Below are 56,269 nucleotides of genomic sequence, written 5' to 3'. Positions count from 1 at the left end.
CCGGCGACACCGCCCTGCGCAAGCACTTCAACTGGGTGCGGTCCTGGTACGACTTCGCGGTACCCGACATCGGGCGATCACCGCTGCTCGAGCGGACCTTCGACTGGCTGGAAGCCAATTGGCCGGCCGAGGCGGCGGCCACCGAGCCCGTGCTGCTGTGGGGCGACGCCCGGGTGGGCAACGTGCTGTACAGCGACTTCCGGCCGGTCGCGGTGCTGGACTGGGAAATGGTGACACTGGGACCGCGTGAGCTCGATGTGGCGTGGATGATATTCGCACACATGGTTTTTCAAGAACTCGCCGGCCTGGCAACGCTGCCGGGGTTGCCGGAGGTGATGCGCGAGGAGGACGTGCGCGCCACCTACGCGCGGCTGGCCGGCGTCGAAGTCGGCGACTTGCACTGGTTTTACGTGTACTCGGGCGTGATGTGGGCCTGCGTGTTCATGCGCACCGGCGCTCGGCGGGTGCACTTCGGCGAGACCGAGAAGCCCGGCGATGTCGAATCGCTGTTCTACCACGCCGGATTGATGCGGCGCTTGATCGGAGAGGACCAGTAATGCTCGGACCGCTCGACGAGTTCCCGGTACATCAGATTCCCCAGCCGATAGCGTGGCCGGGCTCCTCGGACCGCAACTTCTACGACCGCTCCTACTTCAACGCCCACGACCGCACCGGAGACATCTTCGTGATCAGCGGCATCGGCTACTACCCCAACCTCGGGGTCAAGGATGCGTTCCTGCTCATCAGGCGCGGCGACACCCAGACCGCCGTACACGTTTCCGACGCCATCGACCAAGACCGGCTCAACCAACGCGTCAACGGCTACCGCGTCGACGTCATCGAGCCGCTACACCAGCTACGGATCGTCCTCGACGAAACCGAAGGCATCGCAGCCGATCTCACCTGGAAGGGGCTTTTCGACGTCGTTCAGGAGCAGCCGCACATCCTGCGATCGGGCAACCGAGTCACGCTGGACGCGCAACGTTTTGCACAGTTGGGCAGCTGGAGCGGACACATCATCGTCGACGGTGAGGAAATCGCCGTCGATCCCAAGACGTGGCTGGGCAGCCGCGATCGGTCCTGGGGCATCCGTCCGATCGGCGAGGCCGAGCCCGCGGGCCGTCCCGCGGATCCGCCCTTCGAGGGCATGTGGTGGCTGTACGTACCAATGGCTTTCGACGATTTCGCGATCGTGCTGATCATCCAGGAGGAGCCCAACGGGTTCCGCTCGCTCAACGACTGCACCCGGATCTGGCGTGACGGCCGCGTCGAGCAGCTGGGCTGGCCGCGGGTCAAGATCCACTACCGCTCCGGCACCCGTGTCCCGACCGGCGCGACCGTCGACGCCACCACCCCAGACGGCACCCCGGTGCACTTCGACATCGAGTCCAAGCTGCCGGTGCCCATTCACGTCGGCGGCGGTTATGGCGGTGACTCCGACTGGACACACGGCATGTGGAAGGGCGAGAAGTTCGCCGAGCGCCTGACCTACGACATGACCGATCCGGCCATCATCGGGCGAGCGGGCTTCGGCGTGATCGACCACGTCGGCCGCGCGGTCTGCCGTGACGGGGACGGCGGGCCGGTCGAGGGGTGGGGCCTCTACGAACACGGCGCGCTGGGCCGGCACGACCCCTCTGGATTCAAAGATTGGCTGACGGTCGCGCCATAGCCGCAGGGTGGCCGCGGCGAGGCCGGGAGACGCTCCGACAGGTTGCACAATTTGCGGTGAAATCCGTCGAAATGCGGTTCACTGGACCGCGTGCCGAAACCCCCGCGGATTGTCGACGTTGTCGTGGTCGGTGCGGGCTTTGCCGGACTCGCCGCGGCCCGCGAGCTGTCTCAACAGGGCCACGACGTGGTGGTCTTCGAGGGGCGTGACCGAGTCGGTGGGCGGTCGCTGACCGGCAGCGTCGCAGGCTTGCCGGCCGATCTGGGCGGCACTTTCGTCGGGCCGACCCAGGACGCGGTCTTGGCGATGGCGGCCGAACTCGACGTCCCGACCACCCCGACCCACGACGACGGCAAGAACCTCATCCATTGGCGCGGGTGGACGCACGCCTATCACGGCACCATCCCCAAGCTTTCGCTGACCGGGCTGCTGGACATCGGCCGGCTACGGTGGCAGTTCGACCGGATCGCGCGCAGCATCCCGCTGGCGGCGCCGTGGGATGCCCGCCGTGCCCGCGAACTCGACGGCTTGTCGCTCGGCGGCTGGTTGCGCTCCGTGCGCGCGACCGCTTCGTCGCACGACCTGCTGGCCATCGTGGCGCGGGTGACGTGGGGGTGTGAACCCGACGACGTGTCGATGCTGCACGCCGCCCGTTACGCGCACGCGGCCGGTGGCCTGGACCGGCTGCTCGACGTGAAGGACGGTGCCCAACAAGATCGCTTTCCCGGTGGCACACAACAGATCGCCGAGGCCGCGGCCGCCGACCTGGGCGCCCGGGTGGTCCTCAACGCTCCGGTTCGCCGAATCGAACGCCACGGTGCGGGCGTGACCGTGACGACCGATCTCGGTGCGACCGAGGCGGGATTCGTCATCGTGGCGATCCCGCCCGCCCACCGCGCCTCGATCGAGTTCGCTCCCCCGTTGCCCGCCGAATACGAGCAACTCGCCCTGCATTGGCCGCAGGGCCGGCTCAGCAAGGCGTACGCGGCCTATTCCACGCCGTTTTGGCGGACCAACGGATTTTCCGGACAGGCGCTGTCCGACGAGGGCCCCGTCTTCATCACCTTCGACGTCAGTCCGCATCCGGAGGGTCCCGGAATTCTGATGGGTTTCGTCGACGCCCGCGCGTTCGACTCGCTACCCGGCGATCAGCGCCGCCGTGACGCATTGCGCTGCTTTGCAACGCTTTTCGGCGATGATGCGCTCAATCCCCTCGATTATGTCGATCATCGTTGGGGGGTGGAGGAATTCGCGCCCGGCGGGCCCACCGCCGCGGTCCCGCCGGGGTCGTGGACGCGGTTCGGGCCGTGGCTGCGCGAACCGGTCGGGCCGATTCACTGGGCCGGCACCGAAACCGCCGACGAGTGGACCGGGTTTCTCGACGGGGCGATCCGCTCCGGGCAGCGCGCCGCCGCCGAGATCACCGCCCTGCTATGAGCTGATACGGCGGGTGGCCGCATTGTGGACCGCCATTTCGGCGAGTCCGCGCAAGTGGCGATTCACCTCACGCGGGTGTTCCAGCATCGAGCAGTGGCCGCCGGGCAGTTCAACCAGCTCGATCAGGTTGGGCGCGCAGCGTGCGATCCTGCGGGACTGGCTGATCGGGGTCAGCCGGTCGAGTGCGCTGCCGATGACCAACGTCGGCACGGTCAGCCCGTCCAGATTCAGATGCCGCGACCCCAGTGCGGCCACCAGCGCCCGCGCACAGCCGGCCCGTCCCGCCGGTGAGGTGTTCTCGAACAGCTCGCAGACGAGCCTGGCGACACTCGGGTCGGCGTCTCGTCCGGTGGCCAGCATCGCCACCGCATACCGGCTCGGGATACGTGCCGCACGCGGGAGCGGGAACCCGCCGAACGCGTTGATCAGTGCGCGCCCGGCGAGAACCCGGGCCGGCGACAACCCGTAGGGCGCCCGCAACAGCTGCACCTGCCGGATCAGGTCACCGGTGGTGGTGTTGATCAGCGCGACGGCGTCGGCGCGCCGGGGAACCTTGTGGCGGTAGCGCTCAGACCACGCGGCGATGGTGATGCCGCCCATCGAGTGACCCGCCACCACGGCCCGTTCGTGCGGCGCCAGGGTCGCATCCAGCACCGAATCCAGGTCGGAGGCAAGATGTTTGAGGCTGTAGTCCTTGCGTCCCGGTACGCCACTTCGTCCATGGCCGCGATGATCGAACGCGATCACCCGGTAGTCGTTGGACAAGTCGGCGATCTGATATGCCCACGCCCGTATCGCGCAGGTGATGCCGTGGATCAAGACAATCGGATAACCGTCGGGCGGCCCGAACACCTCCGCGTGCAGCCGGGTGCCGTCGGCGGCCCTAACAGCCACGGTCTCACTCGGCGGCAGCCGGTCGTGGAACGGGTCAACTGGGCGAGCCGACCGTCGAGCACTCATGTTTCCGCTCCCCCCTCGAACGCGGCCCCATTGCCGCAGCTAAGGATGAGACGATCTTATGCCTGGAGTCGGTCCGCTTTTGGCGAATCCGGCAACCGATTCTTAAGAAATGCTTAGACCTGCTGCCGCAGCGTGGTGTGCGGGCTCTGGCCGTACGTCTGCCGGTAGAGCACCGCGAACCGTCCGGTGTGGGCGAATCCCCACCGCTGGGCGATCTCGGTGACCGTCGCCGTAGTACTTGTCGCCGCGATCAGCTCTTGATGGGCGTGGCTGAGCCGGACACGGCGCATGTACTCGGTCGGCGTCGTGTCGAGCTGCCGGCGGAACAGGTACTGGACTGCCCGGGGCGTCAGATGCACGGCGGCGGCGACTTCGTTGATGCCGATGTCCTCTGCTGTGTGGCGATGGATGAAAGACACCGCCTCCTTGAGGGTCTCGGGCAGCGCGAGATCACTGGCCGGGTCTTGCTCGGTGAGATTGGACGGATAGCACTCGAGCAGCGCACCGGCGAGCAGGTTGGCCATGCCCGCCGCGATCAGCGGCTGGTGCGCGATGTCAGCGGAGGCCAAGGTGCCGGCCACGTAATCCAGCGCTCGGTGCCAGGCCCGCACGGCGGCACGGGAACGCGGCCGCCAATTCACGAACTGAGTCTGCTGCCCTAGCGACGTCTGCCAATCCGCGGCGACTTTGTTCAGCACGTCAGCCTCGACGGTCACCGCGTCGAACCGCGCGCCATTGCAGTGCAATACGCAGGGCATCCCGTGAGCGACGAGAATCGGGAAGTCCGCATCAGCAACGGGGCCGCCCGCGACACTCAACGATCCCGCGCGCGGCTGGATCACCATGGTGTCGGCGGCCGGGATTTCGAGCGTCACACGCCCCTGGATCATCACCTCGTCGACCATCATCGAGCCGGCTTCACTGCGCCGGTGCGACACCGCAACGTGGCCGGTAAGCCCGGAGATGCGCCAGCCCGGCTGATACGCGCCGGCGAAGAACCGCCGCGCGGCTTGCGCATCGGCGGTGCGAAACTGCTTGTATTGCACGACAACCGGACGGAACCCGTGCTCGGCATCCGGCGTGGGACGATTCGGGCAGTAGTTGGATCGAGGCCCGTCGGGCGACTCGCCGGCAGAACCGATGACGACCCTGGCGGCTTTGCCGTCGATCCCGCTCGTCGCGATGGTCATGGCCGGCCTTGCAAAAGGACCGCGTGCGCTCGCATCACCGCGCCGCCGTCGGTCGCAAACCTGCCCGATCCGGCGACCCGATGCTTCCGTAGATGCTCAGCGCATCGAGCGCTATTCGCTCCCACGCGAAGCGCGACACGGCGCGGGTTCGGCCCGCCGCGCCCATGCTCTCGCTTTGAAATCTTTGGCTCACAAGCTTTCTCAACGCCACAGCCAAGGCCGCGGGGTTCTCCGGCGACACCATGACGCCGGTGATGTCGTCCAGCACGACGTCGGCCAGGACTCCCACAGTGGCCGCGGCTACCGCCATCCCGGTGGCCATGGCCTGTAACACGGCGGTGGCGCGTGGTGGCTGCCGAGGCGTGCACACCGCGACGTCGACGGACCGCATCAACTTCGGCAGTTCGTCATCGCTGACCGTTCCGGCAAAGCGGACGCGGTCACCCACGCCCAACTCCACAGCAAGATGTCGCAGCCGAGCCCGCGCGTCGTTGTGGACACCGTTCGTGGCGTCATTCTCCGCGATCACCAGCTCCGCACCAGGCACGTTAGGCAGGGCACGGATGGCGATATCGATACCGTTGCACCGCAAAGGGTTTGGTGTCGCGCAGAGGATGCGTTGCAGGCCGTTGCGCGACGCCATCGGACCGATGGGCGAGTAGCGCGACGCGTCCACGCCGCAGGTCAGGGCGGACACTCGGGCGCGGCTATGCCGCAGCCGGGCCAGCGCGTCGACGTCGTCGCTGCTCTCGCCCGTTACCCATGCCGCACTGCGCGCCAGAAGCGGCTCGAGGCGCAGTCGTTCGCTGTGATGTTCCGCGTCGGCCTGTCCGCGCGACGTCGCGGCCAGACCCAGAAATGTCTGCACCACGGGGATGCGCCGACGACGAGCCGCCAATTGAGCAGCCAGCCCGGCCAGCCAGCCATAGGCGTGCACGACGTCGGGTTGTTCTCTGGACCAGGCGCGCTCGAGTTTGGCGGCCCATTCCCCCACATAGGGCAAGACCTCGACGGGCGGTGCGGCCCTGCGCGGGCCTACGGGAATCGACAGGCATCGGTAGTGGTCCTCGGCCGCCGCCTGTCCCGCGCGTCGACCGGCTCGCCGCAGGCACGCCGTCGCGTCGTGCCCCTGGGCTGCCAGGGCGGCGCACAGCTGCTCCGGGTCGTCCCCGACAACGTCGTCGCCGCTGACAATTGCAATCTTCAACAGCAATTCCCTCCGCGCCCATCGTCCATCCGTGAACACTAAGTTGAGATACCCTGCCCGATACTCGCGAAACGACGCGAGCGCATCTTCGCAGGCTGGCCTAGCTTTCGCCGGTCGACCCTTGTGTCCGCCGCAGCACTATGACGGCCACTGCACAAGGAGGAGACTTGAGAGGTGACGACTGACGAGCATGGCCGAGGCGTCGAGCTGGTGGTCCTGCTGGCGTCGGCAGGCGGTCTGGAGCCGCTGTCGACCGTATTGCGAGGTTTGCCCTCCGACTTTCCCGCCGCGGTCGTCGTGCAACAACACTTGGGCGGTCACCACAGCCTGCTGACCACGATCCTGCACCGCCACACGGGACGTGCGATCGGCTGGGCGCAGGACGGAATGGTGCTGCGGTCCGGACAGGTGGTCGTCTGCCCACCGGCGATACTGCTGCAACTCGACTCCGACGGCCGCTGCCGCCTGCAGACTGCCCAGAAGCATCAGGCGCTGGTGTTCGACGTGCTGCTGGCGTCGGTCGCCGGCTCGTTCGGCCCGCGCAGCGTCGCGGTGGTGCTGTCGGGTTCCGGACATGACGGCGCGGCGGGCACCGTCGCGATGAAGCTGGCCGGTGCCGTCGTCATCGCCCAAAGCCCGGAGACGGCGCAGTACCCGTCAATGCCGATCGCTGCCGCCCGCGCCGGCGCCGATCTGGTCTTGGACGTCGACGAGATCTCCGGCGTTCTCACCGACATTGTCGGAGGTGCGGCGCTGCCCCCCCGGCGAGAATCGTCGGCACCGACTCCCGAAGACCGACCCGATGCCACCCTCACCACCTACGACGTTCTCGATCGGCTGCCTCCGACGTTTGCGACCAATAGCGCCGCCGCCCGGGGCGAGCTCGCCCGGCTGCGCGCGGCCGAGCTGCAACGCCGCCGCGAGGAGCTGACAGTGGGATTCGGCGCCACGCGGGAGACGGTGGCCATGGCGCGACGCAGGGTCCAGGAGTCACGTTCCCGGGCTCAGCTGGCTCATCAGGCAGCCGAGGAGGCATCCACCCGGTGGCCTGCCAAACCAGCGGGCCACTGGACCGCGGGCGACTAACCCACCACCTCCATCAGCAACAGCGCACCGCCGACCGTCCCCTCGATCGAACGAAACGACGTGCAGGTGATGCGCACGGTCGCCGGGCGGCCACGCCGGTTGACCGCCTCCACCACGACTTCGCCGGAGCTCTCCGGGTCGACGAAAGCGTTGCCGATCAGCGGCCGCACAGCGTCGAGCGGTAGGCCGATGTCCAGATTTGTCAGCCCGTTCCCCGTCGTCTCATCTGCGCGCAATCCCCAAAGCTCCTCACAGCCGCGGTTCCACAAGATCACCTTCATCTCGCGGTCGACCACCACCATGCCCATCTGCACCGAGTCGATCAGCGAGTCCTGGAAATGCTTGGCTTCGTCGAGTTCCAGGCTGCGCTCGCGCAGCATGTCGTTGATGGTGTGCAGTTCGTCGTTGGTGGACTGCAGCTCCTCGTTCATGGTCTCGAGTTCTTCGTTGGTGGACTGCAATTCCTCGTTCGTGGTCTCGAGTTCCTCAACGGTGGACTGCAGTTCCTCGTTGGTCGTTTCGAGTTCCTCGTTGGTGGACTGCAGCTCCTCGTAGGCGGCCTCCAGCTGGCGGTTGGTCTGGACGACCTTGTCCAGCAGCGCACGGGTCGCGGTGACGTCGAAGAACACGATCGACACACCGAGCAGACCGTTCTCGGCGTCGACCAGTGGATTGACGTGGATCTCGAACCACACCGTTTCGGTGCCCGGGCGCTGCCATTTGACGTCCTGGATTCGCGCGGAGCGCCGCTCCACTTTGGCCTGCTCCAGGTACGCGCGCAGCTCGACCGGACGGTAGGACACCTCGAGGTCACGCAGCAGCCGGCCGATGTCGCGGGCCGACAGCCCGAAGATGGACTCGGCCTGCTGGTTGATCATCGCGACGGTGTCTTCGCCGGTGACCACGATCTGGGCCACCGGGCTGGCACGAAAGGCCAAGTCGCGCACGGTCGTCAACCCCGCCAGGTCGACGTTGCGTTCGTAGAACGCCGCATTCGGATCGTAGCGATCCACGCCGCCGTGGGTTCCGGCCGCCTTGCGGAAGATGCGGTGCTTGAGGTTCAGCGGTGTGAACCTGTCTCCGTGACTGAGCAGCATCTCGGCATGCCCGAGAAACAACGTGCCCTGCGGTGCAAGGGCAAAATGCAGACGCCCCAACACGTTTCGCTGCGTCTCCGCATTGAGATACATCAGGCTGTTGCGGCACACCAACAGATCGACCCGGGATATCGGGGCGTCCTTGACCAGGTCGTTACGCACGAAGATCACCGCGCGCCGCAGGTCCTTGTGAAACACGTAGCGGCCGTTGACATGTTCGAAGTAGCGCCCCAACAGATCCGCGGGTACGGACTCGACCGCCTTGGCGTCGTAGGAGGCGATGCGCGCCTCGCTGAGTGCATCCTCGTCGACGTCGGTGGCATAGATCTTGACCCGCTGCCGGAAACCTTCGGGTCCCAGCGCCTCGGCGAGCAGCATGGCCAGCGTGTAGGCCTCCTGCCCCGAGGCGCACCCGGCGCTCCACACCCGAATCGGGTCGTCGGGACCACGCTCGGCCAGCAGCCGTGGGATGACCTCGGTGCTGACGAATTCCCAAGCCTCGGGGTCGCGGAAAAACGAGGTGACGTTGATCAGGATGGTGTTGAAGAGCGCGGTGAATTCGTCGGAGCTGGCCTGCAGGAAGTCGAGGTACTCATCGAACGCGGTGTAGCCCGCCTGGTCCATCCGGTGCCGGACGCGGCGCATCAAAGAGGTGCGCTTGTAACCGGTGAAATCGAATCCGCGCGAATCCCGCATATAACGCAACAGGGCTTCGAACGCCTCGTCAGTCGTGGATTCCATCCAAGTCCCGTCGATAGGGGTGTACCGAAGGATTTGAACACTACTCGCGACGTCAGAAGTGGTTTTCCCGACCGATCAATGCCCAGACCGTTTTGCCCGACGAGGTCGGGGTCGCACCCCATACCCGGCAGAGCGCGGCGACGATGGCCAGCCCAGAGACGATATCCGCCCCGAGGTCGGCATCTTCATGGCGCCCGGGCAGGTGGGAACTGTTGTCCTCCACAGCGACGGTGACCGTGTCTTGAAAGCTCTCGACAATCAAGACCGGTGCGCTCTCGGTGTGGTCGAGGACGTTTTCGACGAAGACGGTGGCCAGCGTGGCAGCGACCGGAATCACCTCGCTGATGTCCCACTGGGCGAGCCATTCGGCCATCACACTGCGCGCAACCTCGAGGCTGCTGATATTTCGCGCGAGGCTGGCGCGCGCCCGCCGCCGGACCTGAAGCGACCGGTCCTGCAGGGCGTCTTGGGCGAGCTCCAGGCTGGCATGTATCGGCACATAGCGAGTAACACCGGCGTTGGTGATCTCCCGCCGCACCCGCGGCTCGCCGCACACGAGCAGGATCGGCACGTCGGGCCAGATGCTGACGTGCCAGCGGGCGCTGGTGAACACCGTCCATGCGGAAGCCGATGGCGCGCGCAGACGGTTGACGTCGACGATCACCGCGCGGGGCTCGTCGATCGCGGCCTTGATGACGGCGTCGCGAACGGTCCGGTAGGTATAGCTGTCCAGCACGCCCTCGACGGTCAAAAGCGGTAGGTCTGGTGAGGTTTCCAGCTCGATCCGGACCGCCGGTCGATCGTTACTCATCCGGTTTCGCCCTCCTGCTGGGCAGCGGTCGACAGCCGGTCGCTCAGCAGTGTCAGGGCGCGTTCGGTCTCGGCCGCAATGGCCGTGTAGCGCCGGTGCAATGGACCGGTTTCGGCTTTGCCGGCCATGTCGCGGGCTAGCTTGGCCTTTTCCTGCAGGCTGCGCACCGCGATCCACAGCGCCCCCTCGAGCTCGGCGTCCCGAGCGCCGAGCAGCGCCTCGGCCGTCCACGCGTGGCCCACGTGGCAGCGAAAGTTGGCCTCACTGATGGAGATCAGCGAGCCGCTGCAGTCGGGGCAGGTATAACCCGAAGGGACCCCCAACTTTTCGGTGTCGAAGTCGGTCGCGAACCGCGACATCATGGCGATGCGGTTCTCGAGCTCCATGGCGGCGTCGCGCTCCATGTCAAAATCCTTTATCTCTCGGTGCGACAGCTCTTTGAGGACCGCGCCGATATCGGCCGCCGCGGCCTGCCGATCCACCACGCCGGCCCGCGCGGCGGTGGTGGGCATCGCCGGGAACAATGCGCCCTCGGGCGCCTGCGCGATGGTGGTGCCGCCGCGCGAACGGATGGCTCCCATTCCCAGCACGCCGTCATCGAGCACGCCAGAAAGCAACACGCCGATCGCGCGGGGCCCGAAGTTCAGGGCCACCGACCGGAACAACGCGTTGATCGCAGGCCGGTGCCCGTTCTCGGTTGGCCCCTGCGACAGGAGTACATGATGGTCGGCGACCAGCAGATGGCGATCCGGAACCCCGACATAGATGCGCCCCTGTTCCAGGGGTGCCCCGTCCTCGGCGGCGACCGCGGGCAGCGGACCGCTGCGGTCGATGATGCGGGCCAAGATGCTAGGCGCGCCGGGGGGGATGTGCAGCACCATCAGATAGGCGTAGGGCACGTCCGGCGATAACCCGGCCGCAAGGTTCGACAGCGCTTCGACGCCTCCCGCCGACGCACCGATCGCTACCACACCTTGCAGGGCGCCGACTTCAGCCGTCTCAATCACCACTTTCGACTACCCCTATAGATGGTAGGCAACCCTTTCCGTCCTGGATAGGGCCGCGCTCGCCCCGTTTGCGCCGGTCGGACGGTGGTACTCCGCATGGTTGAAAAGGAGGCGAGCCATGACCACCGATCAAAATCCGAAACAGCGCGATCTGGACTCGGCGCGGTTCCGTCGTGACACCGGATACCTGACCACACAGCAGGGCGTTCGCGTCGACCACACCGACGATTCGCTGACGGTCGGTGAACGAGGACCGACATTGCTGGAGGACTTCCACGCCCGCGAGAAGATCACCCACTTCGACCACGAGCGCATTCCGGAGCGCGTCGTGCACGCACGTGGAGCCGGCGCCTACGGCTTTTTCGAGCCGTACGACGACTGGCTGGCCGATCACACCGCGGCGAAATTCTTGACCACTCCTGGCCTTCAGACGCCGGTGTTCGTTCGATTCTCCACGGTGGCCGGGTCGCGCGGATCGGCCGACACGGTGCGCGACGTGCGCGGCTTCGCCACCAAGTTCTATACCGAACAAGGCAATTACGACCTGGTGGGCAACAACTTTCCGGTGTTCTTCATTCAGGACGGCATCAAGTTCCCCGACTTCGTGCACGCGGTGAAACCTGAGCCGCACAACGAGATTCCGCAGGCGCAGTCCGCACACGACACATTGTGGGACTTCGTGTCGCTGCAGCCCGAAACCCTCCACACCATCATGTGGCTGATGTCAGACCGGGCGCTCCCGCGCAGCTACCGCATGATGCAGGGCTTCGGCGTGCACACCTTCCGGCTGGTAAACAACAGCGGGGAAGGCACTTTCGTCAAGTTCCACTGGAAACCTCGGCTCGGGGTGCACTCACTGATCTGGGACGAATGCCAAAAGATCGCCGGCAAGGATCCCGATTACAACCGCCGCGATCTGTGGGAGGCCATCGAGTCCGGGCAATACCCGGAGTGGGAGCTGGGCGTGCAGCTGATCGCCGAGCCCGACGAGTTCAACTTCGATTTCGATCTGCTCGACGCGACCAAACTCATTCCCGAAGAACAGGTTCCGGTTCGTCCGGTGGGCAAGATGGTGCTGAACCGCAACCCGGACAACTTCTTCGCCGAGACCGAGCAGGTGGCCTTCCACACGGCAAACGTGGTGCCCGGCATCGACTTCACGAACGATCCGCTGCTGCAGTTCCGCAACTTCTCCTACTTAGACACTCAGCTGATCCGCCTGGGCGGCCCCAACTTCGCTCAACTGCCGATCAACCGGCCGGTGGCCGAAGTGCGAACCAACCAGCATGACGGCTACGGACAGCACGCGATCCCGCAGGGGCGCTCGAGCTACTTCAAGAACAGCATCGGCGGCGGCTGCCCGGCGCTGGCCGATGAGAACGTCTTTCGCCACTACACCGAGCGACTCGGCGGGGAGACAATGCGCAAGCGCGCCAAGTCGTTTGAGAACCACTACAGCCAGGCGCGGATGTTCTGGCTGAGCATGTCGGCGGTCGAAGCCGAACACATCGTTGCCGCGTTCGCCTTCGAGCTCGGCAAGGTCGAAGTGCCCGAGATCCGTTCGGCCGTGGTGGAACAACTCGCGCGAGTCGACGGTGGGCTGGCCGCGCAGGTGGCGGCGAAGCTGGGTCTTCCCGAGCCTCCCGAGGAAGCCGTCGACGATCGGGTGGCCCCGTCGCCGGCGCTCTCCCAGATCGGTGTCAGCGACACCATTGCCTCGCGCAAAATCGCGGTCCTGGCCGCCAACGGTGTCGACGTGGTGGGGACGCGACGCCTCATCGAGCAGATGGGCGAACGCGGCGCCATGGTCGAGGTGTTGGCACCGGTCGCCGGTGGCACGTTGGAGGGCGGATCCGGCGGCGAACTTCCCGTCGACCGATCGTTCACGACGATGGCATCGGTGCTTTATGACGCCGTCGTGGTGGCGTGCGGGCCACAATCGGTGCAGACCCTGTCCGGCGACGGCTACGCGGTGCACTTCGTGACCGAGGCCTATAAACACCTGAAGCCGGTCGGCGCCTACGGGGCGGGTGTCGACCTGCTCCGCACGGCCGGCATCACGAATCGCCTCGCCGAGGACACCGACGTCGTCAACGATCAAGCCGTCATCACCACCAAAGCCGCTGCCGATGAGTTGCCGGACCGCTTCGTCGAGGAACTGGCCGCCGCTCTCGCCCGCCACCGTTGCTGGGAGCGGCGCACCGACCCGATTCCCGCCTAAGACGTGGTTTTCTCCGCGCCCGGGGCGGGCACTCCGAGGTTCAGGGCGTCTCATGGTGGACAGGAGGATCGCTGATGCCGCGTTCGTCGATCAAGAATGAAAAGCTGTATCAGGATTTGCGTAAAAAGGGCGATTCTAAGGAAAAGGCCGCGCGCATCTCTAACGCGGCCGCCGCCCAGGGCAAGTCGAAGGTCGCGCGTAAGGGTGGCAAGTCCGGGTCTTATCAGGACTGGACCGTGGCGGAACTCAAGAAGCGCGCCAAAGAGCTTGGTATGTCCGGCTATTCAAGCCTGACCAAAGACAAGCTGGTCGCCAAACTGCGTAATCACTAGCTGGTGAGGCCGAGCCGCTCGGCCAGCACCAAGAGCGCGACCGCGTAGTCGTTGTCCTTGGTCATCGTTCGGATCGCCTCCCAGTCCAGCCGTTCGCGCACCGCGCGCACCGCCGGCAGCAGCTTGGCGAAGTCGCAGTGGTGCTCGTGCAGCGCCCGTAGTTGCTGGACGATCACCAAAGTGGGCGGCAACACCGGCATGCTGATGGCGAGTACCTCCTGCTGTTCGGCGCGGTCCAGCATGCCCGCGTCGACCGGGACTCCGTTGATCCGGTGCAGGACGTCGACGAGCGTGTCGGCGCTGCGGGCCTTGAACAGCCAGTCCTCTGGCGGGCGCTCGATGACGAACCCCGCGTCGGCCAAGGTGGTCACGGCCGCTTCGACATCGGACTCCGCTACCACCAAGTCCACGTCGTGACGGGGTTCGGGTGCCCCGTAAACCCACAACGCATAACTGCCGGCCAGGGCGAAACGTGGCCCGTTCGCCTTGAGAGCCGCCGCCGCGCCACGCAGCGCCTCCCGCAACGGCGTGGCGCACGCGGGTGGATCGGGCTGGGCTTCGGTAGTTGCCATGGTGCATAGGTCATACCCGGGCCGTCGCCGGAGCAACCTGGGATGGCGGCCACGGCCGTTTAACTTATGGCCAATTGGGAAATCTCGGGGTTATGTCAGCCGCCGTGCCATGCGCCTATGACGCTGCCGCCGTAGTGGTCGGTCAGCTGAGGTCCGGCGCGCACACGGTCGGCCACCGCATAGATCGTGACACCGACTTGCCGGTGATCACGTCGAAGCGAATCCCGGCTCGGGACCCGTACGGATTCGCCGATTACCTCACACAATTGGGGAGAACGGCGGCGGGTGATTGCGCGTGACGGCGGGCCTTGTTGAGCACTGGCTGGAGTCCGGACGACTTGAGTTGCCCTTTCCCGCATCGGGGCGCACAGCCGAACGCTGGCAGCGTCTGGCACGCCTGGCCGAGGAGAACATCGTGGCGGCCAGGATCGCCGAAGCGCACGTCGATGCGGTAGCGATACTTCACGAATTGGGCGGCAAGCCGCCCGAACCGGGCCAATTGTGGGGGGTGTGGACGGCCGAGGCGCCGGACGCCGTTCTGACGGCCACCAGCAACGACGGCGCGTTCTCGCTGAACGGCACGAAGGTGTGGTGCGCGGGCGCGGGATTCTGCACGCACGCGCTGGTCACCGCGCGCCTTGACGACGGAACGCGCGGGCTGTTCGCCGTCGCCGCGATCGACCCCACCGTCAAGGCGTTGCCCAGCACGTGGTGGAACGCCGGGATGGCCGGCAGCGATACCAGGCCGGTCCAGTTCACCAATGCCCAAGCCGTGGCGGTGGGCGATCCCGACGCCTATCTGGAGCGGCCCGGGTTCTGGCACGGCGCCATCGGTGTGGCTGCCTGCTGGCTGGGTGGTGCGCGGCGGGTCGCCGACCCGCTATACCGCTGCGCCGCAAGCCAGTCGGCCGACGCGTACTCGCTCGCGCACCTTGGCGCGGTGGACGCCGCGCTCGCCGCCGGCGATGCGATCCTGTCCGCAGCCGCGACTCAGATCGATGACGACCCCTTCGACAGGGCCGGCACAGCGCAGCTTCTCGCCCGTCGAGTCCGCACGGTGGTGGAACACGCGGTCGATGAAGCGATTACGCGCACCGGGCGCGCTCTGGGCCCCGGCCCGCTGTGCCAGGACGGCCGGCACGCCCAACGAGTGGCCGATCTGAGCATCTACATCCGGCAAAGTCATGCGGAGCGGGATTTGGCCGAGCTCGGACGCCTGGCGGGACAGCAGGGGATGCGGGCGCCATGACAACCGCGTCGGCGGGCAACCGCACCCGGTTTGCGGCCGAATCGCTCACCCATGGCGGCACGCCAGCGCCGTTGTGGCTGGCCGCTTTCGCGGACAGCCCCCTGCCGACGTTGGATCTCACGGAGTGTTTACGGCTGGTCGTCGTGGCTCCTCACCCCGACGACGAAACCCTCGGACTGGGCGCCACAATCGCTCAGCTGACCGCGCGCGGGGTTAGCGTTCGAGTGGTCTGCGTCAGCGACGGTGGCGCCGCCCGGCCCGGCACGTCAGCGTCGGAGCGGCTTCGCAGGCAGACCATCCGTCGTTGCGAATTACGCCGAGCGACAAACCTTTTGAACGCCCCGCCCCCGTTGATGCTGGGTCTGCCCGACGGTGAGCTGGCAGACCACGAAGACGGTATCACCGAGACGCTGACCGAAATCCTCGACGTGGCCGGACCCGGGACCTGGTGTGCGGCGACGTGGCGCGGGGACGGCCATCCCGACCACGAAGCCGTCGGCCTCGCGGCTTCGGCCGCGTGTGCGCGTACCGGGACGACATTGTTGGAATATCCGGTGTGGATGTGGCACTGGGCATTTCCAGCCGACGAATCGGTGCCGTGGGACCGGGCCTATTCGGTGCCCGCACCCGGTTGGGCGTCGGAACGCAAACTGCGTGCGGCGCAATGTTATCGAAGCCAATTCGAGCGCAGTGGCGACGGCGCCGCGCCCAGGTTGCCGGGCTGCGTGCTGCCGCGCTTGCGCGCGGTGGGCGAGGTCGTCTTTCGGTGACCGCACCGACCGCCGGGTGTTCCTATCAGGATGCGCCCCCGTCGGTTCGTGTCGTAGCGAGCCCGCGCGTCGGGGACGGTGGCGACTGCACCAGGAAAAAAGTGGGTAGGGGAAACCTATGCGTGTGGCGACGTTCAACATCCTGCACGGGCGCACGGTCGGTGACGGCGTGGTGCTCCAGCGGCTGCGTGACTGCGTACAACGCCTCGATCCGGACGTGCTGAGCTTGCAAGAGGTCGACTGCGACCAACCGCGCTCCGAGCGCGCCGACCTGACCGCAGCGGTGGCCGAAGCCATGGGCGCCGTAGAACACCGGTTCGTGGCGGCGATTTCGGGCACGCCGGGGGCGACCTGGATGGCCGCCACGGGCCGCGAGCAACCCGGAACCGCCGCATACGGAATCGCGTTGCTGTCCCGATACCCCGTCACCAGCTGGCAGGTGCTACGGCTGCCCCGCATACCGATGCGGTTTCCGATGTACCTCCCGGGACCCAATCGGGTCATGGTCGTCAACGAGGAGCCGCGCGCGGCGGTCATCGCGCAGATGCGCACGCCCCTGGGCGCGCTCACGGTGGCCAACACTCACCTGTCCTTCGTCCCGGGCTGGAACCGGCGTCAGCTACGCCGACTGACTCATGACCTGCGCGGCTTTCCCGGACCAAGGCTGCTCACCGGGGACTTGAACATGACCCCGAAGACGGTGCGCCGGTGGTCGGGCATGCGGGCGTTGGCCACCGCCCAAACGTTTCCCGCGGACACGCCCAATCGCCAGCTCGACCACATCTTGACCGACGACCGCCGGCTGCGCGGGGGCGCCGTGGAATCGAACCTGATGACCATTTCCGACCATCGTCCGCTGGTGGTCGATCTGCAGCGGGCCTGACGGTTCAACCGGCGGCCGAAGGCATCTCGTCGGCGCGGCCGCCCTACCCCTACGCGCGAAAGGGGCCCGGTCCGTCAATCGGACCGAGCCCCCTGCGGGTGACCTACTGGTTCTTCTTCTGCCGCTCCTCGGCGGCGTCGGCGCCCGCCCGCGCCGACTCAGCTTCGGCTTCCTTCTTGCCCGCATCGCGTTGAGCGTCGGCTTTGTCCTGCTGGGCCTGGCCCTCTCTGTGCAAGTCGTCGCGCCCGAGCACGGCCCCGCCGACCTCTTTGACCTTCCCCTTCACGCCCTCCACGGTGCCCTTGACCGCTTCCTCCGGCCCGCTCTTGTCATCCCCCATGGGTTCAACCTCCCTCTCGGTGATTACTGAGCTTGCGCTCGATTGGCACCTAGGGCGTTCCCACCGCACGGCCCATCAAACGCGACCGGTCCGCGTGACCCCTCGACGCGACCGCCGAATCCGTCCGTTTGAACGAGGCTTAGCTGGGTAGTAGCCAGGCCGAAAGGGGGTGATGGCGCTGACCACTATCGCCGTGATCGGCGCGACCGGCACCGCAGGCACCCGCATCGTCGCCCGGCTGAGGTCGCGCGATGTCGCCATCGTAGAGATATCGCGTGAGCATGGCGTCGACCTGTTTGACGGGCCCGGACTTTCGCGCGCGCTCAAGGACGTTGACGTCGCCATCGACGTGTCCAACCCGGTGCCTCCCGACGGCCGGTCCGACATCGGCCAGACCCTGGCGGCGGCCTCCCACAACATCGTGGGCGCGTGTGCCACGCAAGGAGTTCAGCGCCTGGTGGTGTCGACGATCGCCGGAATCGAGGACCCCGTGTTCGACGGCTTCGCCTATTACGAAGCCAAGCGCAGGGCCAAAGACATCATGCTCGACGGTCCGGTACCGACCACGATCGTCAGGTCGACGCAATGGTTCGAATTCGCCACCAACGATGACGCGGTGACATGCAACTCCGACGAGGTCATCGTCGAGGACTGGCTGATTCAACCCGTCGCCGCCGATACGGTCGCCGACGTGATGGTCGAGGCGGCCCTGGGGCAGCTACACGCACCGCGCACCATCACCGGCCCGGACGCCATCCGGCTGCCCGATCTCACATCCAAACTCCTTGCCCGGCAGGGCGATAGCCGACAGGTGCGAACCGTGCAGCCCGCGGTTGCCGCACTGGGCGCCGGAGCGCTGCTCGCTCCCGGCCAGGCCGTCGTCGTCGGCCCCGGCGTCGACACGTGGCTGCAGACCCTGGCTCCCCCCGGCACCAGCGGCCACCATTGCGCCGACGGCTCGAGTCCGCACTTCGGGACCAGCCAGTAAATAACGATCCCGTCACGATCCCGCCGACGATTTCCTAAGACCCCGGCCGTTTTCTTAAGAATTCGTCGCTCCTTTAATCGTTCGCTTAGCAAACGACCGCCGGAAAGGGGGTAACGACCGCTAGCGTTCGTCGTCGGCGAACATCAGCGAATACTGCCACCGTCGGCTTCCGCTACTTTGGATTCCGAGGATCGGGAGCCTCTCGCAGAAACAACCATTTTCGTTTCGAAGGACAACAAGATCATGAAAATCAGCAGTATCGTCGCGCGCCGGAAAGTGGCCGAGATCGGTGCCGGCTGCCTGCTCGGGGGAATGGCGATGGGCATCATCGGTGCGCCCTCGGCGGCCGCAGCGCCCGACTGCAGCCCAGCCGGTGTGAACAACACCGTTTCCTCGGTGGAAGGCTCCGCCCAGCAGTATCTGGCGGCGCATCCGGGCGCGAACCAGGTGGTGACGGCCGCCTACGGGCAGCCGCGGCCGGAGGCCGAATCGAGCCTGCGCGGCTACTTCACCGGCCACCCGCAGGAGTACAACGACCTGCGCGGCATTCTGGCGCCAATCGGCGACACCGAGCGGCAGTGCAATGTCACCGCCCTGCCGCCGAACCTGGAGTCGGCTTACCACGAGTTCATGGCCGGCTGATTGCGCTACGACACGACCCGCCACAGCGCCGTGGCGGGTCGTTGCCATGTGGGGGCGCTAGTTCGGCCGTGTGAACAACTTCTCCGGCGGGTAATTGTGCAGTCAGCTACCAGAATTGGAGGGCGGAAAATGCGGCTGCGCCGGAGCGTGCTGAGCAAGCCTGGTATCGCGCGCAAGCGTCGCGGTAAAGGCTTCGCCTATTACCAGCCGGATGGCAAACCGCTGTCCGACCCGGAAACCCTGCAGCGCATCAAGGATCTGGTCATCCCACCTGCCTGGAAGAACGTGTGGATTGCGCCGTACAGCAACGGCCACATCCAAGCCGTGGGCGTCGACGCCGCCGGGCGGCGGCAGTATCTGTACCACTCCCTCTGGCAACAGGAACGCGCCGAGGAGAAATTCGACCGTGTGCTGGAACTGTCGACGCGGCTGCCGGTGTGGCGCGCCGAGATTGCCAAAGACCTGACGCGCAAGGGCTTGACCCGCAAGCGGGTGCTGGCGCTCGCGCTGCGGCTGCTCGATCGCGGGTACTTTCGCGCCGGCGGCGAGCAATACGCCGAGGAGAACGAGTCCTACGGTCTGTCCACCCTGTTATGTGAGCATGTGGTGGTCCGTCGCGACGCGGTCGAGTTCGATTTCCCCGCCAAGAGCGGAGTCCGGCGCACCGTGGAAATCGAGGATCCCGACGTGGTCCGCGCGGTGCGTGCGTTGACGCGCCGCCCCGACCGCACCGAGCGATTGCTGGTGTGCCGCACCTCATCCGGCTGGCTCGATGTTCGTGCCGCCGACCTGAACGAGCGATTCAAGGAACTGGTCGGCGACGAATACACCGTGAAGGACCTGCGGACGTGGCATGGGACGGTGCTGGCGGCCGCGGCATTCGCCGACGCGGACCCTGCCGTCTCTCGCCGGGTGGCCAAACGCGTTGAATCCGCAGTGATGAAAGAGGTGGCCGAGGAGCTGGGCAACACTCCGGCGGTCGCGCGCGGATCCTACGTCGACCCCCGCGTGGTCACCGGTTACGAACAGGGGCTGACCATCGCGGCGGCGACCCGCCGCGCCGAACGCGCCCGCAAACCCGACGTCGCCCAGGAGATCCTGGACAAGGCCACCCGCATGTTGATCCGGCGAGTGGCCAAGGGCCACAGCGCTGGTGGATCCTCGGCGCTCCCCAAATCGGCGTGAGCGGTCGCGCCAGCTGAAAACTGGCTGAGAGTCGCCTGACCTGCCGAATAACGCCGGCGAATCCGGGTAACCGGGCTCGTGTGGGAAGTGCCCAAGCCGTCCTCGCGGCGGCAGCCTGCGTGGGTCTCGTCTGTCAGCGGCGGCCGCTAGCGGCTGGTTCGCGTTTCGACAACGGTGCCACGCAGGTGGTTCAAACAATAGCCACACCGCCCATCCGCCAGCACAGTAGGACCGTCTGCCGAGGAGCGAAAACATGTCCAAAAAAGAGGTTTCCGACTATCTGCTAGAGCGCTTGCGGGCGTGGGGCGTTGAACATGTATTCGGGTACCCCGGCGACGGCATCAACGGCCTGCTGGCGGCGTGGGGACGCGCGGACAACAAACCCAAGTTCATCCAGTCGCGCCACGAGGAGATGAGTGCCTTCGAGGCGGTGGGCTACGCGAAATTCACCGGCCGGGTCGGAGTTTGCGCCGCCACCTCGGGCCCCGGCGCGATCCACCTGCTCAACGGCCTCTACGACGCCAAGCTCGACCATGTTCCGGTGGTGGCCATCGTCGGCCAGACCAACCGCAGCGCGATGGGCGGAAACTACCAGCAAGAGGTCGACCTGCTGACCCTTTTCAAGGACGTCGCCAGCGACTACGTCCAGATGGTCACCGTCCCCGAACAATTGCCCAACGTGCTCGACCGCGCGATCCGCATCGCGATGACCCAGCGGGCCCCGACGGCGTTGATCATCCCCAGCGACGTCCAGGAGCTGCCATACTCTCCGCCCGAACACGCGTTCAAGATGGTGCCCTCCAGCCTCGGCATCGAATATCCGGAAATCGCCCCGGACGACACCGCCATCGCGCGCGCCGCCGATGTGCTGAATGCGGGCAAGAAGGTCGCCATGCTGGTGGGCTCGGGCGCCCGCGGCGCCCAAGACGAGCTCGCCGAAGTCGCCGACCTGCTCGGTGCGGGCGCGGCGAAGGCGTTGCTGGGCAAGGACGTGTTGTCGGACGAATTGCCCTGGGTCACCGGCTCGATCGGCTTGCTGGGGACGCGGCCGAGCTATGAGTTGATGCGCGACTGCGACACGCTGCTGACCGTCGGCTCGAGCTTCCCGTACACGCAGTTCCTGCCGGAATTCGGTCAAGCGCGCGCGGTGCAGATCGACGTCGACGGCCGGATGATCGGCATGCGCTACCCGTTCGAGGTCAACCTGGTTGCCGACGCGAAGACCGCACTGCGGGCGTTGATCCCACACCTGCGCCGCAAAGAGGACCGCTCGTGGCGCGAGGGCATCGAGAAGACCGTGGCCCGCTGGTGGGAGACCATGGACAAGGAGGCCATGGTCAGCGCTCACCCGGTCAACCCGTTGCGATTGTTCTCGGAGCTGTCGCCGCAGTTGCCCGACAATGCCATCGTCGCAGCCGATTCCGGCTCGTCGGCCAACTGGTATGCGCGCAATCTGCGCTTCCGCGGCAACATGCGGGGCTCGCTGTCGGGCAACCTTGCCACGATGGGCCCGGGGGTTCCGTACGGCATCGGCGCCAAGTTCGGCCATCCGGACCGGCCCGTCATCGTGTTCAGCGGGGACGGCGCAATGCAGATGAACGGCATGGCCGAACTGATCACGATCAAGCGGTACTGGAACGAGTGGAAAGATCCGCGTCTGATCATCGCGATCCTGCACAACAACGACCTGAATCAGGTCACCTGGGAAATGCGGGCGATGGCCGGCGCGCCGAAATTCGCGGAGTCCCAAAACCTTCCCGACATCGACTTCGCCGCGTTCGCGGCCAGCCTGGGCCTGAACGCGATGACCATCAAGGACCCGGAGGAGCTGTCGGACGCCTGGCGCAACGCGCTGTCCGCGGACCGCCCCACCGTGCTGGACGTCCACACCGACCCGGACATGCCGCCCATCCCCCCGCACGCCACCTGGGAGCAGTTCAAGTCGGCGACCGCGGCGGTGCTCTCCGGTGACGAAGACCGGGTGGGTTTCGTCAAGGTCGGACTGAAGACCAAGGCGCAGGAGTTCCTGCCGCACAAGAAGAGTTGACCCGCGCGGGTCAACTCACCAGGCTCGCGGCCGCGCTGCGCAGGTCGTCGACGAACGAGTTGTACACCTGATCGTGTCGGTCGCTGCGGTCGCGCAGCACCGACGAGGGGTGCACCGTCGCAAAGACGATCGGCTCCGGTGTGAGGTCGACGTCGACGGACGCGGGCAGCCGCAGTTGTTGGCCACGCTGGGTGGAAACACGAAAGGTGTTGCCCAGCAAGGACTGCGCGGCCGTCGCACCCAGGCACACGATGACTTGGGGCCGCACCGCCTCGATCTCGGCGATCAGCCATGGTCGGCACGCGACCACTTCGGTGCGGCCGGGCTTTTGGTGGATGCGTCGCTTGCCGCCCTTACGGGTGAACTTGAAGTGCTTGACGGCGTTGGTCTCATAGACCAGCGCCGGGTCGACGCCGGCATCGTCAAGAGCACGGGCGAGCAACCGCCCGGCCGGGCCTACGAACGGCTCGCCGGCGCGGTCCTCCTGGTCGCCCGGTTGCTCGCCCACCAACATGATCGGCGCCCCGGAATTCCCGTTGCCGAACACCGTTTGGGTGGCGTCTTCGAAAAGTGAACAGCCGTGGCACGTTTCGGCCGCGTCGCGCAGCGCGTCGAGGTCCCGCTGCTGCGGAAGGTAGCGGTCGGCCCCGGGTGCGTTCGATGTTGCGGCCATGGTGCGCTGAAGGGCGTGGTACCCCCCGCTCCCCCACCGAGCAGGGGGTACCACGCCATGGGTGGCTGCGTCAGCCTTTGCCGAGGATGGTGTCGCGGGCCCGGTCGAGCATCGCCGCGAACGGTCCGGCGGCCAGATTGGCCACCTGCGATTCCACTCCCTGGTGCGGGCGGGTGGGCGCAATCGCCTCGGCGAGCTTGGCGGCGCGCCCCATGCGCTCGAGCTCCTCGCCGCTCAATTCCTCACCCAGCTTGGCGAATTCGTCGTGCTCCTCGTGCTCGGCGTGTTCGATGACCGCGTCGCGCAGCTTGGTCAATTCGCGAGTGAACTCCTCGCTGTCGACGTCGAGCTTTTCCAGCTTCTGCAGAACGGTCTTGGCTTCGTGCTCTTCGTGGAGGCGCTTGTCGACCACGACGGCGCCGTCGGAGATCTTGCGCTTGGCGCGGGGGTGCACGATCTCCTCCTCCGCGGTTTCGTGGACGGCGAGCAGCCGCCGAAGCTCGACAAAGGCCTTCTCGCGGGCCTTTCCGGACGCCGCCAGTGTCTCGGCGAACATCGCTTTGATCTGCTCATGCTGACTGACGAGGAAGTCGACCACGTCGGTGGGCGACTTGATGGCGTTCGTTGCCACAGTGTCCCTCCCATCTACTTTGGTTCGACGCGCAAGGCTGTGCGCGCTCCGTCAACGGCTACCCGACGAATCCGGGCGTCAAACGGAGTGTGGCCGCGCCCGCGCGGGGTATGTACTGGACAAACAGCGAAAGGAGCTTGCGGTCGATGGATGCCGAAATCGATTCCCGCACTCGCCATCGCATCCGGGCTCTGTTGCGCTGCGGAGTCGTCGGCGTGCTCGCGACGGCCGCGCTGAGCACGGGCTGTTCACGCCCCGGAGCATCGCTGGAAGCCGCGCCCGACGTCGAACTCTGGCAGGCAGGCGCCGCGTTGCACGAGCCGGTGTGGTCGTATCGGATGAACGCGTTGGTCGCGCTCACCGACGACCACCGATTGGCCGAGGTCAGTGCCGGCGATCACGGCGCAGGGGCCAAGACGCGTTTTTCCGCGCCCATGGCGTCCGGGCGCAACCTGCAAATCAGCCGAAAAGACGAGCGGGTGGTGTTCGTGCCACAACCCGAGCGCGGCAAGGTGGCGGAGGTCGACCTGGAAAGCCTGCGCCAGGTCAACGATTTTGACGCCGGACCGGCGCCGGCCTACCTGACCGAGGATTCGGGATTGCGGATGCTGCTTGCGCTTTCGGCGGATGGAAAGGCGGTGACGCCGGTGGATCAGTACGGCTACCGCAAGCTCCCCACCGCGACCACCGGCGAGAGCGCGGACACCATAGACGGCGCCAATCGCGGCCGCGAGCTGGACTACCACCTGTTCGGCTCGTCGGGCATCCGCCATTTCCAGGGGACATCGTCGCCCGCGGCGGAACGCGGATCACTGGACTTCGACGTCGCGGTTTCGGCGGGCGACGGCACCGCGGTGACACGCAGCTACGTGGCCGGACGCGACGACGACACCCTGCGCGCCGTCGACTCGCGCCGCGGCGGAAAGGGATTGGAGGTGCTGGCCAGCACGCGGTTACCGTCCCCGATCCGCGAACTCGGCACCGACGACACCAGGATCTATGCGGCCACCGACCACGAACTGGTGACGCTGGAGGCGGCGTGCTTCACCGGTTTTCCGGACGGTCACATCCCGGTACTGCGCGCCATCGATTACCGGTCGGGGCTGCCTCCCGACGCCCGGGCGGCCCAGCTCTCGGGAATGGCCGTCGGGCCGCATCGGGTGTACCTGACCTTCGCGCACGCGCCCTACGTGGTCGGCATCGCCAAACCGCGCCTGTGACGGGTTTGCCCAAGCGCCCTCGTCGGCTACATTTCGGGCAGGTTCTCCCCGCTAAGGAGGCACTGGGGTGACCAACCCGCAGGACCCGTACTGGCAAAACCCGCTCAGCTATGACCCGCTCGGCCGCGTCCCGCCGGCCGACGAGGAGCTACCCGACGAGCTGCCCACCGCGCCTTCGCCTTTCACGGCGCCGCCAGCGCCCTACCGCCCGCCGGTCAACACCATGGCGACGCTGTCGCTGGTCTTCGCATTCCTCTTCGCGCCGGCGGGGGCGATTCTGGGACATCTCGGCCTGTCGCAGATCCGCCGCACCGGCGAACTCGGCCGCGACCGCGCGCTGGTGGGCGTGACGCTGTCGTACATATTCATTTTGTTGGCGGTCGTCGCCCTGGCCGGGTGGGCCACGCTTTCCGGTTCGACCTCCCCGAACCGGACGCCTCCCGGGTCCAGCACGGCGGCCGGGCCGCCGCCGCCCACAGTCCCCCCGGAGACCATCGCCACGCTGCTACCCGGGCTCGACGCCCTGCGGAACATCACCGGCGATGCGAACCTCGATGCCGGACCGACCTGGAACAGCCCCGGCCGACCCGCGGATGACGGCAGCATCGACCGCCCGGAGTGTTGGGGAAGCATCGCCGCCGGCAGCCCGGACGCCTACCCTCCGGGGGCGCTGGCCGGATATCACGCCGGGCAATTCACCGATACGCGCAGCATGCTGAAGTCGATGCAGGTCATCCAGGGCGTGGGGGCGTTCCGCGATCCCGCCGCCGCCCAGGCCCAGCTTGCGGGCTTGCTGTCGGGATGGCGCCAGTGCGGCGGCTACACCGTCACCGTGACCGCCCCCGGCGGACGGCCGATCCCGATGTCGTTGGGCACACCCGCCGACGCCGGCAACGGCATCACCACGCTGGATCTGACGCCCAAGGCCATTCAGGTGCGCTCGGCGCGGGCGATCGCCACCAAGGCGAACGTCGTCATCGACCTGAGCGTGTCCGCCAACGGCACTACGGACAGCGGGCCGCCCCGCGCGGCCGCGGTCAGCATCGCCAACTACATCCTCGGCAAGATCCCCGGCTGAGCAGCCTACGGTTCGCCCGGCTTTGCCGCGCTCGCGATCGCCACTACCCACATGAGTGGCGACCCGCAGCGCCCGGCTCCGCCGCGCTCGCGATCGCCACTACCCACATGAGTGGCGACCCGCAGCGCCCGGCTCCGCCGCGCTCGCGATCGCCACTACGCTGAGCCCATGAAATTTGTCGACGTCGACGGGGTCGGCCGGGTCAGCCGGATCGGCCTGGGCACCTGGCAGTTCGGTTCGCGCGAATGGGGTTACGGAGATAGCTACGCCGCCGGCGCAGCCGGCGACATCGTCCGCCGCGCCCTTGCCATGGGGGTGACGCTGTTCGACACCGCCGAGGTTTACGGCCTGGGCAAGAGCGAGCGGATCCTGGGCGAAGCCCTCGGCGACAAGCGCGCGGACGTCGCGGTGGCCAGCAAGATCATGCCGGTCGCGCCCTTTCCCGCCGTGGTCAAGCAGCGCGCCCGCGCCAGCGCGCAGCGGCTGAGGCTGGACCGGATTCCGCTTTATCAGATTCACCAGCCCAACCCGGTGGTGCCGGATTCGGTGATCATGCCGGGCATGCGCGACCTGCTGGAGCGCGGCAAGATCGGCGCGGCCGGCGTCTCGAACTATTCGCTGCAGCGCTGGCAGAAGGCCGACGCCGCGCTCGGGCGCCCGGTGATCAGCAACCAGGTGCACTTCTCGCTCGCCTTCCCGAAGGCGCTGAAGGACCTGGTGCCCTTCGCCGAGCGGGAGAACCGCATCGTGATCGCCTACAGCCCGCTGGCACAGGGCCTGCTCGGCGGCAAGTACGGCGTCGACAACCGCCCAGGCGGCGTGCGGGCGGTGAACGCGCTGTTCGGCACCGAAAACCTGCGCCGCGTCGAGCCGCTGCTGCAGCTGCTGCGCGACGTCGCCAAGGACGTGGACGCCAAGCCGGCGCAGGTGGCACTGGCCTGGTTGATCAGCTATCCGGGCGTCGTCGCGATTCCGGGCGCCTCCAGCGTCGAGCAGCTCGAGTTCAACGTCGCCGCCGCCGACATCGAACTGCCCACCGCATCACGTGACGCGCTCACCGAGGCGGCCCTGGCCTTCCGGCCCACGTCGACGGCGCGTTTCCTCACCGACCTGGCCAAGGAGAAGCTCGGCCGCGGTTAAGACTGGTTGGCCTCGGCGAACGCGGCGGGGCTGGCCGGCGCCCCGCGCGCCACCACGAGCGGCATCGATGTCGAGGAGTTGGTGCGCAGGATGGTGTGGACGACGTCGACGAGGTCCTCGACCGGCATCAGCTTGCCGGGCATGCAGCCGCGCGCCGACCACAGCGGCACCGCTTTCATCGCGAGATCCATATCCCAGCCCTCGTTCATTCCGGTCTGACCGTCACCCTCTCCGCCCGCGCACTCCCCGACGATCAGGTTGGTGAAGCCGATGTCGGAGTGTTCGGCTCGCCACGCTTCGACGAGCCGCTCCAGGGCGGCCTTGCTGACGCCGTAGGCGCCCAGACCCGGCCACGGCGGCCCGAAGGTGCCGGCGTCGGAAGACAGGTACACTGCCTTGCCGGCCGACGCGGTGAGGTAAGGCACCGCCGCGGCCGTCACCAACGATGCGCCGATGACGTTGGTGTCGAAGATGCGCCGCCACGTGTCGGCGTCGGTGTCCACCATGCGGACCAGCGGCCCCACCGCGGGTGTGTAGACGATGTTGTCGATGCCGCCGAGGGCGTCGGCGGCGTGGTCGATGGCCGAGCGGCAGGAGCCCTGGTCGGTGACATCGCATTCGACGGCGATCGCGTTCGGGCCGGCGTCCTTGGCCGCGGCTTCGATGCGCTCCCGGCGCCGGGCGAGTAGCGCGACCTGATCGCCGCGCTGCGCAAGACCGACGCCTATGCAGCGCCCCAACCCACTGGAGGCGCCGATGACCACTGTCCTTGACATATTCGCCCTCTCCTGTAACGACCGCGCTGCAGCCACAGCGTATCGGCAGGCGGCGCGTTACGTAACGTTCGGGCGGGTTTGTGTCAAGGTGGTCAGCCGCCGTCGGGCGCCTGCAGCACCACGGCGGTATGCGCGTCGACGGTGAAAGTACCTCCGCCGGGCACCTCGTCGGCCGGTGTGGCCTCTTCGGGCCCGGTGAAGACCACAACCTGCCAGGAAGCGCCGAATTCCTTTGGCGGCAAGGTGAATTCGATCGGCTCGTAGTGGGCGTTGAAGCACAGCAGGAAGGAGTCGTCGAGCACCCGCTGCCCCCGCGAATCGCGGTCGGGGATGCCGTGGCCGTTGAGGAACACGGTGAGTGATTTGGCGAATCCGGCGCCCCAGTCCTCGTCGGTCATTTCGGCGCCTTCGGGGGTGAACCAGGCGATGTCCGGCAGTCCGTCCTGGCCGCGGCGCCCCACGGGCTTGCCGGAGAAGAACCGGCGCCTGCGGAAGACCGGGTGCTCGGCGCGCAGCGCCGACACCGTCCGGGTGAATTCCAGCAGCCCGGCGTCGGCGCTGTCCCAGTCGATCCAGGTGAGTTCGTTGTCCTGGCAGTAGCCGTTGTTGTTGCCGTTCTGGGTACGACCGAGTTCGTCGCCATGGCAGATCATCGGCACACCCTGGGACAACAGCAGCGTGGTCAAAAAATTGCGCTGCTGGCGGGCGCGTAGCTGGTTGACCTGTTCGTCGTCGGTGGGACCCTCAGCTCCGCAGTTCCAAGACCGGTTGTGGCTCTCGCCGTCGTTGTTGTCCTCGCCGTTGGCCTCGTTGTGCTTTTCGTTGTAGGACACCAGGTCGCGTAGCGTGAAGCCGTCGTGGGCGATGACGAAGTTGATCGACGCCACCGGCCGCCGCGCGGTGTGCTCGTAGAGATCCGCCGATCCGGAGAGCCGATAGGCGAACTCGTCCAGGGTGGCGGGCTCGCCGCGCCAGAAGTCGCGCACGGTGTCGCGGTATTTCCCGTTCCACTCGGTCCACTGCGGCGGGAAGTTGCCCACCTGGTAACCACCCGGGCCCACGTCCCACGGCTCGGCGATGAGCTTGACCTGGCTGACCGTCGGATCCTGCTGCACGAGTTCGAAAAACGTTGCCAGGCGGTCGACGTCGTAGAACTCGCGGGCCAACGTCGAGGCCAGGTCGAACCGGAAACCGTCGACATGCATCTCGGTCACCCAGTAGCGTAGCGAGTCCATGATCAGCTGCAGCGCGTGCGGATGTCCGACGTTGAGGCTGTTGCCGGTGCCGGTGTAGTCCATGTAGTACTGCTTGTCGTCCTCGACCAGCCGGTAGTAGGCGGCGTTGTCGATGCCGCGCATCGACAGGGTTGGGCCCAGGTGATTGCCCTCCGCCGTGTGGTTGTAGACCACGTCGAGGATGACCTCGATGCCGGCCTCGTGCAGCGAGCGCACCATGGCCTTGAACTCTTGAACCTGGCCGCCCGGCGTGGTGGCGCTGGAGTACTTGAAGTCGGGTGCGAAGAATCCGATCGTGTTGTAGCCCCAGTAATTCGACAGCCCCTTGTCCACCAGGGTGGAATCGTTGGCGAAGTGGTGCACCGGCATCAATTCGATGGCTGTGATGCCGAGGTCCTTGAGGTGCTCGATGATCACCGGGTGCGCCACCGCGGCGTAGGTGCCGCGCAGCGGCTCGGGGATGTCGGGGTGGGTCTGGGTCAGGCCCTTGACGTGCGCCTCGTAGATGACCGAGTCGGCATATTGATGGTCCGGCGGCCGGTCGTTACCCCAGTCGAAGTAGGGGTTGATCACGACCGACTTTGGCATGCTGGCCGCCGAGTCGTCGTCGTTGCGGCTGTCGGGGTCGCCGAAGTTGTAGCTGAACAGCGACTGATTCCATTCGAACGAGCCGTCGATGGCTTTCGAATACGGGTCCACCAGCAGCTTGTTCGGGTTGCACCGGTGCCCCGCGGCCGGGTCGAACGGCCCGTGCACGCGGTAGCCGTAGCGCTGGCCCGGTTCGATGTTGGGGATGTACGCGTGCCAGATGAAGCCATCGACCTCCGGCAGGGTGACGCGGCTCTCGACACCCTCGGCGTCGAACAGGCACAACTCGACGCGCTCGGCCACTTCGCTGAACACCGCGAAGTTGGTGCCCGCGCCGTCGTACGTCGCCCCCAGCGGGTAAGCCCTGCCCGGCCACACCTCTCCGGTGGGTGTGGGAGCGACAGCGTCTGCGGTGGTCATGGCGCAATCAATACCCTGCTTACCGGACCGTCAAACTGTGCGTCACGCCCGAAAGCGCCGCGACTTACTGGAAAGCCTTGGCGCATAGGAGATCACGGCTTGAGTATGACCTTCACCGCACCGTCCTGCTTCTTCTGGAAGATGTCGTAGGCGTGCGGGGCCTCGCCGAGGGGTAGCACGTGGGTGGCGAAGCTGTCGACGCCGAGCGGGTCTTCGTCGGTCAGCAGCGGCATGATGTCGTCGACCCAGCGCTTCACGTTGGCCTGCCCCATCCGCAGCGTCACCTGCTTGTCGAACAGGGTGAGCATCGGCAACGGGTCGGCCATCCCGCCGTACACGCCGCTCAACGAGATCGTGCCGCCGCGCCGCACGATGTCGATGGCGGAGTACAGGGCACTGAGGCGGTCCACGCCGGCGGTTTGCATGACCCGCTTGCCCAGCACATCGGGCAGCAACCCGGCAACCTGCTGTGCCAGTTTGGCCGCCGGCGAGCCGTGCGCCTCCATTCCCACCGCGTCGATGACGGAATCGGTTCCCCGCCCGTCGGTCAGGTCGCGGATCACGTCACCCAGCGGGGTTTCGAGCCGACTTGAATCGATGGTGTGGATACCGCGTTTCGCGGCGCGGGCGAGCCGCTCGGGCACCAGGTCGACGGCGATGACGCGGTAGCCCAGGTGATCGGCGATGCGCGCAGCCATGTCCCCGATGGGACCCAGCCCCAGCACGGTCACCGAGCCGCCATCCGGGACGTCGGCATAGGCCACCGCCTGCCATGCGGTCGGCAGCACGTCCGACAAGTAGACGAAGCGTGAATCCGGCGGTCCTACAGGAACTTTGATGTGGGTGAACTGGGCCTGCGGGACGCGCAGCAGCTCTGCCTGTCCGCCGGGGACTTCGCCGTAGAGCTCCGAATAGCCGAACAGGGCGGCGCCCATACCCTGATCGCGCACCTGGGTGGTCTCGCATTGGGTGAAGAGCTGTTGGTCGCACATATGGCAACTGCCGCAGGAGATTTGGAAGGGGATGACCACCCGGTCCCCCACCCGCAGGTCACCCGTTTGACCGCCGACCTCCCGCACGATGCCCATGGCCTCGTGCCCGAGGATGTCCCCGGGGTTCATGAACGCCCCGAGAATCTCGTACAGGTGCAGGTCGGACCCGCAGATATTGGTCGAGGTGACTTCGATGATCGCGTCGGTAGATTGCTCGATCTTCGGATCGGGCACCGATTCCACCCGCACATCGCGTTTGCCGTGCCACGTGACAGCCTTCATGGGAGGGCGATACCCGTCTCGCACCCGTCGAAACCGCTTTGCCACCGCTGTCGCGAATGGCTTTAACCGCGGCGGTGTTTGAGGGGATGTTCGCTGTCGATGAGGGCGGCCGCGACATCCACCAGCCGGATGTTGGATTGCTGCGAAAGCCGGGTGAGCAGCCCGAAGGCTTCGACGGAATCGAGGTTGAAGCGCTCCATGATGACGCCCTTGGCCTGCCCGATGATGTCAAGCGTGGCCAGGGCGCTGCGAAATTGGTCCTGACGGCGCATCATCGTCCAGGCCAAGGCGATATGGGTGGCATACACCGTGCCCAGCTCCACTGACTCACCACCGAATGCGCGCGGAGCGTCGGCGTAGAAGTTCAGCGCTGCCATGCTGCTGCCGTCGACGAACAGCTCATAGGACAGGATGGAACGGATCGGGGTCTGCTCGAGCGCATGCCGCCGGTAGCGCGGCCAGCGCTGTTCGGCGTCCAGGTCGGCGATATGCATGATGTGGTGTTCCCAGGCCGCGGCCAGGCACGGCCCCTCGCCGTACCTGTTCTGAATCGCGTCAAGAACCATCGGGTAGTGATGCGTGGCGGCCACGCTGCTGACCGACCGGCTCTTCTCGGCCAACGTGATTCCCGCATACTTGGCGCCGGTCACGTGGTCGACGCCGTTATCGATCAGCTCGTGCAGCCCGGCCGCGGTATCGCCGTTCTCCCGCTCCAGGTTCGTCACCAGCTCCACAAGCTGATTGACGATGGTGGCGCGTCCATCTCGCATCGAACATCACCCCCTCGGGCCTGTCGGGCCGCAGAGCCCCTTCTCGCAGAGGTCAGAGTGGCATTGACAAGTGTATGAGCCATTTAGCGAAGCGCAAGGCCGGACAACGAATGCCCATCAAGCGATGACCGCGCACGCAGCGCACAGAGGGGCTTCGGTGCGAAGGTAGCATCAAAAACTGCCCCGCACAACGTCTTTCGCGTCGACCGCGAGCGCGGGATCAAGGGGCACCGCGCCGGTCCCCCGACGGCCGCCTACACTCGGCTGGGTGACCTCCATTGTGATCGTGGGAAGCGGCTTCACCGGATTCACCTGCGCCCGTCGCCTGGCCAAAATTCTGCGGCGGCGGCGCGCCCCGGTCGACATCACGATAATCTCGCCGGTCGACTACATGCTCTACACGCCACTGCTACCCGATGTCGCCGGTGGTGTCGTCGATGCCCGCTTTGTCGCTGTGCCACTGGCCAATTCGCTCAAGGGTGTCCGCGCTGTGCGTGGACGCGTGGACGCTGTGGACTTCGCCCGGCACACGCTGACCTATTGCGATCCCGAAGAGCGCAGCCATTCCATGTCCTGGGATCGTTTGGTGCTGACGCCCGGTTCGGTGACGCGGTTGTTCGACGTACCGGGGCTCGCCAGGCACGCGCGCGGGCTGAAGACCACTGCCGAAGCCCTCTATCTGCGAGACCATTTCGTGGAACAACTGGAGCTGGCCAACATCGAAGACGATGCCCGGATGGCCGCCGCCCGGCGCACCGTCGTGGTGGTCGGCGCGTCGTATTCGGGCACCGAGCTGGTGGCGCAGCTGCGCGCTCTGGCCGATGCCGCGGCCAAGCAGATGGGTTTCAACCCCGCCGAGGTGCGGTTCTTGCTGCTGGACCTGGCCGACCAAGTGATGCCCGAGGTGGGGAAGAAGTTGGGTGACGCCGCGCTCAAGGTGCTACGTAAGCGCGGCATCGACGTTCGGCTCGGCATCACCCTCAAGGAGGCGCACGCTGATCACGTTGTGCTCAGCGATGATTCGCGCATCGAGACACGCACGATCGCGTGGGTGACGGGGGTAGTCGGCGCGCCGTTGATTCAGAACCTGGGGCTACCGACGGAGAAAGGCCGGCTCACCGTGCAGCCCGATCTGCAGGTGCCCGATCACCCCGACGTCTTCGCGGCCGGTGACGCGGCCGCGGTGCCCGACTTGACCCAACCGGGAAAGGTCACGCCGCCGACCGCCCAACACGCGACCCGGCAGGGCAAGGCGCTGGCCCGCAATGTCGCGGCTAGCCTCGGTTACGGCAGCAGCAAGGAGTACAAGCACCGCAACCTCGGCCTGGTCGTCGACCTCGGACCGCGCTACGCGGTGGCCAACCCGCTCAACATCCACTTGTCCGGATTGCCCGCCAAGGCCGTCACCAGGTCGTACCACTTGTACGCGATTCCACGCGGCGTCAATCGGTGGGCGGTGTCACTGGCGTACTTGACCGACTTGCTGTTCACCCGCTCGGTCGTTTCGATCGGGTTGTCCTCGGAGGACGACGCGCAATTCACCGCCAGCGAGGGCATCCCCATGCCCAAGACGAGTTGACTCGACCGGCGTCAGCCTTCGGCCGACTGTTGCGCCATCGCGTAGGCGAGTTGAAGGAAGTCCGCGCCGGCCAGTGCGGTGAACACCCCGGCGACGAGCCGGGTGAACCTGGGTGCGAAAACCAGGCCGATGGCGAATCCCGTGGCGACCCACATGTCCAGGCAGAAGGGGCAGGTGAGCAACTCGCCCAAGCTGTGCCGGAGCTGACTCTGGTCGCGGGCCTCTTCCTGGACTTCCGCCGGTCCGCCCGTGCCCGCGTAGTGCGTGAAGGGCGCTCGCAGCGGGCTCGTCACCGCGTCCTTGGTCAAGGTGCGCGACAGCTTGTGGGTGCCCAGGGTGAGCAGGACGAGGTCCTGGACCCGCCACCGGGTCGGAAGTGTGCGCCCGCTGGCCAGCGCGGCCAGCACCGCAAAGACCACTACGACGCCATAGACGAACATCACCGCCAGGTAGCCGCCCAGTGGCCGGTCGTTGTCGCCCCGGTAGGCATCGGCTTCCTGCCGCGCGCTGCTGGCGACCTGGGCACCGGTATCCGTCAACTCACCCATCGCTTCTCCTCAAAGGCATAGCGGGTTGGGTACCCGGCGTCGGCCGGCGCAATCCGGAACGGCTCAGGCTGTGTCCGGTTCGACGGCGTTGGTCCTTTTTGCGGCTTCCCGCAAGGTGCGGTTGGTGGACCGCAGGTCGGTGTTGGCCGCCGACAGCGTGGCGTTGTGATCTTCCAGGTCGAGGATGCGCGCGACGCCCGCCAGGTTGACCCCGGAGTCGACCAGCTCACTGATGCGTCTGAGCCGCATCAGGTCGTCGGCGCTATACCGGCGGGTGCCGCCTTCGCTGCGGGCGGGTGTGATCAAGCCGTAGCGCTCGTAGAGCCGCAATGACTGCACCGCGATCCCGGACAATTCGGCGGCCACCGAGATGCCGTACACACCATGGTCGGACGAGGGGGCACCCGCGTCGCCGCGGTAGTCGGCCATCACCCATCTCCTTCAACTACCCGCACAAAAAATCTATCTAGCACACTTGCATCATTCTGTCGAGAGTGCTATATGAAATCTATGTCATTAGACATAGGAAATTGCCGACCCACCGCCTAGATTGGAGTGAGAGGTGACCACCATGCTGATGCGTTCAGATCCGTTCCGTGAGCTCGACCGCTTCGCTCACCAAGTCCTCGGCACTGCCGCCCGGCCGGCAGTGATGCCGATGGACGCCTGGCGCGAAGGCGAGAAATTCGTCGTCGAGTTCGACCTGCCCGGCATCGATGTCGACTCGCTGGACATCGACATCGAGCGCAATGTGGTGACCGTGCGCGCCGAACGGCCGGCCGTCGATCCCAACCGCGAGATGCTGGCCACCGAGCGGCCGCGCGGCGTCTTCAGCCGCCAGCTGGTGCTCGGCGAGAATCTCGATACCGAAAAGATCGAGGCCTCCTACGCCGAAGGCGTTCTGCGCCTGCATGTTCCGGTGGCCGAGAAGGCGAAGCCGCGCAAGATCACGGTCGGCCGCGGGGACACGCCGCGGGCCGTCCGGGACAGCGCCGGCGAGCGCGAGGTCATCAACGCCTGACCGACCGGCGGCCCGGGCGGCGGTCAACTCCCCCGACCACCGCCCGCCGCCGGCCCCGGACCACCGGTGCGGACGTCTCGCCCGGCGCCAGGAAGACCGAATCCAGATGAAATGGGAACTCGATGGCCAGACGGCCAACGTCGAACGGGCGTTGGCCGGCGGCGCCGCACAACCGGCGGGCTGGTTTCGGTTCTACTTCACCGACCAACGCTGGGAATGGTCGGAACAAGTGCAACGCATGCACGGGTATGAGCCCGGCAGCGTCACTCCGACCACCGATCTGGTGCTCTCGCACAAGCATCCCGAAGACCGCGGGCATGTCGCGGCCACCATCGATCAAATAGTCCATACGCACCAGGCGTTCAGCACTCGGCATCGCATCGTCGACACCCGGGGAAATGTGCGCCACGTCGTCGTCGTCGGCGACCGGATCTTCGACGACGACGGTGACGTGATCGGAACGCACGGGTTTTACATCGACGTCTCGGGACCGCGCGAGCGATCGCGCGAGGACGAGATGAGCGCGAAAATCGCTGAAATCAGCGAGAATCGGGCCGCCATCGAACAGGCCAAGGGCATGCTGATGCTGATCTACGGCCTCAGCGAAAGCGCGGCGTTCGATTTGCTCAGGTGGCTGTCCCAGGAAGCGAATGTCAAGCTGCGACCGCTGGCCGAGCAGATTGCCGAAGACTTCCGCCGAGCCGGCCTGCCGCTGAACACGCAGTCGCAATTCGATCACCTGATGCTGACCGCGCATGAGCGCGTCCACCCGTCCGCCGACCACGAGTAAAACTTTGGCGGGCAACGCCGTTGGCCCTCAGTGGTCGATCAGCGGGGCGACCCAGTGGACCCGGGTGCCGCCGCCGGGCGCACTGGTGATCTCACAAGTGCCGCCGAGTTGTTCGGCGCGCCGCTTCATGTTGGCCAAGCCGCTGTGCCGCGTGTTGCCGGCCGGTATGCCGCATCCGTCGTCGACCACGTCCAGGGTGAAGGTGTCCGCGACGCTGACGTCGACGGTCAGCCGCGACGCGCCCGCATGACGCAGGGCATTGCTGACGGCTTCGGTGGCGACGGCTTCGGCGTGGTCGGCCAGTTCGGTACCGATGGCGGTCGTCGGCCCGTCCAGGCGCACGGTGGCGACGAGATCACGGTTTTCGGTCAGGTCGGCCACCACCCGCTGGATGCGCCGGCGGAAATCACCGCTCGCGGCGATCGGGTCCTTGAGCGCGAAGATCGTCGTGCGGATTTCCTCGATGATGGTCTGCAGATCGTCGAGCGTGCGATTGAGCCGCTCGGCCACTTCGGGCGAACGCGCCCTTGCCAGCGTGCCTTGCAAGTTCATCCCGGCCGCGAAGAGGCGTTGAATGACGTGGTCGTGCAGGTCATGGGCGATGCGTTCGCGCTCAGCCAGGATGGCCAACTGCCGCGCGTCCTCGCGTGCCGACGCCAGCACCAGCGCGATGGCGGCATGCGTGGCGAAATCGCTGACCAGGTCCAGATAGCTCTCGTTGAACGGCGGCTGCTCGGCGCCGCGGGCGATCGCGATCACCCCGACGACCTCGTCGCGGGCGCGTAGCGGCATCACGATCGCCGGGCGCTGCCCGACGTCGGTGAAGGCCTGGATCGGGTACTGCAATTCCTCGGTGATCAGCGGTTCGCCGGATCGGTACACGGCGCCGCTGGTGGAGCCGTCCACCGGAACCCGTTGACCGAGCACATCGGAGGCGTGCAAACCCACCGCAGCGGAGACCACCAGCGTGTCGGCATCGTCGTCGGCCGCGTCGGCGTCGGCCGGCACCAGCACGATGGCCTGTTCGGCGCCGGTCAACACGCGCGCGCGTTCGGCGATCAGTTGCAGGGGGCGGTGGTGCGGTTCGGAACGTGACAACAGCGCGGTGGTGATCTCGCGGCTGGCCTCCATCCACTTCACCGATGTCCGTTCGCGTTCGAAGACCTGCGCATTGTCGATGGCGACGGCGGCCGCGAACGCCAACGCGCGGGCGGCAACCTCGTCGGACTCGGAGAACACCCGCTTTGGATCGGTGTGGGTGAGATACAGGTTGCCGAACACGGTGTCGCGGATGGTGATCGGAACCGCGAGGAAGGCACGCATTCTCGGATGGTGCTCGGGAAAACCGACGGCGGCGCGGTGCGTCGTCAGATCGTCCATCCGCAGCGCGGGCGTGTCCAGCAGTGACAAGCTCAACAGACCCCTGCCGACCGGCAGGTGCCCGATGCGCGAAACCGTCTCGGCGTCCATGCCCTCGTGGACAAACGACTTCAAGTTGCCGTCGCGATCGCGGATAGCCAGCGCGCCGTATTGTGCGGAGGTCAAATCCCTTGCCGCACTGAGGGTCCGATGCAGAGTGGCGTCGCGATCGAGGCCCGCGCCGATCTCGACGATGACCCGAAGCAATCGCTCCATCTGATCGCGCGCGTCCAGCAACTCGTCGAGCTGGGCGTGCATCTTGGTGACCAGCCCGCGCTGCCCGAATTCCGTGGACCCCGAGCCGTTTTCGCCGCCGGTCACCCCGACCAGTCCGGCGCTGTCGATGATGGGCCGGCCCGCTGATTCAGTTTCGAAGCGAACACCGCGGCCTGGGTGCGGCGCTCCATGCCGAGTTTGGCCAACAACCGCGAGACGTAGTTCTTCACCGTCTTCTCCGCGAGGAACATCCGCGCGGCGATCTGCCGGTTGGTCAATCCCTCGCTGAGCAGTCCGAGCAGCGTTCGCTCCTGCTCGGTCAGCCCGGACAGCGGGTCGTCGCGCGCGGTCGTACCCCGCAGCTTTGCCATCAGCGCCGCGGCCGCCCGGTTGTCCAGCAGCGATTTACCGGCGCCCACCTCTTTGATCGCGTGGGCCAGCTCCATGCCCTTGATGTCTTTGACGACGAACCCGCTGGCGCCGGCCAGGATCGCCTCGAGCATCGCCTCGTCGGAGGTGAACGACGTCAACATCAGGCAGCGTAGGTCGGGATGATCCGACACCAGGTCGCGACACAGTTCGATGCCGTTGCCATCGGGCAGACGAACGTCGAGGACGGCGACGTCGGGCGACAGCGCCGGTATCCGCGCTTTCGCCTCCGCCACCGTGCCGGCCTCGCCGACGATCTGGAGATCGGGGTCGGAAGCGAGCAGATCGGAAAGACCGCGGCGGACGACTTCGTGGTCGTCGACCAGGAACACCTTGACCATGGCGGGCCCTTTCCTGCCGGTCTATCAATCGCGGCAGACCAACCCAATATCTCATATGTCTCGGCGGATGACGTCGAGAAGAAACTGGTTCAACGACTTTGGACCCTGCGGGTGAGGACGTTCGGCCGATGTCGCTTCAATAGCGTTGCGGCCGTGGCCCATTGCGGGACGGGTCGATTCCCCGCAGGGGCAGGTCCGATGACCGCTTAGGCCTGCGATCAATCGGCCCACTCGACGAAGTCGCGGAGGTCACGTCGCGGGGTCGCCGGCAACGGGTCGGCGTTGATCGGCGCCCAACCCACCCGAAGCAGCATCTGCGCGTAGTTGCTGTCGCCGAAGATGCCGGAGCGGACCGCTGCGCGGGTCTCGGCCGTCTCCAGTGGTTCAGTGACCGGGCAACTGGCCAGTCCCGTCGACGTCGCGGTGAGCAGCACGACGCTGGTGGCCTCACCGGCGCGGAGCTGCGCCAGCCGGTCGTCGTGGCGGGTGCCCAACGCGAGAACCACGGCGTTGTCGTCGGCCGCGGACGAATCCGGCGCCATCGGCAGTGTGGCACCGGCGAATAGCCGACTCGGTATCTTGGCGTCCGGATCCGATATCGGCGTATTTCGGGCGGGAACGCCCGCAACCGAGAAGTAGCGCCCACTCCACGTCGTGAGCTCGGCGAGATAGTCGTTGGTCAGGTGATCGCGGACGGATTCGGCGACGATGTCGTGCAGCCTGTCGATGTCTTCCACTTGGCACAGCGTGACACCGGTGCGGGCGGCCCGCGCGGCCATGAGCGCGATATCGCCCATCGGCACCGCCCAGGAGCTGTAGTGGCGTCGATCGGTTCGCCGCCGGGGGATGGCCGCGGCGAGCGCGATGTCGACGAAATCGGCCGACTGAGGCCAAAGCTCGATGGTGGCAAGGTGATCGGGGTCGTCGGCGTTCGGCAGCCGACTCACCCGGGAGCGCCATCCCACCGCCGCGAACGCCGCAACGCAGTGATGCAGCGCCGTCCCGCAACTCAGGATCAGGTCGCGGCCATCGGGATCGGTGTTGGGGAGTCGACGGTCGGGGTCGGCGTACAGCTGCAGGCTTGCCGCCTCGACGCGCCAGCGCCATGGCTGGGTGTTGTGCACCGACGGGGCGCGCGATGCCAAAGTCAGGGCCGTCCGGATCGTGCCGGCGTCCGGAAAGCGGATGCTCATCCTCGCTCTGCCTCTCTCCTAGCGCCTGTTCGTATCACCGTCACGCATCAACGGCGACGCCACGAGGGCACGACGGCTCTAAATCAAAGGACTTTCGGCCAATCTTCGTGGCCGGTCCACCGCGGCGCCGTCCGCCCTTATGCTGGCCACGATGGCGAATCACGGCCCCGATCCCACCACGCCGCTGTGGCGCGCGGCGCAGGTGTTCCGGTTGCTGAGCTGCGTCTATGCCACCGGATTTCAGATCGCGGTCAACCCGGATCTGATTCGGCCCGCGCTGGGTTGGGTGCTGTTCGCGGCCCTGATCGGTTGGAGCGCGGCGTGCGCGTTCGCCTACCTGCGGGGGTTCGGCCGCAAACCGGCGTGGGTGCTCGCCGAGCTCGTGGTCGTCGTCTTGCTGATGTGGTCGAACACCTTCGTTGCGAGCCCGCACTGGGCGGCCGAGAACCAAACCTGGCCGACGACGCTATGGGCGAGCAATCCCACGATCTCGGCCGCCATCCAGTTCGGCCCCGCGGGCGGAATGCTGACGGGATTGGCGGTGATGGCCACCAACTTCGCCGTCAAGAACTACCTCGCGCTCAACCTCGGGCACAACGCCACGATCATCATCGAGCTGGCGATCGGCATGGCGATCGGGATGGCCGCGCAAACCGCGCGCCGCGCCCACGCCGAGCTACAACGAGCGGCCGAGTTGACGGCTGCGGTGCAGGAACGCGACCGGCTGTCGCGGCAGGTACACGACGGAGCCATCCAGGTGCTGGCGCTGGTCGCCAAGAAAGGGCATGAGATCGGCGGCGCCACAGCAGAACTCGCCGACCTGGCGAGCGAGCAAGAACGCGCGCTGCGGCGCTGGCTGGCGTGCACGGACATCGGCCAGGAAACAGACGGCGCCACCGTCGACCTGCGCACGCTGCTCCAATGCCGGGAATCCGATCGGGTGTCGTTCAGCCTGCCCGGCACCCCGGTGCCGTTAGCACGTTGGGCGGCAACCGAACTCGACGCAGCGGTGGGCAATGCGCTGGACAACGTGGTCACCCACGCCGGTCCGGATGCGCACGCGTTCGTACTCGTGGAGGACCTCGGCGATTCCGTTCTGGTCAGTGTCCGCGACGATGGAGTGGGAATCACCCCGGGCCGGCTCGAGGAAGCGAAGCGCCAGGGACGGCTCGGCATCTCCCAATCGATCGTGGGACGGTTGACGTCGTTGGGCGGCAGCGCCGAATTGCGCAGCGAGCCCGGAGAAGGCGCCGAGTGGGAGTTGTGCGTGCCGCGCGGGGAGGGACGCCATGGCGGATGACGGGACGCCGACGACGGTGATGGTGGTCGACGACCATCCGATCTGGCGTGAGGCGGTCGCTCGTGACCTGGCCGAGCACGGCTTCACCGTGGTCGCCACCGCCGACGGGGTGGCGGCCGCACAGCGGCGGGCGGCCGCGGTCCAGCCCGACGTGGTGGTGATGGACATGCAGTTGACCGACGGCGACGGCGCGCAGGCGACCGCCGCGGTGCTCGCGGTCTCGACCTCATCGCGGGTGCTGGTGTTGTCGGCCTCCGACGAACGCGAGGACGTGCTGGAGGCGGTCAAGGCCGGCGCGACGGGATACCTGGTCAAGAGTGCCTCGAAAGCCGAACTGGCGCAGGCGGTCACGGCCACGGCGGCGGGGCGGGCCGTGTTCACCCCGAGCCTGGCCGGGCTGGTGCTCGGCGAATATCGGCGCATCGCGCAGAGCAAGGACGACGGCCCCGCGCGCCCCAGCCTCACCGACCGTGAGACCGAGGTGTTGCGTTATGTCGCAAAAGGGCTGTCCGCCAAGCAGATCGCCAACAAGCTTTCGCTGAGCCATCGCACGGTGGAGAACCATGTGCAGGCGACATTCCGCAAGCTTCAGGTCGCCAATCGCGTGGAGCTGGCTCGCTACGCTATCGAGCACGGCCTGGACGAAGAGCCGTGACCCGCCACGATCCGGGCGGTCACCAGCGCGGTCACCACCACGGCCATGCACACCAGCCCGTCGTCCTTGAGTCCCCACCTGATCGCGGCGAGCAAGGCCACGCCGGCCACGCATAGCAGGGCACCGATGGCGCGACCCTGCCCACGTGACGTCACCGCGGGTGCGCCGTCCCAACCGGACAGCGGGTTGTTCTCCAGCGGCCGCAGCGCGACGAACAGCACCGCCACCGCGACGACGACGATGAGCACTTGCGCGAGGCTGACGGCGAGGAAGTCCTGCTCGCCCGGAAAGCGCGGGCAGCCAAGGTAATCGAAGGCCAGGTGCACGCCCAGCAGCACCGGCATGTGCCACAGGTACAGGGTCATCGCGCCGGAGTTACCGATGGCGGTCCACCACCACACCCGCGGACGCTGCGCCCAGCGCGCGATCGCCGGTGCGGCCGCGATTGCCAACGCGCTCAGGATGATTGCATGCCCCGCCAGCAGCAGCGACGGCGGGCTGGTGTTGGACAGCTGGTGGTCACCGGTGCCCACCATGCTGATCTGATACGGCCCCCAGTGCACCAGGGCGACGTCCACGGCGAAGAAGGCGGCGGCGACGGCCAGCGCGGCGCGGCCACCGAGTAGCCCGCGGCGGTAGGCCACGCCGAACATGGCGGGAATGAGCCAGACGGCCAGGTTGAGGTACCCCAGCAGCATCATCGCCGGCCAGTGCAGCCGGATCGTGTCGATCAGCGCGATCGCGCCATAGGCCGCCGCCACACCGGCGACCAGGCGCCCGGCCGTGGTGATGCGGTACAGCACGGGCATGGCCGCCAGCACCAGGACGTAGGCTCCCAGGAACCAGAGCAGCTGCGTGCTGACGCCGGCGATCGGCTCGTAGATGTGTTGCGGCAGTGCCCGATACAGCACCGTCAGCGCGACGGCCCAGAACGCAAGATAGTAGAGCACCGGACGGAACAGCCTGGTGCAGCGTTTCATCAGCCAGCCGCCCCAGTTGGTGCCGGGAGCCCAGGTAGACACGCAGGCCGCCGCTCCGGCGAAGAAGAACAGCGGCATGATCTGCAGCAACCACGTCATCGCCTGGAACAGCACCGAGCTGGTGAGCAGGTTGTCCCAGATCAATACGTGGTTTTCAATGATGCTGGCCGCCATCACGGTATGGCCGAGCACCACGCCGACCAGCGATGTGATGCGGATGACGTCGAGGACGCGATCGCGATCGGCCGGCGTGCTCGCGGCCACCTCGGCGACGCCGGGAAACTTCACAAGAGTTGTCATGGGAGCGGATCTGCCCTTCTGCGGATGCGTTGTGGTGGAAAAGCGATGAGAGAAGCCTCGCCGAGGATGCGCGCGCGAGCCTGCGCACTTCTACGCGTCGAGGCTGAGTAGTACTACTCAGTTCGCGGCGTTGAGCGGGTCGTAGTCGGCGAGCAGCTTTTCGATGCGGGCCTCGTCGAGGCGTACCCGCACGGTCGCGGCCTCCTGCTGGTCGCGGATGACCTTGGCCAGGGTGAACGCGCTGGACACCAGGAATAGGAAGGTGATGCCGAGAAACAATCGTGGCCAAGGATCAAGCGGAAGGAAGTAGATTCCGCCGAGCGCGGCCACGAAGCTGATCGCGAACGCGACAGCGGCCTGAACGAAGAAGGCGGCGGTGGTTTTCGACATGCTGCTGGGAACGGTCATGCCAATGACTCTGCGGCAGTGGACCGTTCGCGGGCATCCGTAAGACTACTCAGATTTCAACGGTGTATCGCGGCGCCACGGCAGTACCGCCGCCGCAGCGGCCGCGGCGCCCACGCCGATCGCGGCGGCGACCACCGTCGCCACCCGGACGCCGGCGAACTCGGAATCCACGATCGGCTTGACCACCGCCACCACGGCAAGCGCCGGCATCACCAGCCGCACCCACCAGGCCACCACGCTGTCGCCGGGGATCCGCGAATTAGCCTCTGTGACAAACACATACAGCACCATCAGCAGCAGGGGCACCGCGCCGAAGATGGCCGGCCCGATCCAGCCAGCGCGTTGCGCCGAGACCACGACGGCAACCACCGCGACGAGCCCCACCACCGAAAGTCGCAGACCGGCGTTCGGTGACGCCCCGCGCATCACCGCCAGACCCGAGGCGGCGCGCACCGCGGCCCAGCCGGACACCAGCGCGGCGGCCACAGCCAACGCGGTGCCGGCCACCGCCATCCACCACCGGCCGTCGTCGGCGTAGAACTCGGGCACGGCCTCGGCCAGCATCTTGGCGCTCCATCGCCACGGCCCCGCCACGCCACGGTGATCACCCACCCACAACACCACCGCGGCCGCGACCACCAGCGCGACGGCCAGCGACATGGATCGCCCCGGCCTGGCGACGCGCGTGATGCGGAGGGTGAGCAGTTCGACGCCCACCATGCCCAAGCCGAAGCCGACGAGCTGGCCGGACAGCGGGCGCGGTGATGCGGCCGTCCCGATGACGACGGGGTCGGTGCTCAGCGCGACGAGGGCGATCACCGCCGCCGCGAGGCAGACGTAGAGGAGCAGGCCCGCGACCACGAGCGGCATCGCCAGCGACGCCACGACACGAGTCGATGTCCAACAGGCCGCGGCCCCGATGACGAGAGCCGCAGCCGCGGCGGCGACCGGGAGCCACGACACGATCGCGGCGGGATCGTCACCGGGCGAAAGCACCTGCAGCGCTTGCAATCCGAGCGTCGCAGCGAACTTCCCTGCCAGCACCAGGTAGGCGAGCAGCTGAACGATGCCCGCGGCCGCCCCCGCTCGCGGCCCCAGCGTGGCGCCGATCAACTCGGCGGTGCTGCGCGCTTCCGGAGCATGGCCACGCAACCGCGCCAGAGCGTAGATCACCGGAATCGCCACCGCCGCCCCGAGCAGCGCGCCCAGCCCGTACCAGGCCGCGGGCGCGATCACCGCCATGCTCAGCGCGGCGGCCCGCCACGTCCCTACCGTCGGGTCCCCCAAGCCGGTTTCCGGCTGCAGCGACAGGAGCGATTTCTTCGGCATTGCCTAAGCATGACCCAACGGAGCACTTAATGGTTCCCGCAATGCGGCGCGGTTTCGATAGTTTTGTAGGCCCAGCGGCAGTGAGGACTTGACGATGTCAGACACGGTGAAGGTGTCCGTCGACCGCGGCTCGGTCGCCATGGGCGACGATGTTGACTCGCACCGCGAGTTCTGGGTTTTCCCCGCCTCGGCCACGGTCGATGACTTGTTGGTCGAAATCTCTTCGCACTTCTTACCGGGAATTGCCGGACCGGCCGGGTGGCGCGTGTATCTCGGGACTCGCGGCGACGAACAACAGCAAGTCGGCCTCATCTACACCCGCGATGACCTCAACCAGCAGGATCAGATCTGCAGGTTATACCCCGGCGAGAGAACGCTGGGCGAGCTGGCCCGTTGGACGGGATTGCCGGAGTTGGAGGTATACGTGGCGTACCTGACCCATGACCAGGCCCGGCCAATGGCACTGGACGAGCTGACGGGCGGCCCCACGTGCACAGGCAGCCGACCGGTCAAGCTGGAATCCGAAGCGGCTGCCAATGCCAAGCGTGACTGGGTGATGATGCGCGAACTGGACCGACGCGCCTCGGGGGTCGCCGATGCGCGGCGCCAGTGGGTTCGGGCCAATCTGCTAGCGGCGCCGCCGCCGTGGATCGACGTCTTCATCGCCCGCAATTTCCACTACCTGACCGAGCTGCACTGTCCCGCCAGCATGACGCTGGCGGCAGAAATGCTGGGGATCAACGAATCCAGTGGAGAGCAGTTGGCGGCGCGGGCCAACGTCGACGTGCGCTCCGATGTCGTGATCCTGGCGATGGTGCTGGCCGCTTTCGAGTGGGGAGCCCAACGCGACACGTGGCGCGTCGGCGAAAGACCGTATTACAAGGCCTATCTGGAGATGCTGGCTCATTGCGGCTATCGGCTCTCTCCGATAGAACACGTTATGGCCGGCCACATCAGCATCGAGGAACTCAAACTTTCGGCGACCGACACCGCCCGACTCGACCGCATTCGGCAACTCCGAGACCAGCAATACCAGCTCCGGATGAACCGGTACTACACAAAAACGCTCAGCGAGGAGCAATACCGCGCCGCCATCGAATCCGTCCACGCCGAGCTGTCTGATCTGGGGGAGCTTCCCGGACCGATGTAGGTCCTCGAAACCTACTGTATTCGAAGAGAATTGCCCTGCGCTACCGCCCGTTAGCTGGCGCATCGAGCGCTCAGGCGTCGATCACCACGCGCCCGGATTTCGCGCGGGAAACGCACACCAGCATCTCGTCATCACCCTCGACGGTGCGCCCGCGGCAATCGACCTGTCCCCCAAGCACTTTGACCTTGCAAGTTCCGCAGAACCCCTGCTGGCAGGAGTATGCGGTGGTCGAATCGCGGTCGAGCATGACGTCCAGCGCCGACCGGTTCGCCGGCACGCTGAGCACTCGCCGCGAGCGGGCCAGTTCCAACTCGAAGGGAACACCATCGACCACCGGCGGCGGGCCGAAACGTTCGTAGTGCAGCGGCGCGTCCGCGTGGTCGTTGCGCGCGATGCGCACCGATTCCAGCATAGGGGTGGGGCCACACACGTACACCGCCGTCCCCGGCCCCGCGTCGGCAAGCAAGTCGGACGCGGTGGGCAATCGGCCGCGCTCGTCATCGGCCCACACGGTGACCCGGTCCGGGGCCACCGACACCACCTCGTTCAGCAGCGGCATGTGATCTCGGCTGCGACCGGCATAGACGGCGCGCCAATCGATTCCGCGCTGCTGGGCGGTGCGGATCATCGGCAGAATCGGTGTCACCCCGATGCCGCCGATCACGAACAACACCTCACGCTCGTCGGTGACGAGATAGAACGCGTTGCGGGGCCCTTCGAACTCGAGTTTGTCGCCGGCCTTGAACGCATCGTGCATTTCGATCGAACCACCGCCACCCTCGGCGATGCGGCGCACCGCGATGCGATAGTCGGTGCGCCGGCCGGGCGAACCGCACAGCGAGTACTGTCGGCGCCGGCCCGATGGCAGCCGAACGTCGATGTGGGCGCCGGGTGTCCAGGACGGCAACAACCCACCGTCGGGGTCGACCAGCGTCAGCGCGACCACGTCGGGCGTCACTAGTTCGCGCTTGGCGACCACCGCGGTGGTGGTGCGCCGCACGGACTGAACCCGCGCGGATGTCCACCGCGACGCCGACGCTAGGCCACCGAACAGCGAACCGACGCCGTACAACGCGGTGTACATGCGGTCACGCTTGCGACGGCCGTACAGGTCGGCCGGGATGCTGTCCCAAATAGTCTGCGCCACAATCATCCTCACATCTAGCCGATGCCGCGACGGTCGCCGGAGGAGGCGATCAGGTCGACCCACTCACCGGTCAGCCGGGCGATGACGTCGGGGTAGGCGGTGACCACCCAATGCCCGCCCTCTATCGGCACGACCCTGCCGCCCTCCGGGATGGAGCCGGTAAACCGTTGCAGGGCGGGCGACACGAAATAATCCTGGCGCGCGACCAGCACCTGCACCGGAACGGTGGTCCGCGGCAACTGCGCCGGGGGCGCCAGCATCGGTGCGGGCATGTTCGCGCGATACAGGTTGAGCCCGTTCAGGTAGTCATCGACCGAGCGGTACTGACCGCCGCGGCTACGAGCGCCCGATCCGCCGATACGCTCAACGGCCTCAAAGACTTTCACCGTCGCCCGGGACCGGATCGCCAGCTCCGGCACGCCCGGGCACAGGAAAAACCAGATGTAGGACGAGGCCAGGACCTGTTTGACCACGTCGAGAAGCGCGCGCGGCGTGCGGGCCGACCGCAAAAATTTGCCCGCGTAGTTCAGGTGCGGGCCGGAGACGGAGGTGAACGAGGCGATCTTGCCCATCACGGCGTCGTCGGTGACCGCCGCCCAGGCCTGGATCGATCCCCAGTCGTGGGCCAGCAGGTGCACCTCGTCCACGCCGAGACGCTCGATCACCGCGCCGACGTCGGCGACCAGCTGTGGCAGCCGGTATCCCGAACGGCCTGGCGGCGTTGAGGATTGGCCGGCACCGCGGACGTCATACGCCACGACATTGAATCGGCGACCCAATGTCGTCGCCACGCCGTCCCATACGTGGTGGTTGTCCGGATAGCCGTGGATGGCCAGGATCGTCGGGCGCCCCGGGTCGACGTCGGTGTAGGCATGCACCGCCAGTCGCACGCCGTCGGAGGCGGTGACGGTAGTTGACGCCAATTCGTTCGTCATCGTCAGTGCGACGCGCGGGCCGCGGGCGAGCGGGCCAGGTAGTCGACCGCGCGCCCGACCCCGCCCAGCTGGGAAGGATGGAAACTCGGCGTGTAATAGGCGCCGATGACCCGGAGGAATTGGAACGGGCCGGGCACCAAACCCCGGCGCGCGGCGCGGAAGTAGTCCCGCCAGCGCGGCTTGGTGCCGGGGGGCAGGTAGGGGTCGACCGAGTACATGAATCGCACGCCGCGGACGAACAACCACAGCAGCGCCGGGGTGATCAGCAGCTGGGTGCGCACCTGCCGCCAATACCCGGCGCGCAGGTGCTTCATGGTGTCGAAGGCAACCGCTTTGTGCTCGACTTCCTCGGCGCCGTGCCAACGCAACAAGTCCAGCATCACCGGATCGGTGCCCATGGCGTCGTGCTGCGGGGTGTCGAGAATCCACTCGCCCAGAATGGCGGTGTAGTGCTCGAGTGCGGCCACCATCGACACCCGCTCGAGCAACCAGCTCTGCCGCCGGCGCGGACTCCACCGCGGCCGGTCGCCGATGAGTTGGGTGAATAGCCAACGCATTTGGTCGGTGAACGGGGTCACGTCAATGCCTTTGACCGCGAAGTGCCCGAGCACCCCCGCGTGCGCCTGGGAATGCATCGCCTCCTGGCTGATGAATCCCTGCACATCGCGGCGAAGTTGATCGTCTTTGATCAGCGGCAGGGTGTCCTTGAAAGCGGCGACGATGAACTCCTCGCCCGCCGGCAACAACAGGTGCAGCACGTTGCAGAAGTGCGTGGTGAAGGGCTCGTTGGGCACGTAGTAGAACGGCAGCGTCGACCAGTCGAAGTCGACGTCACGCGCCTGCAGGACGATTCGCTCGTGGTCGAGCGAAGCGTCGTGCGGGCCGGTTGCCTTGTCATCGACGGTGAACATCGTCGCCATCCCTTTCCGTCAGATCGTAAGGCTAGGCGCTGCGCTGCGCCTCGTCCTCCACCTCAGTGATCAAACGCTCGCTGCGCAAGAACCGGACCAGATGATCGACCGTCTCGGTCAGGGCCGGCTCGCGCAGGCGGACCTTGGCCAGCCCGCGTCGGTGGCGGTACTGGGTGTTGTCGTAGCGCTTGTCCCGCATCGCCGCGATCTTGTCCGCCGACCGGGTGAGGAAATCGACCAGCGGGTACATCTGATCGTTCGGCGTGCAGCGGCGGTTCAGCTGCTCGGTGAACGACGGGATGTCGTGGTAGTCAAAGCGATACCCGTACCGCTCGGACAAGATCCGGGTGACGTCGGTGAGGTTGTAGTAGTCGTCGGCGGTCATGTTGAAGACGCTGCCCGACTCGTCCGGCAGGCCCATCAGCGTGACGATGTGATCCGCGATCAGGTCCGCCGGCAGCAGGCTGATCTGGTTGAGCGCGTTAACGGCGACGCCGTGCTCGATCATGAACGCCGTCAAGCGCACCAGGATGTCGTCCTGGCTGCCGAAGCCCGCGCGGGTCGGCGAGATCAGCGACGGCCGGTAGATGCGGACGTCGAGTCCCTTGCGCTGCGCGGCCAGCGCCAGCTGCTCGCCGACCCATTTGGTCTGCGAGTAGCCGAAGTCCAGGCCGGCCATCTTTTCGTTGGCGTCCCACTCTCCGACCACCGGCTCGGTGCTCCAGCCGTAGATGAACGTGCTGGAGACGAGGTGGAAAGCCTTGCGGTGGTTGGTCATCGCCAGCCGCAACAGCTCGCGGGTGCCCTCGACGTTGGCCGGCCGCAGGGCGTCATAGGTGCGCACGTAGTTGACCAGGGCGCCGTTGTGCACGACGGCATCGACGTCTTGCGCCAGCTGTTGGAAGGCCGCCTCCCCGATGCCCAGCGCGGGCTCGGCGAGATCGCCGCAGACGACGCGGACCCGCGCGCGAACGTCGGCTTCCAGCGCCGGCGTCCATAGCTGGGCGCGGCGCAGCGACGCCACGATGCGGTCCAGGCCGTGCGCGGCGTCCGTGGCACGCACCAGCGCATGCACCGTAAAGGAGGTTTGCGCCAGCAGGCTGCTCACCAGGAACGGCCCGAGGAATCCGGTCGCGCCGGTGAGCAGCAGATCCGTGGGCTCACCCGGCCGCGCAGGTGCCAATTCCGGCAGCGGCAGTGCCGCGTCGGCCCGCATCTGCGCGGCTTCGTAGGCCTCGTACTCGGCGGAGATCTGATCCAGCGCGCGGCGCAGCGCGTCGAGCGGCTGCCCGGTCCCCTCGCCGAATTGGCGGACCAGCCCGAAGAATTCGGACACCGTCAGCCGCTGCAACAGGCGGGTGTTGACCTCTTCGGCCAGCTCCCCCGCGCCGTTCTCCGCCAGCAAGGCCTGCAGGTCGGTGCGGAGTTCGGCCAACGCCAGCGAGTCGATGCCGAGATCGGCGAACGAGCAGTCCTCATCGCCGCTCAGGTCGTAGCTCTCGATGAGATTGCGGAAGCGCTCCAGCGGACCCGCGCCGTCAGCCAGGCCATCGTGAGTTCGGTTGGCCGACTGGTTGATCCAGCTCGCGAAGGTGGGCAGCTTGCCGTCCAGCCACAGCTGGCGTGTCGACGAGCGCCGGATCTTGCCCGAAGTGGTCTTCGGAATGCTGCGCGGCGGTGCGAAAACGATTGTGTGCGGATCGATGTGGCAGTGCCGCCGGATCGCGCGGGCCAGGGTCTTGGCGTCCGGAAGGCTGTGCTGGTCGCGCGCCTCGGCGACGACGATCAGCGCCTCGGACTCATCGTGCTCGACCGAGAAGGCGGCGACGCAGCCCTTGCGGATCTGCGCGGCGGTGCGCTCGACGACGGCTTCGATGTCGGAGGGGTAGCAGTTGACGCCGCGGACGATGATCAGATCCTTGCTGCGGCCGCAGACGAACAACTCGCCCTCGTAGACGAAGCCGAGATCTCCGGTCCGCAGGTAGGTGCGCTCGTCATCACCGGCGACGCGCGCGCCGAAAATCTCCGCGGTGAGCTCCGGCCGGTTCCAGTAGCCGGCACCCTTGGAGCGTCCGGCCAGCCAGACCTCGCCGACGCGGCCGTCGCGCAACGCCCGCCGGGATTCGGGATCGACGATGCGAACCACGGCATCCTCGATGGGCTTGCCGCAGCTGACCAAGGTGACCTGGTTGCTGTTCTCGGGCAGCGCCTTTTCGACGCGGGCGACGTTGCGCTCCAGTCCACGCTTGTTCACCGCGATGGTCTGGCGCCCGCGGATCGACACGGTCAGGGTGAATTCGGCCATGCCGTAGGCGCCGGTGAGCGCCTCGGGCCGCAGGCCATACTCGGCGAATCGCTGCCGGAAGCGAGCGAAGGTGTTGGCGCGCAGCGGTTCTGCGCCCACCACGATGCATTCGAGGCTGCTGAGGTCCACGCCGGTCAACTCGGCGGCGGGCAGCTTGTCCTCGCGCAGGCAGTATTCGAGCGCAAAGTTGGGGCCCGGCGTGTGCGTGGCGCGCACGTCGCTGATCAGCCGAAGCCAGGAGGCCGGCCGGGCGAGGAAGTCCAAAGGCGACATCGCATGCGTGGTTCCGCCCAACAGCACGACGAACATGTAGGCCGAGATCAGCCCCATGTCGTGGTGTTGCGGCAGCCACGAGGCCACCACCACGTCGCCGCCGCTGAAGGCGAAACCGTTGGCGATGATGTTGGCGTGGGTGACGATCACACCCTTGGGATCGCTCGTCGAGCCCGAGGTGTACTGCAGGAAGAGCACCTCGCCGGGCGTGTCCGCGACGGGCGCGCCGCCGAAGTCCTGGGCGCCGTCGGTGGCGAACCAGGGCAGCTCGGGCAGGCCGGCGCCGGATTCGTCCGCCCAGAGCTGCTGGCCGTGCCGTTGGCCAAGCAGCAGGCGGAAGTCATATTCGAACTGCTTCGTCGACAGCACGGCTTTGGCCCCGCAATCGCGGGCGATGAAGCTGAGCTTGGCGAGCCCGGAATCGAAGGACATCGGCAAGGGCGGGCTGACCGGAACGGCGATCACCCCGATGCGGGCGCAGGCATAGAGCGCCGCGACCATTTCGAGTCCGGGCGAGTAGACCAGCAGTGCACGATCGCCCGACTCGAGGCCGGCCTCCTTGGACAGGTAGGCGGCCAGTTCACGGGTGCGTTCGGCGAAGCCCTGGTAGGTGTAGTGCTCGAGTTCCCGGCCATCGGCATCGACGAAGCGAAACAGGGTCTGGTCCGGCTTCTGCGCTTCCCATTTGTGTAGGTAATCGATCAGCGTCTCCATGTCGGAGTGATCCCCCTTCCAGGTTGGCTTGGCCCGAGCACGACTCACGTCGGTAATTATTAATCCAATGTAGCGCTGCCGGCCCGCCCTTAGCAAAGGGTTGAACAGCCTAAATGGTCATCACACATTGCATTCACAGGATTCAGATACCCGTCCGATTTAAATGCACGGATGCTGATCTCCGCTGCTACGGATTTCAGTATCTCAGTCGCTCGCGACCAGGTATTATCCCTGCGCCACGGCCTGAAGTACTGAAGTACGTATCTACTAATCCGCGCATTTACTATAAACGGTCAAGCGACCGCCCGAGTCAATTAAGTCTTTTACCATCGTCGCACTCACAGGCCAAATCGCAAATAGAAATCGCAATTATCCGCAGGATAACGCGAGCCCGGAAACCGCGCGTGCGGGTGGGCCGCCAAGGGCGATTGGATGCCGGCCGCAGCCGGCTACGCGGGCCTGGCGATGCGGATCCGCGGTCCCGCGCGCGCCACCAGTTTCACGATGCCGAGGAAACGCTCACCGTCGATGATGGGCGACAGGGGTTCGTCCTCGGCCTCGATCGTCATCTCCTTGCCGTTGACGTCGCGCAGCCCGTTGCCGCGCAGCATGCCGTTGGTCAGTGCCGTCGGAAGCTGCGCCACGATCAGGGATGGCCGGAGGTTTCCGGCCTGGAAATGCAGCGCACCGGGCTCGGACGCCTTGGGGAACAACCGAAGCGGCCCACCGATGCGAAGGTCGATCGCGCCGGCGTGCAACAAGCTGTGCGTGCGCGACGGAACCTCATCGCCGTCGATCACCACACGCGCCCGCGTCGGTGTGAACAGGATGGAGGCGTAGTTGGGCGTCTTCACCCGGCTCGGGGCGACCTTCGAGGTGAGGTAATCGCCGAAGCTGCGAGCGATCACCCGGGCGACCGCCAGCCGACCGTGATCGGGTGAGTCGTAATACCGGTCGTAGAAACGGTTCCCGACGCCCCCGGCGGCCAGCCCGAAGCAGAGCCGGTGAAACGCTGCGCCGTCGTCGGTTTCGCCGTCGAGCACCAGCGTGTCCAGGATCTCGTCGGGTGGAGGTTGATCCGTCTCGGCGGCGGACACCAGCGCACGGATGATCTTTTCGGGCCTTCCGCGCACCCGGGCCTTGCGCGCCACGGCGTTGACGCTGCCGCCGTTGGTCGGGACGAACGCGGGCCAGCGCTGCGGATCATCGATGCAGCGCTCGATCTCGTTGATCAACCAGTGCAGCGCACCGTCGCCGCCATCGCCGACGAGGTGGGTCACCCGCGGCGCGAGTTGCTGGATGGCGCCGTGCAGCTCCTCGATCGAGTTGGTCTCGTGCACCTCGCCGTGAGGACCGACGATGCGACGCAGTCCGGCGATGCGGTCGCGAGAGGCGGCGCGATTCTTCCGCGCTTTCGGATTGACGATGACGCCTAGATACATCCGGCGAACCCCCATGCGCGCCCGAAAAAATGTCGTCCGATCCATCGCTCAGGTGGGATTTCGCTGGGCATCCCAGGCACGATACCCGCGCGTCCGAGTTGCCCCGCAACGCTGCCGCACGCCTCCGCCAGTCCCCGCGGCCCGGCAGTTGCCGTCGCAATTACGAAGTTAGGGTGTTTGCCATGCCGAATTGGACCGCAGCGGAGCTGCCCTCGTTCGCCGGGCGAAGCATCGTCATCACCGGCGCCAACGCGGGGCTGGGCGAGATCACCGCGCGCGAGTTGGTACGGGTCGGTGGCCGGGTCATCCTGGCCGTCCGCAATACCGACAAGGGCCATGCCGCCGCCGCGCGCATGACCGCTTCAGCGCCCGGCCCCGGGGCGGGGACGGTCGAGGTGCGCCAGCTCGACCTGCAAGACCTTTCGTCGGTGCGGCGCTTCGCCGAGGGCATCGACACGGTGGACGTATTGATCAACAACGCCGGCATCATGGCCACCAAACATGCGGTCACCGTCGACGGCTTCGAGGGCCAGATCGGCACCAACCACCTCGGCCATTTCGCGTTGACGAACCTGCTGTTGCCCAAGCTGACCGATCGCGTGGTGACGGTGTCCTCGCTGATGCACCACTTCGGCTACATCAGCCTCAAAGACCTGAACTTCCAGTCCCGGCCGTATTCGGCCTGGCTGGCCTACAGCCAGTCGAAGCTGGCCAACCTGTTGTTCACCAAGGAACTGCAGCGGCGGTTGGACGGCGCCCGCACATCGGTGCGCGCGCTGGCGGCCCACCCCGGCTGGTCGCACACGAACCTGCAAGGCAATTCGGGCCGCAAGCTGGGCGACGCGGCGGTCCTGGCGGTCGACCGGATCGTCTCCACCGACGCCGAGTTCGGCGCCCGCCAGACGCTGTATGCGGCCTCGCAGGATTTGCCGGGCGACACCTTCGTCGGCCCGCGGTTCGGACTGTACGGCCGCACCCAGCCGACATGGCGCAACTGGCCGGCAAAGCGCGCCGGCACTGCCACCGCCCTCTGGGAACTGTCCGAGCGGCTCACCGAAACGAAATTCCCGCTCTGAGCGGTCCCGGCATTCAACCCGCTCACCCGGACAACCCCGTCCGCGCACCGGGCACGCGGGGCGCGGCTAGATTAGTTGGGTAACTCAACCGCACGCAGCGAGGAGGTAATGCCATGTCGGACGCGAATCTGGCGGCCCTTCTCGCCCTGTGCGCCGCGCTGGCGTCCGCGATCGGCAACGTGGTTCGGCAGCGCTCCGCGCAGGAAGTGACCGACAAACGGGTGGGCCACCTGACCCTGTTCGGCATGCTGCTGCGCGACAAGCGTTGGTGGCTGGGCGGTTTGGGCGATATCGGCAGTTACGTGCTGCTGGCCGCCGCACTGGACAAGGGCTCCGTGCTGCTGGTGATGTCGTTACAGGTGACGGCGTTGCTGTTCGCCCTGCCGATCTATTCGCGGATGACCGGTAACCGCATCACCGGCCGGGAATGGAGCTGGGCGCTGGTCCTGGCGGTGGCGCTGGCGGTGCTGATCTCGGTCGGAGACCCGACCGGCGGCCAGCAGCGGGCACCGCTGCACACGTGGATCGTGGTGGCCGTGGTGATCGTCCCGCTGTTGCTGCTGGGTTTGTTCGGCGCGCGGGTGTGGGCGGATCGCCCGGTTGCGGCTCTGCTGCTGGCGGCGGTGGCCGGCACCTTACTGGCGGTGTTCGCGGTCCTGATGAAAGGCGTCGTCGACATCCTGGAACGCCACCCCGGCCAGGTGTGGCACAGCTTCGAGCTGTACGCGCTGGTGTCCTGCGGGGTGGCCGGGATGATCTATCACCAGTCTGCTTATCGGGCCGGCGCCCTCACCGCGTCGCTGCCGACGATCATCGTGGCGAAGCCCGTGGTGGGTGGGGTGCTCGGCATCGTCGTGCTCAACGAGACCTTGGCAGCCGGCGGCTGGGAATGGTTTGTCATCGCGGTGACGACGGCCGTGGTGATCATCGCGACCGTCGGTCTGGCTCGCGGGGAGGCCGCCTCGATGTCGGCCGGCGCTGGGCGTGACCTGAAATCCAGCGCGCGGTCGAAGGCGGCTTCCCAAGCGTGAGCGGCTGATCTACACACCGAATTGGCTTGCCGGGTAAGTATTCTCACGGCGCCTGACGGGCTGCTATGGGTTGATGGTGTTGTCGCCGACCTGGCGGCCCCAGACGTACTCGATCGCATACGGCGATCCGGTGTCGAGGTGGTTGTAGGGCGCAATGCTGTTGCCGGTGTCCATCACCAACTCCGGTGCCGGCCACAGATCGCGGGTGACTTTCTGCCAGCACCCCGGCGCACCGCCCGGGCCGCCGCGCGCATTCACCCGCGGCAGGTTCTCGGGATAGACGTAGGGGTTGGGCGCCCCGCCCACCACGCCGACGACGCCGCCCACCATCGACGCGAGGACGGGCAGCGCGGATACCGGGTTGGCGATCAATCCGAGCCCAGAGAGCGCCTCGGTGTTCATGTTCAACGAGTAGCCGTTGAAACCGCCCTCGGCCGCGCCCGTGGCGGGCAGCGCATCGTGTTCATTGCGCATCAAGCAGTAGATTTCGGGGCTGTAGGTGTCGAGCAGTTGCGCGGTGGGCACCAGGTCGGCG

52 protein-coding genes (1 of these 52 cut by a window edge) are annotated in these 56,269 nt (G+C 66.8%); 24 read left to right on the top strand and 28 right to left on the bottom strand.

Annotated features, from left to right (window positions below; genetic code table 11):
• The 3 genes from AC5Y4T_RS22190 to AC5Y4T_RS22180 all read left to right on the top strand — a co-directional run.
• Window positions 1-557 carry the 3' end of a phosphotransferase family protein gene (locus tag AC5Y4T_RS22190; RefSeq protein WP_499948762.1) on the top strand. 580 nt of this gene lie to the left of the window's left edge, so only the last 557 of its 1,137 coding nucleotides appear in the window; its start codon lies beyond the left edge, outside the window; the stop codon is at window positions 555-557.
• Complete coding sequence (locus AC5Y4T_RS22185) at window positions 557-1,672, top strand: Rv3169 family protein (protein WP_499955404.1); 1,116 nt, start codon at window positions 557-559, stop codon at window positions 1,670-1,672. The genes AC5Y4T_RS22190 and AC5Y4T_RS22185 overlap by 1 nt, the downstream gene beginning before the upstream one ends.
• 90 nt (window positions 1,673-1,762) lie before the next feature.
• Window positions 1,763-3,109: a flavin monoamine oxidase family protein gene (locus AC5Y4T_RS22180; protein ID WP_499955402.1), complete on the top strand. Its 1,347-nt coding sequence runs from the start codon at window positions 1,763-1,765 to the stop codon at window positions 3,107-3,109.
• Here AC5Y4T_RS22180 and AC5Y4T_RS22175 read toward each other — a convergent pair.
• From AC5Y4T_RS22175 to AC5Y4T_RS22165, 3 genes are all read right to left on the bottom strand, one after another.
• On the bottom strand, window positions 3,104-4,069 hold the full coding sequence (locus tag AC5Y4T_RS22175) for an alpha/beta fold hydrolase (RefSeq protein ID WP_499955400.1): 966 nt from the start codon (window positions 4,067-4,069) through the stop codon (window positions 3,104-3,106). The two genes, AC5Y4T_RS22180 and AC5Y4T_RS22175, sit on opposite strands and share 6 nt — an antisense overlap.
• Before the next feature lie 113 nt (window positions 4,070-4,182).
• Window positions 4,183-5,259 carry a helix-turn-helix domain-containing protein gene (locus tag AC5Y4T_RS22170; RefSeq protein WP_499955398.1) on the bottom strand — a complete coding sequence of 359 codons (1,077 nt, stop codon included), beginning with the start codon at window positions 5,257-5,259 and terminating at the stop codon, window positions 4,183-4,185.
• Window positions 5,260-5,293: 34 nt separating this feature from the next.
• A complete protein-coding gene (locus AC5Y4T_RS22165) occupies window positions 5,294-6,466 on the bottom strand; it encodes a glycosyltransferase (RefSeq protein WP_499955396.1) in 1,173 nt (390 codons plus the stop codon).
• A 174-nt stretch (window positions 6,467-6,640) separates the two neighbouring features.
• Between AC5Y4T_RS22165 and AC5Y4T_RS22160 the strand changes: the two genes are divergently transcribed.
• Window positions 6,641-7,552 (top strand): chemotaxis protein CheB, encoded by a 912-nt coding sequence (locus AC5Y4T_RS22160; protein WP_499955394.1) that lies wholly within the window; start codon window positions 6,641-6,643, stop codon window positions 7,550-7,552.
• Here AC5Y4T_RS22160 and AC5Y4T_RS22155 read toward each other — a convergent pair.
• From AC5Y4T_RS22155 to AC5Y4T_RS22145, 3 genes are read right to left on the bottom strand one after another with little or no spacing between them, the layout of a single operon-like run.
• The gene (locus AC5Y4T_RS22155) at window positions 7,549-9,390 is read right to left on the bottom strand and encodes a CheR family methyltransferase (RefSeq protein WP_499955392.1); all 1,842 of its coding nucleotides are present in this window, start codon (window positions 9,388-9,390) and stop codon (window positions 7,549-7,551) included. The two genes, AC5Y4T_RS22160 and AC5Y4T_RS22155, sit on opposite strands and share 4 nt — an antisense overlap.
• A 52-nt stretch (window positions 9,391-9,442) precedes the next feature.
• Window positions 9,443-10,201, bottom strand: coding sequence for an STAS domain-containing protein (locus AC5Y4T_RS22150; RefSeq protein ID WP_499955390.1), 759 nt, complete (start codon window positions 10,199-10,201; stop codon window positions 9,443-9,445).
• On the bottom strand, window positions 10,198-11,211 hold the full coding sequence (locus tag AC5Y4T_RS22145; protein WP_499955388.1) for a chemotaxis protein CheB: 1,014 nt from the start codon (window positions 11,209-11,211) through the stop codon (window positions 10,198-10,200). The genes AC5Y4T_RS22150 and AC5Y4T_RS22145 overlap by 4 nt, the downstream gene beginning before the upstream one ends.
• A gap of 115 nt (window positions 11,212-11,326) precedes the next feature.
• On the opposite strand from AC5Y4T_RS22145, the gene AC5Y4T_RS22140 reads away from it, so the two are divergent.
• Window positions 11,327-13,429 carry a catalase gene (locus AC5Y4T_RS22140; RefSeq protein ID WP_499955386.1) on the top strand — a complete coding sequence of 701 codons (2,103 nt, stop codon included), beginning with the start codon at window positions 11,327-11,329 and terminating at the stop codon, window positions 13,427-13,429.
• 74 nt (window positions 13,430-13,503) lie between these two features.
• Window positions 13,504-13,761, top strand: a complete 258-nt coding sequence (locus AC5Y4T_RS22135; protein ID WP_499921913.1) for a DUF7218 family protein — start codon at window positions 13,504-13,506, stop codon at window positions 13,759-13,761.
• Here the strand turns inward: AC5Y4T_RS22135 and AC5Y4T_RS22130 are convergent.
• Window positions 13,758-14,333 (bottom strand): nucleotidyltransferase family protein, encoded by a 576-nt coding sequence (locus tag AC5Y4T_RS22130; RefSeq protein ID WP_499955384.1) that lies wholly within the window; start codon window positions 14,331-14,333, stop codon window positions 13,758-13,760. The genes AC5Y4T_RS22135 and AC5Y4T_RS22130 overlap by 4 nt on opposite strands.
• A gap of 295 nt (window positions 14,334-14,628) precedes the next feature.
• Between AC5Y4T_RS22130 and AC5Y4T_RS22125 the strand changes: the two genes are divergently transcribed.
• The 3 genes from AC5Y4T_RS22125 to AC5Y4T_RS22115 all read left to right on the top strand — a co-directional run bounded on the left by AC5Y4T_RS22125 (window position 14,629) and on the right by AC5Y4T_RS22115 (window position 17,235).
• A complete protein-coding gene (locus AC5Y4T_RS22125) occupies window positions 14,629-15,582 on the top strand; it encodes an acyl-CoA dehydrogenase family protein (RefSeq protein WP_499921910.1) in 954 nt (317 codons plus the stop codon).
• Window positions 15,579-16,352, top strand: a complete 774-nt coding sequence (locus tag AC5Y4T_RS22120) for a PIG-L deacetylase family protein (RefSeq protein WP_499955382.1) — start codon at window positions 15,579-15,581, stop codon at window positions 16,350-16,352. The genes AC5Y4T_RS22125 and AC5Y4T_RS22120 overlap by 4 nt, the downstream gene beginning before the upstream one ends.
• A 118-nt stretch (window positions 16,353-16,470) precedes the next feature.
• Window positions 16,471-17,235 (top strand): endonuclease/exonuclease/phosphatase family protein, encoded by a 765-nt coding sequence (locus AC5Y4T_RS22115; protein ID WP_499955380.1) that lies wholly within the window; start codon window positions 16,471-16,473, stop codon window positions 17,233-17,235.
• A gap of 103 nt (window positions 17,236-17,338) precedes the next feature.
• On the opposite strand, the gene mbp1 is transcribed toward AC5Y4T_RS22115, so the two are convergent.
• Complete coding sequence (gene mbp1, locus AC5Y4T_RS22110) at window positions 17,339-17,575, bottom strand: microaggregate-binding protein 1 (protein ID WP_499921904.1); 237 nt, start codon at window positions 17,573-17,575, stop codon at window positions 17,339-17,341.
• Between the two features lie 169 nt (window positions 17,576-17,744).
• On the opposite strand from mbp1, the gene AC5Y4T_RS22105 reads away from it, so the two are divergent.
• The 4 genes from AC5Y4T_RS22105 (at window position 17,745) to AC5Y4T_RS22090 (ending at window position 22,437) form a co-directional block, all read left to right on the top strand.
• On the top strand, window positions 17,745-18,563 hold the full coding sequence (locus tag AC5Y4T_RS22105) for an SDR family oxidoreductase (RefSeq protein WP_499955378.1): 819 nt from the start codon (window positions 17,745-17,747) through the stop codon (window positions 18,561-18,563).
• 243 nt (window positions 18,564-18,806) lie between these two features.
• Complete coding sequence (locus AC5Y4T_RS22100; RefSeq protein ID WP_499955430.1) at window positions 18,807-19,205, top strand: heme-binding protein; 399 nt, start codon at window positions 18,807-18,809, stop codon at window positions 19,203-19,205.
• A 129-nt stretch (window positions 19,206-19,334) separates the two neighbouring features.
• Window positions 19,335-20,390 carry a DNA topoisomerase IB gene (locus tag AC5Y4T_RS22095; RefSeq protein WP_499921900.1) on the top strand — a complete coding sequence of 352 codons (1,056 nt, stop codon included), beginning with the start codon at window positions 19,335-19,337 and terminating at the stop codon, window positions 20,388-20,390.
• A gap of 253 nt (window positions 20,391-20,643) precedes the next feature.
• Window positions 20,644-22,437, top strand: coding sequence for a thiamine pyrophosphate-requiring protein (locus AC5Y4T_RS22090; protein WP_499921899.1), 1,794 nt, complete (start codon window positions 20,644-20,646; stop codon window positions 22,435-22,437).
• A gap of 10 nt (window positions 22,438-22,447) precedes the next feature.
• On the opposite strand, the gene AC5Y4T_RS22085 is transcribed toward AC5Y4T_RS22090, so the two are convergent.
• Together AC5Y4T_RS22085 and AC5Y4T_RS22080 are read right to left on the bottom strand one after the other, a co-directional pair.
• Window positions 22,448-23,110, bottom strand: coding sequence for a UdgX family uracil-DNA binding protein (locus AC5Y4T_RS22085; RefSeq protein ID WP_499955376.1), 663 nt, complete (start codon window positions 23,108-23,110; stop codon window positions 22,448-22,450).
• 70 nt (window positions 23,111-23,180) lie between these two features.
• On the bottom strand, window positions 23,181-23,741 hold the full coding sequence (locus AC5Y4T_RS22080; RefSeq protein ID WP_499955374.1) for a hemerythrin domain-containing protein: 561 nt from the start codon (window positions 23,739-23,741) through the stop codon (window positions 23,181-23,183).
• A gap of 146 nt (window positions 23,742-23,887) precedes the next feature.
• On the opposite strand from AC5Y4T_RS22080, the gene AC5Y4T_RS22075 reads away from it, so the two are divergent.
• The 3 genes from AC5Y4T_RS22075 to AC5Y4T_RS22065 all read left to right on the top strand — a co-directional run bounded on the left by AC5Y4T_RS22075 (window position 23,888) and on the right by AC5Y4T_RS22065 (window position 27,179).
• Entirely contained in the window at window positions 23,888-24,961 is a 1,074-nt protein-coding gene (locus AC5Y4T_RS22075) for a hypothetical protein (protein ID WP_499955372.1), read from the top strand.
• Window positions 24,962-25,028: 67 nt separating this feature from the next.
• On the top strand, window positions 25,029-26,039 hold the full coding sequence (locus AC5Y4T_RS22070; protein ID WP_499955370.1) for a sensor domain-containing protein: 1,011 nt from the start codon (window positions 25,029-25,031) through the stop codon (window positions 26,037-26,039).
• A gap of 168 nt (window positions 26,040-26,207) precedes the next feature.
• Window positions 26,208-27,179, top strand: a complete 972-nt coding sequence (locus tag AC5Y4T_RS22065; RefSeq protein WP_499955368.1) for an aldo/keto reductase — start codon at window positions 26,208-26,210, stop codon at window positions 27,177-27,179.
• Here AC5Y4T_RS22065 and AC5Y4T_RS22060 read toward each other — a convergent pair.
• The 4 genes from AC5Y4T_RS22060 to AC5Y4T_RS22045 form a co-directional block, all read right to left on the bottom strand.
• Window positions 27,176-27,943: an SDR family oxidoreductase gene (locus AC5Y4T_RS22060; RefSeq protein ID WP_499955428.1), complete on the bottom strand. Its 768-nt coding sequence runs from the start codon at window positions 27,941-27,943 to the stop codon at window positions 27,176-27,178. The two genes, AC5Y4T_RS22065 and AC5Y4T_RS22060, sit on opposite strands and share 4 nt — an antisense overlap.
• A 104-nt stretch (window positions 27,944-28,047) precedes the next feature.
• Window positions 28,048-30,198: a glycogen debranching protein GlgX gene (glgX, locus tag AC5Y4T_RS22055; protein WP_499955366.1), complete on the bottom strand. Its 2,151-nt coding sequence runs from the start codon at window positions 30,196-30,198 to the stop codon at window positions 28,048-28,050.
• Window positions 30,199-30,290: 92 nt separating this feature from the next.
• Window positions 30,291-31,472: a zinc-dependent alcohol dehydrogenase gene (locus AC5Y4T_RS22050; RefSeq protein ID WP_499955364.1), complete on the bottom strand. Its 1,182-nt coding sequence runs from the start codon at window positions 31,470-31,472 to the stop codon at window positions 30,291-30,293.
• 62 nt (window positions 31,473-31,534) lie between these two features.
• Entirely contained in the window at window positions 31,535-32,242 is a 708-nt protein-coding gene (locus AC5Y4T_RS22045; protein ID WP_499955362.1) for a GAF and ANTAR domain-containing protein, read from the bottom strand.
• Between the two features lie 268 nt (window positions 32,243-32,510).
• Here AC5Y4T_RS22045 and AC5Y4T_RS22040 point away from each other — a divergent pair, with 268 nt between their 5' ends.
• Window positions 32,511-33,821 (top strand): NAD(P)/FAD-dependent oxidoreductase, encoded by a 1,311-nt coding sequence (locus AC5Y4T_RS22040; RefSeq protein WP_499921886.1) that lies wholly within the window; start codon window positions 32,511-32,513, stop codon window positions 33,819-33,821.
• An 11-nt stretch (window positions 33,822-33,832) separates the two neighbouring features.
• Here the strand turns inward: AC5Y4T_RS22040 and AC5Y4T_RS22035 are convergent, their stop codons facing one another.
• Both AC5Y4T_RS22035 and AC5Y4T_RS22030 read right to left on the bottom strand, forming a co-directional pair.
• Window positions 33,833-34,369 carry a DUF1360 domain-containing protein gene (locus tag AC5Y4T_RS22035; RefSeq protein ID WP_499921885.1) on the bottom strand — a complete coding sequence of 179 codons (537 nt, stop codon included), beginning with the start codon at window positions 34,367-34,369 and terminating at the stop codon, window positions 33,833-33,835.
• 63 nt (window positions 34,370-34,432) lie between these two features.
• Window positions 34,433-34,798 carry a MerR family transcriptional regulator gene (locus AC5Y4T_RS22030; RefSeq protein ID WP_499921883.1) on the bottom strand — a complete coding sequence of 122 codons (366 nt, stop codon included), beginning with the start codon at window positions 34,796-34,798 and terminating at the stop codon, window positions 34,433-34,435.
• A 142-nt stretch (window positions 34,799-34,940) separates the two neighbouring features.
• Here AC5Y4T_RS22030 and AC5Y4T_RS22025 point away from each other — a divergent pair, with 142 nt between their 5' ends.
• Both AC5Y4T_RS22025 and AC5Y4T_RS22020 read left to right on the top strand, forming a co-directional pair.
• The gene (locus AC5Y4T_RS22025; protein WP_499921881.1) at window positions 34,941-35,390 is read left to right on the top strand and encodes an Hsp20/alpha crystallin family protein; all 450 of its coding nucleotides are present in this window, start codon (window positions 34,941-34,943) and stop codon (window positions 35,388-35,390) included.
• Between the two features lie 106 nt (window positions 35,391-35,496).
• Entirely contained in the window at window positions 35,497-36,180 is a 684-nt protein-coding gene (locus AC5Y4T_RS22020) for a PAS and ANTAR domain-containing protein (protein ID WP_499948788.1), read from the top strand.
• Window positions 36,181-36,207: 27 nt separating this feature from the next.
• Here AC5Y4T_RS22020 and AC5Y4T_RS22015 read toward each other — a convergent pair whose 3' ends face one another.
• From AC5Y4T_RS22015 to AC5Y4T_RS22005, 3 genes are all read right to left on the bottom strand, one after another.
• On the bottom strand, window positions 36,208-37,857 hold the full coding sequence (locus tag AC5Y4T_RS22015) for a GAF domain-containing sensor histidine kinase (protein ID WP_499955426.1): 1,650 nt from the start codon (window positions 37,855-37,857) through the stop codon (window positions 36,208-36,210).
• Between the two features lie 59 nt (window positions 37,858-37,916).
• Complete coding sequence (locus AC5Y4T_RS22010; protein WP_499921877.1) at window positions 37,917-38,585, bottom strand: response regulator; 669 nt, start codon at window positions 38,583-38,585, stop codon at window positions 37,917-37,919.
• A 218-nt stretch (window positions 38,586-38,803) separates the two neighbouring features.
• A complete protein-coding gene (locus tag AC5Y4T_RS22005) occupies window positions 38,804-39,778 on the bottom strand; it encodes an Acg family FMN-binding oxidoreductase (RefSeq protein WP_499955360.1) in 975 nt (324 codons plus the stop codon).
• A gap of 139 nt (window positions 39,779-39,917) precedes the next feature.
• Here AC5Y4T_RS22005 and macS point away from each other — a divergent pair, with 139 nt between their 5' ends.
• Both macS and AC5Y4T_RS21995 read left to right on the top strand, forming a co-directional pair.
• Window positions 39,918-41,078, top strand: coding sequence for a MacS family sensor histidine kinase (gene macS, locus AC5Y4T_RS22000; RefSeq protein WP_499955358.1), 1,161 nt, complete (start codon window positions 39,918-39,920; stop codon window positions 41,076-41,078).
• Window positions 41,068-41,733 carry a response regulator gene (locus AC5Y4T_RS21995; protein WP_499955356.1) on the top strand — a complete coding sequence of 222 codons (666 nt, stop codon included), beginning with the start codon at window positions 41,068-41,070 and terminating at the stop codon, window positions 41,731-41,733. The genes macS and AC5Y4T_RS21995 overlap by 11 nt, the downstream gene beginning before the upstream one ends.
• Here the strand turns inward: AC5Y4T_RS21995 and AC5Y4T_RS21990 are convergent.
• From AC5Y4T_RS21990 to AC5Y4T_RS21980, 3 genes are all read right to left on the bottom strand, one after another.
• Complete coding sequence (locus AC5Y4T_RS21990; RefSeq protein WP_499955354.1) at window positions 41,697-43,013, bottom strand: acyltransferase family protein; 1,317 nt, start codon at window positions 43,011-43,013, stop codon at window positions 41,697-41,699. The two genes, AC5Y4T_RS21995 and AC5Y4T_RS21990, sit on opposite strands and share 37 nt — an antisense overlap.
• Before the next feature lie 117 nt (window positions 43,014-43,130).
• Window positions 43,131-43,421: a YiaA/YiaB family inner membrane protein gene (locus AC5Y4T_RS21985; RefSeq protein WP_499921868.1), complete on the bottom strand. Its 291-nt coding sequence runs from the start codon at window positions 43,419-43,421 to the stop codon at window positions 43,131-43,133.
• A 45-nt stretch (window positions 43,422-43,466) separates the two neighbouring features.
• Window positions 43,467-44,750 (bottom strand): hypothetical protein, encoded by a 1,284-nt coding sequence (locus AC5Y4T_RS21980; protein ID WP_499955352.1) that lies wholly within the window; start codon window positions 44,748-44,750, stop codon window positions 43,467-43,469.
• A 94-nt stretch (window positions 44,751-44,844) separates the two neighbouring features.
• Between AC5Y4T_RS21980 and AC5Y4T_RS21975 the strand changes: the two genes are divergently transcribed.
• On the top strand, window positions 44,845-45,900 hold the full coding sequence (locus tag AC5Y4T_RS21975) for a hypothetical protein (protein ID WP_499955350.1): 1,056 nt from the start codon (window positions 44,845-44,847) through the stop codon (window positions 45,898-45,900).
• A 70-nt stretch (window positions 45,901-45,970) separates the two neighbouring features.
• Here the strand turns inward: AC5Y4T_RS21975 and AC5Y4T_RS21970 are convergent, their stop codons facing one another.
• The 5 genes from AC5Y4T_RS21970 to AC5Y4T_RS21950 all read right to left on the bottom strand — a co-directional run bounded on the left by AC5Y4T_RS21970 (window position 45,971) and on the right by AC5Y4T_RS21950 (window position 53,627).
• Entirely contained in the window at window positions 45,971-47,053 is a 1,083-nt protein-coding gene (locus AC5Y4T_RS21970; protein WP_499955348.1) for a PDR/VanB family oxidoreductase, read from the bottom strand.
• Window positions 47,054-47,061: 8 nt separating this feature from the next.
• A complete protein-coding gene (locus tag AC5Y4T_RS21965; RefSeq protein WP_499955346.1) occupies window positions 47,062-47,982 on the bottom strand; it encodes an alpha/beta fold hydrolase in 921 nt (306 codons plus the stop codon).
• A gap of 2 nt (window positions 47,983-47,984) precedes the next feature.
• Window positions 47,985-48,893, bottom strand: a complete 909-nt coding sequence (locus AC5Y4T_RS21960; RefSeq protein WP_499921959.1) for a metal-dependent hydrolase — start codon at window positions 48,891-48,893, stop codon at window positions 47,985-47,987.
• A gap of 31 nt (window positions 48,894-48,924) precedes the next feature.
• On the bottom strand, window positions 48,925-52,185 hold the full coding sequence (locus tag AC5Y4T_RS21955; protein ID WP_499955424.1) for a thioester reductase domain-containing protein: 3,261 nt from the start codon (window positions 52,183-52,185) through the stop codon (window positions 48,925-48,927).
• A 449-nt stretch (window positions 52,186-52,634) separates the two neighbouring features.
• Window positions 52,635-53,627, bottom strand: a complete 993-nt coding sequence (locus AC5Y4T_RS21950) for a diacylglycerol/lipid kinase family protein (RefSeq protein WP_499955344.1) — start codon at window positions 53,625-53,627, stop codon at window positions 52,635-52,637.
• A 182-nt stretch (window positions 53,628-53,809) separates the two neighbouring features.
• Between AC5Y4T_RS21950 and AC5Y4T_RS21945 the strand changes: the two genes are divergently transcribed.
• Complete coding sequence (locus tag AC5Y4T_RS21945; RefSeq protein ID WP_499955342.1) at window positions 53,810-54,703, top strand: oxidoreductase; 894 nt, start codon at window positions 53,810-53,812, stop codon at window positions 54,701-54,703.
• Window positions 54,704-54,816: 113 nt separating this feature from the next.
• Window positions 54,817-55,734 (top strand): DMT family transporter, encoded by a 918-nt coding sequence (locus AC5Y4T_RS21940; protein WP_499921853.1) that lies wholly within the window; start codon window positions 54,817-54,819, stop codon window positions 55,732-55,734.
• Window positions 55,735-55,797: 63 nt separating this feature from the next.
• Here the strand turns inward: AC5Y4T_RS21940 and AC5Y4T_RS21935 are convergent.
• Window positions 55,798-56,269: MCE family protein (locus AC5Y4T_RS21935; protein WP_499955340.1), on the bottom strand; the 472-nt coding region annotated here is incomplete at its 5' end.

This window comes from Mycobacterium sp. NGS11, assembly GCF_059813315.1.
This window is presented reverse-complemented; position numbering and strand designations above follow the sequence as displayed.

Coding starts and splice junctions, on each gene's coding strand:
- AC5Y4T_RS22185 (WP_499955404.1), top strand. CDS start 557: ATGCTCGGACCGCTCGACGAGTTCCCGGTACATCAGATTCCCCAGCCG.
- AC5Y4T_RS22175 (WP_499955400.1), bottom strand. CDS start 4,069: ATGAGTGCTCGACGGTCGGCTCGCCCAGTTGACCCGTTCCACGACCGG.
- AC5Y4T_RS22170 (WP_499955398.1), bottom strand. CDS start 5,259: ATGACCATCGCGACGAGCGGGATCGACGGCAAAGCCGCCAGGGTCGTC.
- AC5Y4T_RS22155 (WP_499955392.1), bottom strand. CDS start 9,390: ATGGAATCCACGACTGACGAGGCGTTCGAAGCCCTGTTGCGTTATATG.
- AC5Y4T_RS22150 (WP_499955390.1), bottom strand. CDS start 10,201: ATGAGTAACGATCGACCGGCGGTCCGGATCGAGCTGGAAACCTCACCA.
- AC5Y4T_RS22140 (WP_499955386.1), top strand. CDS start 11,327: ATGACCACCGATCAAAATCCGAAACAGCGCGATCTGGACTCGGCGCGG.
- AC5Y4T_RS22135 (WP_499921913.1), top strand. CDS start 13,504: ATGCCGCGTTCGTCGATCAAGAATGAAAAGCTGTATCAGGATTTGCGT.
- AC5Y4T_RS22130 (WP_499955384.1), bottom strand. CDS start 14,333: ATGGCAACTACCGAAGCCCAGCCCGATCCACCCGCGTGCGCCACGCCG.
- AC5Y4T_RS22120 (WP_499955382.1), top strand. CDS start 15,579: ATGACAACCGCGTCGGCGGGCAACCGCACCCGGTTTGCGGCCGAATCG.
- AC5Y4T_RS22115 (WP_499955380.1), top strand. CDS start 16,471: ATGCGTGTGGCGACGTTCAACATCCTGCACGGGCGCACGGTCGGTGAC.
- mbp1 (WP_499921904.1), bottom strand. CDS start 17,575: ATGGGGGATGACAAGAGCGGGCCGGAGGAAGCGGTCAAGGGCACCGTG.
- AC5Y4T_RS22100 (WP_499955430.1), top strand. CDS start 18,807: ATGAAAATCAGCAGTATCGTCGCGCGCCGGAAAGTGGCCGAGATCGGT.
- AC5Y4T_RS22095 (WP_499921900.1), top strand. CDS start 19,335: ATGCGGCTGCGCCGGAGCGTGCTGAGCAAGCCTGGTATCGCGCGCAAG.
- AC5Y4T_RS22090 (WP_499921899.1), top strand. CDS start 20,644: ATGTCCAAAAAAGAGGTTTCCGACTATCTGCTAGAGCGCTTGCGGGCG.
- AC5Y4T_RS22085 (WP_499955376.1), bottom strand. CDS start 23,110: ATGGCCGCAACATCGAACGCACCCGGGGCCGACCGCTACCTTCCGCAG.
- AC5Y4T_RS22075 (WP_499955372.1), top strand. CDS start 23,888: ATGGATGCCGAAATCGATTCCCGCACTCGCCATCGCATCCGGGCTCTG.
- AC5Y4T_RS22065 (WP_499955368.1), top strand. CDS start 26,208: ATGAAATTTGTCGACGTCGACGGGGTCGGCCGGGTCAGCCGGATCGGC.
- glgX (WP_499955366.1), bottom strand. CDS start 30,198: ATGACCACCGCAGACGCTGTCGCTCCCACACCCACCGGAGAGGTGTGG.
- AC5Y4T_RS22050 (WP_499955364.1), bottom strand. CDS start 31,472: ATGAAGGCTGTCACGTGGCACGGCAAACGCGATGTGCGGGTGGAATCG.
- AC5Y4T_RS22045 (WP_499955362.1), bottom strand. CDS start 32,242: ATGCGAGATGGACGCGCCACCATCGTCAATCAGCTTGTGGAGCTGGTG.
- AC5Y4T_RS22035 (WP_499921885.1), bottom strand. CDS start 34,369: ATGGGTGAGTTGACGGATACCGGTGCCCAGGTCGCCAGCAGCGCGCGG.
- AC5Y4T_RS22030 (WP_499921883.1), bottom strand. CDS start 34,798: ATGGCCGACTACCGCGGCGACGCGGGTGCCCCCTCGTCCGACCATGGT.
- AC5Y4T_RS22025 (WP_499921881.1), top strand. CDS start 34,941: ATGCTGATGCGTTCAGATCCGTTCCGTGAGCTCGACCGCTTCGCTCAC.
- AC5Y4T_RS22020 (WP_499948788.1), top strand. CDS start 35,497: ATGAAATGGGAACTCGATGGCCAGACGGCCAACGTCGAACGGGCGTTG.
- AC5Y4T_RS22015 (WP_499955426.1), bottom strand. CDS start 37,857: ATGCACGCCCAGCTCGACGAGTTGCTGGACGCGCGCGATCAGATGGAG.
- AC5Y4T_RS22010 (WP_499921877.1), bottom strand. CDS start 38,585: ATGGTCAAGGTGTTCCTGGTCGACGACCACGAAGTCGTCCGCCGCGGT.
- AC5Y4T_RS22005 (WP_499955360.1), bottom strand. CDS start 39,778: ATGAGCATCCGCTTTCCGGACGCCGGCACGATCCGGACGGCCCTGACT.
- macS (WP_499955358.1), top strand. CDS start 39,918: ATGCTGGCCACGATGGCGAATCACGGCCCCGATCCCACCACGCCGCTG.
- AC5Y4T_RS21995 (WP_499955356.1), top strand. CDS start 41,068: ATGGCGGATGACGGGACGCCGACGACGGTGATGGTGGTCGACGACCAT.
- AC5Y4T_RS21990 (WP_499955354.1), bottom strand. CDS start 43,013: ATGACAACTCTTGTGAAGTTTCCCGGCGTCGCCGAGGTGGCCGCGAGC.
- AC5Y4T_RS21985 (WP_499921868.1), bottom strand. CDS start 43,421: ATGACCGTTCCCAGCAGCATGTCGAAAACCACCGCCGCCTTCTTCGTT.
- AC5Y4T_RS21980 (WP_499955352.1), bottom strand. CDS start 44,750: ATGCCGAAGAAATCGCTCCTGTCGCTGCAGCCGGAAACCGGCTTGGGG.
- AC5Y4T_RS21975 (WP_499955350.1), top strand. CDS start 44,845: ATGTCAGACACGGTGAAGGTGTCCGTCGACCGCGGCTCGGTCGCCATG.
- AC5Y4T_RS21970 (WP_499955348.1), bottom strand. CDS start 47,053: ATGATTGTGGCGCAGACTATTTGGGACAGCATCCCGGCCGACCTGTAC.
- AC5Y4T_RS21965 (WP_499955346.1), bottom strand. CDS start 47,982: ATGACGAACGAATTGGCGTCAACTACCGTCACCGCCTCCGACGGCGTG.
- AC5Y4T_RS21960 (WP_499921959.1), bottom strand. CDS start 48,893: ATGTTCACCGTCGATGACAAGGCAACCGGCCCGCACGACGCTTCGCTC.
- AC5Y4T_RS21955 (WP_499955424.1), bottom strand. CDS start 52,185: ATGGAGACGCTGATCGATTACCTACACAAATGGGAAGCGCAGAAGCCG.
- AC5Y4T_RS21950 (WP_499955344.1), bottom strand. CDS start 53,627: ATGTATCTAGGCGTCATCGTCAATCCGAAAGCGCGGAAGAATCGCGCC.
- AC5Y4T_RS21945 (WP_499955342.1), top strand. CDS start 53,810: ATGCCGAATTGGACCGCAGCGGAGCTGCCCTCGTTCGCCGGGCGAAGC.
- AC5Y4T_RS21940 (WP_499921853.1), top strand. CDS start 54,817: ATGTCGGACGCGAATCTGGCGGCCCTTCTCGCCCTGTGCGCCGCGCTG.